Source organism: Bacillus sp. J33, from assembly GCF_000518885.1.
Taxonomy (GTDB): Bacteria; Bacillota; Bacilli; order Bacillales; family Cytobacillaceae; genus Cytobacillus.
Genome location: NZ_KI912519.1, coordinates 32974 through 90644, shown reverse-complemented (window position 1 = coordinate 90644; position 57671 = coordinate 32974). Strand labels below are relative to the sequence as shown.

The 57671-nt window shown below is 41.7% G+C and carries 57 protein-coding genes (1 of these 57 running past the window's edge); all 57 read left to right on the top strand.

Annotation, left to right across the window (positions count from 1 at the left end):
• Window positions 1-405, top strand: the 3' portion of a protein-coding gene (gene fliJ / locus L634_RS0129920; RefSeq protein ID WP_026585534.1) for a flagellar export protein FliJ. Its footprint begins 39 nt before the window's first position; 405 of the gene's 444 nt are visible here — the last part of the coding sequence; its start codon lies beyond the left edge, outside the window; it ends in the stop codon at window positions 403-405.
• A gap of 8 nt (window positions 406-413) precedes the next feature.
• Window positions 414-1025, top strand: a complete 612-nt coding sequence (locus L634_RS0129915; protein ID WP_026585533.1) for a MotE family protein — start codon at window positions 414-416, stop codon at window positions 1023-1025.
• 27 nt (window positions 1026-1052) lie between these two features.
• Window positions 1053-2321, top strand: coding sequence for a flagellar hook-length control protein FliK (locus tag L634_RS0129910; protein ID WP_026585532.1), 1269 nt, complete (start codon window positions 1053-1055; stop codon window positions 2319-2321).
• An 11-nt stretch (window positions 2322-2332) separates the two neighbouring features.
• Entirely contained in the window at window positions 2333-2785 is a 453-nt protein-coding gene (gene flgD / locus L634_RS0129905) for a flagellar hook assembly protein FlgD (RefSeq protein WP_026585531.1), read from the top strand.
• A gap of 17 nt (window positions 2786-2802) precedes the next feature.
• Complete coding sequence (locus L634_RS0129900; RefSeq protein WP_026585530.1) at window positions 2803-3192, top strand: TIGR02530 family flagellar biosynthesis protein; 390 nt, start codon at window positions 2803-2805, stop codon at window positions 3190-3192.
• Window positions 3193-3269: 77 nt separating this feature from the next.
• Window positions 3270-4109 (top strand): flagellar basal body rod protein FlgG, encoded by an 840-nt coding sequence (flgG, locus tag L634_RS0129895; RefSeq protein ID WP_026585529.1) that lies wholly within the window; start codon window positions 3270-3272, stop codon window positions 4107-4109.
• A 51-nt stretch (window positions 4110-4160) separates the two neighbouring features.
• On the top strand, window positions 4161-4382 hold the full coding sequence (locus L634_RS0129890; RefSeq protein WP_026585528.1) for a flagellar FlbD family protein: 222 nt from the start codon (window positions 4161-4163) through the stop codon (window positions 4380-4382).
• Window positions 4372-4800: a flagellar basal body-associated protein FliL gene (fliL, locus tag L634_RS0129885; protein ID WP_026585527.1), complete on the top strand. Its 429-nt coding sequence runs from the start codon at window positions 4372-4374 to the stop codon at window positions 4798-4800. Before L634_RS0129890 ends, fliL begins: the two co-directional genes overlap by 11 nt.
• A 40-nt stretch (window positions 4801-4840) precedes the next feature.
• Entirely contained in the window at window positions 4841-5839 is a 999-nt protein-coding gene (gene fliM, locus L634_RS0129880; protein ID WP_026585526.1) for a flagellar motor switch protein FliM, read from the top strand.
• Window positions 5829-7136: a flagellar motor switch phosphatase FliY gene (gene fliY / locus L634_RS0129875; RefSeq protein ID WP_026585525.1), complete on the top strand. Its 1308-nt coding sequence runs from the start codon at window positions 5829-5831 to the stop codon at window positions 7134-7136. Before fliM ends, fliY begins: the two co-directional genes overlap by 11 nt.
• A 22-nt stretch (window positions 7137-7158) precedes the next feature.
• Entirely contained in the window at window positions 7159-7521 is a 363-nt protein-coding gene (locus L634_RS0129870; RefSeq protein WP_026585524.1) for a response regulator, read from the top strand.
• Between the two features lie 29 nt (window positions 7522-7550).
• Window positions 7551-8216, top strand: a complete 666-nt coding sequence (locus L634_RS0129865; RefSeq protein ID WP_232233872.1) for a flagellar biosynthetic protein FliO — start codon at window positions 7551-7553, stop codon at window positions 8214-8216.
• Complete coding sequence (gene fliP / locus L634_RS0129860) at window positions 8209-8874, top strand: flagellar type III secretion system pore protein FliP (protein ID WP_026585522.1); 666 nt, start codon at window positions 8209-8211, stop codon at window positions 8872-8874. The genes L634_RS0129865 and fliP overlap by 8 nt, the downstream gene beginning before the upstream one ends.
• A gap of 17 nt (window positions 8875-8891) precedes the next feature.
• Window positions 8892-9161: a flagellar biosynthesis protein FliQ gene (gene fliQ, locus L634_RS0129855; protein WP_026585521.1), complete on the top strand. Its 270-nt coding sequence runs from the start codon at window positions 8892-8894 to the stop codon at window positions 9159-9161.
• A 4-nt stretch (window positions 9162-9165) separates the two neighbouring features.
• Entirely contained in the window at window positions 9166-9942 is a 777-nt protein-coding gene (fliR, locus tag L634_RS0129850; protein WP_026585520.1) for a flagellar biosynthetic protein FliR, read from the top strand.
• A 4-nt stretch (window positions 9943-9946) separates the two neighbouring features.
• A complete protein-coding gene (flhB, locus tag L634_RS0129845) occupies window positions 9947-11032 on the top strand; it encodes a flagellar biosynthesis protein FlhB (protein ID WP_026585519.1) in 1086 nt (361 codons plus the stop codon).
• A gap of 103 nt (window positions 11033-11135) precedes the next feature.
• Entirely contained in the window at window positions 11136-13172 is a 2037-nt protein-coding gene (gene flhA / locus L634_RS0129840; RefSeq protein WP_026585518.1) for a flagellar biosynthesis protein FlhA, read from the top strand.
• Window positions 13169-14338: a flagellar biosynthesis protein FlhF gene (gene flhF, locus L634_RS0129835; RefSeq protein ID WP_026585517.1), complete on the top strand. Its 1170-nt coding sequence runs from the start codon at window positions 13169-13171 to the stop codon at window positions 14336-14338. The genes flhA and flhF overlap by 4 nt, the downstream gene beginning before the upstream one ends.
• Complete coding sequence (locus L634_RS0129830) at window positions 14335-15213, top strand: MinD/ParA family protein (RefSeq protein ID WP_026585516.1); 879 nt, start codon at window positions 14335-14337, stop codon at window positions 15211-15213. Before flhF ends, L634_RS0129830 begins: the two co-directional genes overlap by 4 nt.
• Before the next feature lie 6 nt (window positions 15214-15219).
• Window positions 15220-16320: a protein-glutamate methylesterase/protein-glutamine glutaminase gene (locus L634_RS0129825; RefSeq protein WP_026585515.1), complete on the top strand. Its 1101-nt coding sequence runs from the start codon at window positions 15220-15222 to the stop codon at window positions 16318-16320.
• Window positions 16321-16339: 19 nt separating this feature from the next.
• Window positions 16340-18382, top strand: a complete 2043-nt coding sequence (locus tag L634_RS0129820) for a chemotaxis protein CheA (protein ID WP_026585514.1) — start codon at window positions 16340-16342, stop codon at window positions 18380-18382.
• A gap of 62 nt (window positions 18383-18444) precedes the next feature.
• Window positions 18445-18918, top strand: coding sequence for a chemotaxis protein CheW (locus tag L634_RS0129815; protein WP_026585513.1), 474 nt, complete (start codon window positions 18445-18447; stop codon window positions 18916-18918).
• Window position 18919: 1 nt separating this feature from the next.
• The gene (locus L634_RS0129810) at window positions 18920-19561 is read left to right on the top strand and encodes a chemotaxis protein CheC (RefSeq protein ID WP_026585512.1); all 642 of its coding nucleotides are present in this window, start codon (window positions 18920-18922) and stop codon (window positions 19559-19561) included.
• Window positions 19554-20051: a chemotaxis protein CheD gene (locus L634_RS0129805; RefSeq protein WP_026585511.1), complete on the top strand. Its 498-nt coding sequence runs from the start codon at window positions 19554-19556 to the stop codon at window positions 20049-20051. Before L634_RS0129810 ends, L634_RS0129805 begins: the two co-directional genes overlap by 8 nt.
• A 225-nt stretch (window positions 20052-20276) precedes the next feature.
• Entirely contained in the window at window positions 20277-21035 is a 759-nt protein-coding gene (locus L634_RS0129800) for a FliA/WhiG family RNA polymerase sigma factor (RefSeq protein ID WP_026585510.1), read from the top strand.
• Between the two features lie 36 nt (window positions 21036-21071).
• On the top strand, window positions 21072-22442 hold the full coding sequence (locus L634_RS0129795; RefSeq protein ID WP_026585509.1) for a DUF342 domain-containing protein: 1371 nt from the start codon (window positions 21072-21074) through the stop codon (window positions 22440-22442).
• Window positions 22443-22468: 26 nt separating this feature from the next.
• Complete coding sequence (locus L634_RS0129790; protein WP_026585508.1) at window positions 22469-22780, top strand: hypothetical protein; 312 nt, start codon at window positions 22469-22471, stop codon at window positions 22778-22780.
• 9 nt (window positions 22781-22789) lie between these two features.
• Window positions 22790-23392 carry a hypothetical protein gene (locus L634_RS0129785; protein ID WP_026585507.1) on the top strand — a complete coding sequence of 201 codons (603 nt, stop codon included), beginning with the start codon at window positions 22790-22792 and terminating at the stop codon, window positions 23390-23392.
• A gap of 147 nt (window positions 23393-23539) precedes the next feature.
• Window positions 23540-24241: a 30S ribosomal protein S2 gene (rpsB, locus tag L634_RS0129780; protein ID WP_009330721.1), complete on the top strand. Its 702-nt coding sequence runs from the start codon at window positions 23540-23542 to the stop codon at window positions 24239-24241.
• 226 nt (window positions 24242-24467) lie between these two features.
• A complete protein-coding gene (gene tsf, locus L634_RS0129775; RefSeq protein WP_026585506.1) occupies window positions 24468-25349 on the top strand; it encodes a translation elongation factor Ts in 882 nt (293 codons plus the stop codon).
• A 145-nt stretch (window positions 25350-25494) separates the two neighbouring features.
• A complete protein-coding gene (pyrH, locus tag L634_RS0129770; RefSeq protein ID WP_026585505.1) occupies window positions 25495-26220 on the top strand; it encodes a UMP kinase in 726 nt (241 codons plus the stop codon).
• A complete protein-coding gene (gene frr / locus L634_RS0129765; protein ID WP_026585504.1) occupies window positions 26220-26777 on the top strand; it encodes a ribosome recycling factor in 558 nt (185 codons plus the stop codon). Before pyrH ends, frr begins: the two co-directional genes overlap by 1 nt.
• A 362-nt stretch (window positions 26778-27139) precedes the next feature.
• Entirely contained in the window at window positions 27140-27916 is a 777-nt protein-coding gene (locus L634_RS0129760) for an isoprenyl transferase (protein ID WP_026585503.1), read from the top strand.
• Window positions 27917-27935: 19 nt separating this feature from the next.
• On the top strand, window positions 27936-28730 hold the full coding sequence (locus L634_RS0129755) for a phosphatidate cytidylyltransferase (protein ID WP_026585502.1): 795 nt from the start codon (window positions 27936-27938) through the stop codon (window positions 28728-28730).
• A 309-nt stretch (window positions 28731-29039) separates the two neighbouring features.
• A complete protein-coding gene (locus L634_RS0129750; protein ID WP_026585501.1) occupies window positions 29040-30182 on the top strand; it encodes a 1-deoxy-D-xylulose-5-phosphate reductoisomerase in 1143 nt (380 codons plus the stop codon).
• Window positions 30183-30307: 125 nt separating this feature from the next.
• Entirely contained in the window at window positions 30308-31570 is a 1263-nt protein-coding gene (gene rseP, locus L634_RS0129745) for an RIP metalloprotease RseP (protein ID WP_026585500.1), read from the top strand.
• A 141-nt stretch (window positions 31571-31711) separates the two neighbouring features.
• Window positions 31712-33415: a proline--tRNA ligase gene (locus L634_RS0129740; protein ID WP_026585499.1), complete on the top strand. Its 1704-nt coding sequence runs from the start codon at window positions 31712-31714 to the stop codon at window positions 33413-33415.
• A gap of 214 nt (window positions 33416-33629) precedes the next feature.
• Window positions 33630-37940 (top strand): PolC-type DNA polymerase III, encoded by a 4311-nt coding sequence (locus L634_RS0129735; RefSeq protein ID WP_034263506.1) that lies wholly within the window; start codon window positions 33630-33632, stop codon window positions 37938-37940.
• Window positions 37941-38176: 236 nt separating this feature from the next.
• Window positions 38177-38644, top strand: a complete 468-nt coding sequence (gene rimP, locus L634_RS0129730; protein ID WP_026585497.1) for a ribosome maturation factor RimP — start codon at window positions 38177-38179, stop codon at window positions 38642-38644.
• Window positions 38645-38758: 114 nt separating this feature from the next.
• Window positions 38759-39916, top strand: coding sequence for a transcription termination factor NusA (nusA, locus tag L634_RS0129725; protein ID WP_026585496.1), 1158 nt, complete (start codon window positions 38759-38761; stop codon window positions 39914-39916).
• A gap of 18 nt (window positions 39917-39934) precedes the next feature.
• Window positions 39935-40219 (top strand): RNase P modulator RnpM, encoded by a 285-nt coding sequence (gene rnpM, locus L634_RS0129720; RefSeq protein WP_026585495.1) that lies wholly within the window; start codon window positions 39935-39937, stop codon window positions 40217-40219.
• Window positions 40216-40518 carry a YlxQ family RNA-binding protein gene (locus L634_RS0129715; protein ID WP_026585494.1) on the top strand — a complete coding sequence of 101 codons (303 nt, stop codon included), beginning with the start codon at window positions 40216-40218 and terminating at the stop codon, window positions 40516-40518. The genes rnpM and L634_RS0129715 overlap by 4 nt, the downstream gene beginning before the upstream one ends.
• A 19-nt stretch (window positions 40519-40537) precedes the next feature.
• Window positions 40538-42763, top strand: coding sequence for a translation initiation factor IF-2 (gene infB, locus L634_RS0129710; RefSeq protein WP_026585493.1), 2226 nt, complete (start codon window positions 40538-40540; stop codon window positions 42761-42763).
• On the top strand, window positions 42763-43044 hold the full coding sequence (locus L634_RS0129705; RefSeq protein ID WP_026585492.1) for a DUF503 domain-containing protein: 282 nt from the start codon (window positions 42763-42765) through the stop codon (window positions 43042-43044). The genes infB and L634_RS0129705 overlap by 1 nt, the downstream gene beginning before the upstream one ends.
• Before the next feature lie 17 nt (window positions 43045-43061).
• Window positions 43062-43442, top strand: coding sequence for a 30S ribosome-binding factor RbfA (rbfA, locus tag L634_RS0129700; protein WP_026585491.1), 381 nt, complete (start codon window positions 43062-43064; stop codon window positions 43440-43442).
• A gap of 67 nt (window positions 43443-43509) precedes the next feature.
• Entirely contained in the window at window positions 43510-44427 is a 918-nt protein-coding gene (gene truB, locus L634_RS0129695) for a tRNA pseudouridine(55) synthase TruB (RefSeq protein ID WP_026585490.1), read from the top strand.
• Between the two features lie 274 nt (window positions 44428-44701).
• A complete protein-coding gene (gene ribF, locus L634_RS0129685; protein WP_026585489.1) occupies window positions 44702-45652 on the top strand; it encodes a bifunctional riboflavin kinase/FAD synthetase in 951 nt (316 codons plus the stop codon).
• 122 nt (window positions 45653-45774) lie between these two features.
• Complete coding sequence (gene rpsO, locus L634_RS0129680) at window positions 45775-46044, top strand: 30S ribosomal protein S15 (protein WP_009330698.1); 270 nt, start codon at window positions 45775-45777, stop codon at window positions 46042-46044.
• Window positions 46045-46441: 397 nt separating this feature from the next.
• Window positions 46442-48562, top strand: coding sequence for a polyribonucleotide nucleotidyltransferase (pnp, locus tag L634_RS0129675; RefSeq protein ID WP_026585488.1), 2121 nt, complete (start codon window positions 46442-46444; stop codon window positions 48560-48562).
• A gap of 420 nt (window positions 48563-48982) precedes the next feature.
• Window positions 48983-49999 (top strand): polysaccharide deacetylase family protein, encoded by a 1017-nt coding sequence (locus L634_RS0129670; protein ID WP_026585487.1) that lies wholly within the window; start codon window positions 48983-48985, stop codon window positions 49997-49999.
• Between the two features lie 39 nt (window positions 50000-50038).
• Complete coding sequence (locus L634_RS0129665; protein ID WP_026585486.1) at window positions 50039-51274, top strand: M16 family metallopeptidase; 1236 nt, start codon at window positions 50039-50041, stop codon at window positions 51272-51274.
• 236 nt (window positions 51275-51510) lie between these two features.
• A complete protein-coding gene (locus L634_RS0129660; RefSeq protein ID WP_026585485.1) occupies window positions 51511-51765 on the top strand; it encodes a YlmC/YmxH family sporulation protein in 255 nt (84 codons plus the stop codon).
• A 401-nt stretch (window positions 51766-52166) separates the two neighbouring features.
• Window positions 52167-53069: a dipicolinic acid synthetase subunit A gene (gene dpaA, locus L634_RS0129650; protein WP_026585484.1), complete on the top strand. Its 903-nt coding sequence runs from the start codon at window positions 52167-52169 to the stop codon at window positions 53067-53069.
• A complete protein-coding gene (gene dpaB / locus L634_RS0129645) occupies window positions 53066-53665 on the top strand; it encodes a dipicolinate synthase subunit B (RefSeq protein ID WP_026585483.1) in 600 nt (199 codons plus the stop codon). The genes dpaA and dpaB overlap by 4 nt, the downstream gene beginning before the upstream one ends.
• A gap of 295 nt (window positions 53666-53960) precedes the next feature.
• On the top strand, window positions 53961-55010 hold the full coding sequence (gene asd, locus L634_RS0129640; RefSeq protein WP_026585482.1) for an aspartate-semialdehyde dehydrogenase: 1050 nt from the start codon (window positions 53961-53963) through the stop codon (window positions 55008-55010).
• A gap of 45 nt (window positions 55011-55055) precedes the next feature.
• The gene (gene dapG, locus L634_RS0129635; protein WP_026585481.1) at window positions 55056-56300 is read left to right on the top strand and encodes an aspartate kinase; all 1245 of its coding nucleotides are present in this window, start codon (window positions 55056-55058) and stop codon (window positions 56298-56300) included.
• 202 nt (window positions 56301-56502) lie between these two features.
• Window positions 56503-57369, top strand: coding sequence for a 4-hydroxy-tetrahydrodipicolinate synthase (gene dapA, locus L634_RS0129630; protein WP_026585480.1), 867 nt, complete (start codon window positions 56503-56505; stop codon window positions 57367-57369).
• Window positions 57370-57671: the final 302 nt, after the last annotated feature.

Below are 57671 nucleotides of genomic sequence, written 5' to 3'. Positions count from 1 at the left end.
AAAGAAAGAGAAAAGGATCAAGCCTTTGATGTATACAGTGAGGCAGTAAAACGTTTTGAAGAAGCTGCTGGGAAATTATACGAGCTCCTTAAGAAAAAAGAAGATCTGGAGGCCTATCAGCAATCAAGGTTAATCAAGGGGCTGCCTGTCCAGGAAATTAGGCATCACCAGCATTTCGTTTATGCCCTTGAAAAATCAATCGGCCATTATCAAAAAATGGTTGCCAATGCTCGAAGCCAAATGAATTTTCAGCAGGAAAAACTAATGGAAAAAAATATTGAAGTGAAAAAGTATGAAAAAATGAAAGAAAGAGATTTAGACAGTTTTATGGAAGATATGAAGCAAAAAGAAGCCAGGCAAATGGATGATATCTCGATCCAGCTTTATATGAATCGGGGAAATTAGGTGGTTAAATGGAAAGAATGCCAGTAGAACAGGAGTCACAAAAAATTAGCAAGCTTCAATGGTTTTTATTTGCTTTCTTTATTCCGGTTTTATTTGCTATAACGGTTGCGCTCCTTGTTTTTACGTTATCGGGCAATAACATTTTTGAGACAGCTAAGGAGTACAGTCAAAAGGTTCCCTTTCTATCGTCCATGTTTGATGGGGAAAGCTCCAGCCCTCAAGAAGCTATAGAAGAACAGCTTATTGAACTGGAAGCTGAAATAAAAGATCGTGAAGCAAGGATAACGCAGCTTGAAGACCAGCTTGAAAGCAAAAACCTTGAAATTGAAAGGGCAGGGCTGGAAAAACAGCGTCTGGAACATGAAATTGAAGAACTGACGGCTATTAAAGAAGAAAATAAACGTGCATTCAAAGATATAGTGAAAACCTATGAATCCATTTCTGCCAAAAAAGCAGCACCCATCCTGACTGAAATGAAAGAAGATGAAGCTGTAAAAATCCTATCAAATATTAAGGCGGATACTTTGGCAGAAATCATGGAGAAGATGGATCCCGAGGATGCAGCACGTTATACAGCACTTCTCACTGCAGCGGAAGAAAACAACGCGCAGAACAATTAGGTTTAAATGATGAAAGGGGGTGAAAACGTGCAAATTGGAGGACTGGGATTTTTCCAATCGCAATATCCTTCCGTTAAAAAAGAATCTCTGTCAGGGGAAGTAAATAGCGGCTTTGCCAGCCTTGTTTCAAACCTGATTGGAAACAGTGAAACCGGGGTTGAATGTTTAGACGGTGTTCCAGGTGAAGAGTGTGAGTCAGTTGAGGAATTAATAGCGCTTGTTGAGTTCCTTCAAATAAATGACCTTTCGCAATTAGAAAATGGGCAGGAGCTTTTTGATAAGGCTGTTTTGCAGACAAATACAGACATTCCTGAAGTGATTGCTGAACAATTGAAACTTTCTAAGGAAGTATTAAAGCATAAGCTAGAAGGTCTGCTTGAAAGTATAAATCCCGATGTAAAAATAGAAAACCTTTCTTCTGATCTTTCAGTAAACGCGAATGAAGTAAATTCTATACAGGCTTTAATTCAGACTATCTCAATGCTCCAGATAAAAGAGAGTACAACTTTACATGGGATCGACATACAGGCTTTTAAAGCTCTCAAACTTTTTGACCTTTTGACGGCAAAGCAAGATTTTATTGGGAATAAAATTGATTTAAAAGCTTTTCTTGGCATTGTCCAAGAAAAACTGGATGGGCATTTAAAGAACAGCCTAGTGTTTGGCCAAAAGGAAAATATTATACAAAAGGTTTTTGCCCCGCTTGCAGATGATTTAAACATTTTTAAACAAAAAAAATTAGCAGGAACTGAACTTTTGACAGAGGCTGCACCAAAGATGATTGGCAGGTTTGATGCCGGCTTGCAAGGGCAAATTCAGCTTCAGGCACTTTCAAAGCCTGAACAGCTGGTATTGATGAATCAGCAAGGCAGGCCTTTAAGTGCAGACCATTTGATGGAGCAATTTGAAAGCATCTTATCAAAAAGCAGTTTTCTAAAAACTGGAGGAGCGCAAAAACTATTCATAAAGCTGAACCCTGATCACCTTGGAGCGATTCGCGTTGAGCTTATACATAAGGATTCGGGGATAATTGCGAAAATACTTACTTCGACTGCATCAGCGAAGGAAATTTTAGATTCACAAATAAATGGGCTTAAGCAGGCTTTCAGTTCACAAAACTTGCAGGTTGAAAGAATAGAAATTTCTCAGCAGATGACACAGCAGGACCGTGCCTTTAATAAAGAGCCTCAGCAACAAGGGCAAGGCCAGCGGCAACATAAAGAAGACAATAAACAGAAGCCTGACAGCGATTTTAACAACTCTTTAAAAGAAGCACTACTTGATGCTGAAGTATAGGAGTGATGCAAATGGCAAAGACGATTGATTCATCTTTAATGCTTTCAAACTATCAAAGCCACCCCCGCAAAACAGGCTCAGATATTTTAGGGAAAGATGATTTTCTGAAAATTTTAATGACTCAGCTGCAAAACCAGGATCCATTGAATCCGATGCAGGATAAGGACTTTATAGCCCAAATGGCAACTTTTTCATCCCTGGAGCAAATGACTAATATGAATAGTACCATGAATCAATTATTGGCATTCCAGGAACAAAGCCAGCTTATGTCTTATAATCAATTCCTGGGCAAGAATATAACATGGCATAAACTGACTGAAACAAGTGATTCGAATCAGACTCCAAGTATTGAAGAAGGAACTGGCAGAGTTGTTTCCATTCAGTATAAAAACAATACAGCTATTTTTATATTGGAAGACGGGAAAAAGCTTGAACCTTCTAATATCTCTCAGGTAAATGAATAGTAAAAGGGAGCGATTGGATGGATAAAATTTTGTTTCGTCCGATCCACACTCAGCCAGTTATTGCACGTAAGAAAAATGGTGTTCAGACTGAACAGCCATCAAAAGGCAGATTTTCTGCTCACCTGCAAACAGCCCTAGAGCCTGATGGCAAATTAATTGTCAGCAAACATGCAAAACAGAGACTCCTTCAAAGAGGAATACAAATAAATGGGGACCGGTGGCAGCAAATTGAAGCTAAGGTACAGGAAGCCAAAATGATGGGCGTAAAAGAATCGCTTGTACTGCTTAAGGATGCGGCACTCATAGTAAGCGCAAAAAATAATACAGTGATTACGGCTATGGATCGTGAGGAAGCGGGAACTCAAATATTCACTAATATTAATGGAACGATTATCTTGGATCAATAAATTATATGGCTGGACCTTTAAAGGAAAGTCAAAGCTGCGGATTGACTGAAGCAGCATAAACGAGAGGAGAAAAAACAATGTTGCGTTCTATGTATTCGGGAATAAGCGGAATGAAAAACTTTCAAACAAAGCTCGATGTGATTGGGAATAATATTGCGAATGTTAATACGTATGGCTTTAAAAAGGGACGTGTAACTTTTAAGGATATGGTGAGCCAAACTATTTCAGGTGCAAGTGAAAGTAATAATACACGAGGTGGGATGAACCCAAAACAGGTTGGATTGGGTTCTGCATTATCAACAATTGATACCATCCATACACAGGGAAGTCTGCAAACAACTGGGCGTTCTTTAGATATTGGAATTTCCGGGGACGGATTTTTTGTGGTAGCGCCTGGCAATAGTACTGCAGGAATTGATTTAAGCCAAGCTAAATTAACCAGGGCTGGAAACTTCTATTTAGATGAACAAGGATTTCTTGTAAATAGTGATGGGTACTTCGTGTCGGACGTAACTGGTGTGAAAATTAAAATTCCCGCTGATGCTGAAAGCTTTAGCATTGGATCTGATGGAAGTATAACTGTGATAGGTGGAACACCAGTGCCCGCAACACCTGTAATTGCTCTAACTAAAGTACCGAATCCAGATGGATTACAAAAGGTAGGAAATAATTTATATACAATAACTGCTAACTCAGGTGACTTTAATAACGACGGCTCCATTACTGTTGCTGACCTTGGTAAATCAGGTACTAATGGTACCGGTGATCTAGTATCTGGTACTCTCGAAATGTCCAATGTTGATCTCTCGGAAGAATTTACAGAGATGATCGTAGCACAGCGCGGCTTCCAGGCGAACACCCGAATCATTACAACATCTGATGAAATCCTGCAGGAGCTTGTTAATTTAAAACGATAAGTTAAGGGAGGGACAGGGCTGAAAGAATAGATTTTAGCCCTGATAAAGACATTGATTACAGTATCTCGCCTGAATGGCAAAGGATTTATTTTAAATGCGTTATACATAGAAACGATTGAGTCTTTTCCAGATACGACGATTACGCTTACGAATGGGAAAAAGTATGTTGTAAAAGAAACTGAAGAACAGGTTATGCAATCGATTATACGATTCTATCAATCTGTTAATCTTTTGGGACAGCGGCTTGTGGAGGGAAATGGAGATGAAGAATAATAAGCTGTTCATGATAATGCTGATTATGCTAGTTGTGATTGCACTGGTGGGGGCAATTGCCCTCGTGGTTGTAATGAAATTTTCAGATGATAAAGGGGCTAAGGAACCGACTATAGATGAAGTTCTTGAGGCGTCGGTTGATATCCCGCAGGTTACAGCAAATTTGGCGAGTGATGATTATATCCGGATTTCATTCAAAATCCAGACAGATAGCAAAAAAGCCAAAGAGGAACTTGAAAAAAGAGATTTTCAGGTGAAAAATCTTATCATTCAGGAATTATCTGAAATGAAAGCGGAGGATGTTCAGGGGAAAGAAGGCCAAATCAAGCTGCAGGAAGATTTGAAAAACAAGATTAATGGCCTAATGCAAGAAGGAAAGATCGTTCAGGTATACATTACCGAGTCTCTCCTCCAGTAAAACCAAAATTAGAAACTGCAATTGATGGAGGTGAGGAATCTTGTCGAGTGAGGTTTTATCACAAAGTGAAATAGATGCTCTTTTGTCAGCTCTTTCAACAGGCGAAATGGATGCGGATGAGCTGAAGAAAGAGCAATCAGAGAAAAAAGTAAAAGTCTATGATTTCAAGAGAGCATTAAGATTTTCTAAGGACCAGATACGAAGTTTAACGAGAATACATGAGAATTTTGCCCGTCTATTAACAACCTTTTTTTCCGCACAGTTAAGGACTTATGTGCAAATTTCAGTTGCTTCGGCTGACCAAATACCATATGAAGAATTTATTCGATCCATTCCGAAAATGACAATCTTGAATGTATTTGAAGTACCGCCTCTCGATGGCCGAATTCTTATGGAAGTAAACCCTAACATAGCCTATGCCATGATGGACAGGCTTATGGGCGGTAAAGGCTCAAGCATTAACAAGGTAGAAAATTTAACTGAGATTGAGACGAAAATTATGTCTGCTACATTTGAAAGGGCTTTTGAGAACTTTCGGGAAGCCTGGAGCACGATTGCTGAAATGGACCCGCTATTAGCTGACTTTGAGGTGAATCCGCAATTTCTGCAAATGGTCTCGCCAAATGAAACGGTAGTAGTCATTTCTTTAAATACCACAATTGGGGAAACAAGCGGGATGATCAATATCTGCATTCCGCATGTGGTACTCGAGCCTATTATACCTAAGCTGTCAGTCCATTATTGGATGCAGACTGACAAAAAAGGAAGAGAACCTGAGCTAATTGCCAAGCTGGAAAGGAATATCCAGAATGCTGAAGTTCCTGTCATATGTGAGCTAGGCAGTTCTGATATTGCTATCCAGGATTTCCTGTCTCTCGATGTTGGGGATGTAATTGAATTAACACAAGTGATTGACCAGCCTCTTATTATTAAAATTGGCGATATTCCAAAATTTTTGGGACAGCCTGGGAAAATGAACAAAAAATTAGCAATTCAAATTTTGGATACCGTGAAAGGGGGAGACGGGGTTGATGAGTGATGATATGCTTTCGCAAGATGAAATTGATGCTCTTTTAAGAGGAGCCGCAAACGATGATGAAGATGATTTAAATAGTTCCAATGATGTGTTTTTTCAAACTGAAGATTACCTGTCCCATATGGAACAGGATGCTTTAGGGGAAATTGGAAACATCTCTTTTGGAAGCTCTGCAACAGCTTTATCTACATTATTAAATCAAAAGGTAGAAATTACCACACCAACTGTTTCCATTGTCTTGCGCAGTAAATTAGGGGAAGAATTTCCTCATCCTTATGTTGCCATTCAGGTAAGTTATACGGAAGGATTCTTTGGCAGCAATTTACTGGTCATTAAACAATCCGATGCAGCAATAATTGCAGACTTGATGCTGGGCGGGGATGGGATCAGCCCGGCGGAACTAATGGGAGAAATTCAATTAAGCGCCGTCCAGGAAGCGATGAACCAAATGATGGGTTCTGCAGCAACTTCAATGTCTACCATTTTTGGGAAAAAAGTCGATATCTCGCCCCCTGTGATTGACATTCTTGATTTGCCTCAAGGTGAAGGCACAGAAAGACTGCCGTCTGAAGAAATGCTTGCGAGGATTTCATTCCGCCTTAAAATCGGCAATTTAATAGATTCAAACATCATGCAGCTTCTTCCGCTTGAATTTGGAAAAAGCCTTGTAAATGAATTATTAAATCCAGGTCAGGGGACAGCAAGCACAGATGAAGGCATTGCTTTTGGAGATAGCTTAGAGGCAAAAGAAAAAGGTGAGTTAAACGAATATCAGCCAGAGTCTGAAAAACAGCCGGAAATCAATCAAGGCTATCAACAATCAATGGGTCTTACAGAATATCCTGCAGGGCAGGCAGCCCATTCGCCGCATCAGGCTATCGATCAGACACAGGTTGCTCAGCAGCAGGCCCCTACACCTAATAAATCCCAGCAAACTGGACCTCAGCATTTTGGTAGTGCCTACCAGGGCGGAGAACTGCCAAATGTCCAGCCAGCAGTATTCTCTAGCTTTGAGCCATATCAGATGCAGGGAACAGAAACGAAAAATCTTGATATGCTTTTGGATATTCCGCTTCAGATTACTGTTGAACTTGGCAGAACAAAACGCTCAGTCAAGGAAATCCTTGAATTATCATCCGGATCAATTATAGAACTGGACAAGCTTGCGGGAGAACCAGTGGATATTCTGGTGAATAACCGGTTAATTGCCCAAGGCGAGGTAGTGGTCATAGACGAGAACTTCGGTGTCCGAGTAACAGATATTATCAGCCAGAGCGACCGCTTAAAAAAACTTAGATGATAGATGGAGGTAGTAAAGAATAATGGCACATAAAATTTTAATCGTAGATGATGCAGCATTCATGCGAATGATGATTAAAGATATTTTATCAAAGAACGGATATGAAATTGTTGGAGAAGCCGCCGATGGGGCACAAGCTGTTGAAAAGTATAAGGAAACACAGCCGGATTTAGTCACTATGGATATTACAATGCCTGAGATGGATGGAATATCAGCATTAAAGGAAATTAAAAAGCTAAATCCGAATGCAAAAGTCATCATGTGTTCTGCTATGGGACAGCAGGCGATGGTTATTGATGCTATCCAAGCGGGCGCCAAGGACTTCATTGTCAAACCATTCCAGGCAGATAGAGTTTTGGAAGCAATCGGGAAAACATTGGGCTAGTGAGTATTATTTTTAGAGGGTGCAAAATTGTGTTGAATGGAAGAAAAATGATTGCTTTGTTTCTTCTTATTTCAATTGTTCTGCAGGGCATGCTGCCGCAGGCCCACGCAGAACAGTTAAATAATAGTGTGAAAGAATGCATGGAGAACCCCGAGAAGTGCGAGGAAAAAGGAGCACCAAGAGAAGATGGCTCAACTGCACTGCGGGATAGCGGTACAGTCGGCCTGACTTTTTGGGACTTCTTTAAAATGATATTCGCGACGGTTTTCACTGTCGGTCTTCTATATGTACTTCTAAAATTCATCAATAAGAAAAGCAAGCTATACAATCGTTCTCATATTGTTGAAAATTTAGGCGGAACAGCTTTGGGAGGAAACAGGTCTGTCCAGTTAATAAAAGTAGGAAAGCGGATTCTAGTAGTGGGGGTAGGAGAAAATATCCAGCTGCTATCGGAAATTGACGATTCGGAAGAATACAGTCAAATCATCACAGAGCACAATGATAAAATGGAACAGCTTATCCGCCCAAGCGATATTGTGACAAAGGTGATGAATAGAACACAGCAATCAGACGGGAATATTCAAAGTAACCCAACATTTAGTGCACTGCTCGGCAAACAGCTTGATGAAATTAAAAAGGGCAGACATAAGCTGTTTGAGGAGATAGAGAGAAAGGGCAAGAATAAAAATGAATGAATTCATGGAATTTTTCAATAGCAGTTCTCCAGAGAATGTTTCAACATCTGTGAAGCTATTTTTATTGCTGACAGTCCTTTCCCTTGCACCTAGTATTCTTATCTTAATGACCAGCTTTACAAGAATCATAATTGTTCTTTCCTTTGTCAGAACGGCGCTTGCCACACAGCAAATGCCGCCAAACCAAGTCCTGATCGGTTTGTCCATGTTCCTGACATTTTTTATCATGGCACCCACTCTGCAGGAAGTTAACGAACAGGCTCTTACACCATTATTTAATGAAGAAATTAACCTGGAAGAAGCATATGAAAAAGCCTCAATGCCTTTTAAAGAATTTATGAGTGCTCATACAAGGCAAAAGGACTTAGCCTTATTTCTTGAATATTCAAAGGCAGATGTACCATCTTCCATTGAAGATATACCATTAACGGCTCTTGTGCCGGCTTTTGCCATTAGTGAGATAAAAACAGCTTTCCAAATTGGTTTTATGATTTTTATTCCGTTTCTAGTGATAGATATGGTGGTTGCTAGCGTCCTTATGTCAATGGGGATGATGATGCTTCCGCCAGTCATGATTTCATTGCCGTTTAAAATTCTGTTATTTGTATTGGTAGACGGCTGGTATCTTGTAGTTAAATCTCTTTTACAAAGCTTTTGAGCAGGTGAACATTCAGTATGACTCCAGAAACAGTAATATCCATTGCAGAAAGAGGAATCATTACCATCCTAATGATTTGTGGGCCCTTGCTAATCCTGGCCCTTGTCGTCGGTTTGGTTGTCAGCATCTTTCAGGCTACAACTCAAATCCAGGAGCAGACATTGGCGTTTATCCCAAAGATTGTGGCAGTCCTAGTGGGCGTCGTTTTTTTTGGCCCCTGGATGCTCAGCCACATGCTCTCCTATGCAAATGAAATTTTCTCTAATTTAACCAGGTTTGTAGGTTGATAGCATGTTAGACTTTTTGCCTGCTTTTCCTGCTTTTTTACTTATATTTGTAAGGGTGACATCTTTCTTTTTGATGATGCCCCTTTTTTCTTACCGATCTATACCGGCGTCTCATAAAATTGGGCTTGGCTTCTTCCTGGCCTGGATCATGTTTTTGGGCATGGAAGTCCCGGTTCTGGAAATCAGCGGAATTTTTTTTCTTTTAATCATTAAAGAAGCCTTGGTCGGCCTGCTGGTTGGTTTTGTTGCATATTTAATGCTTTCAGCGATCCAAATTGCTGGAGGCTTTATAGATTTTCAAATGGGGTTTGCGATTGCGAATGTAATTGATCCTCAAACAGGTGCTCAAAGTCCGCTGATGGGACAGTATCTATATACCATTGCCCTTTTCTTTTTATTGACGGTTAATGGCCACCATCTCTTGCTGGACGGAGTTTTTTATAGCTATAGTTTTATACCGTTGGAGCAGCCTTGGATTCCTTTTGGGAACGAAAATATGGCTGAATATGTAATAAGGGCTTTAAATACAATGTTTGTCATTGCATTCCAGATGTCCATACCTGTGGTAGGAAGTCTTTTCCTTGTGGATGTTGCGCTGGGGATTGTAGCCAGGACTGTACCGCAGCTAAATGTATTTGTCGTTGGGCTTCCCTTAAAAATTGGCGTCAGCTTTGTTGTTCTCGTTGCTGTTATGAGTGTTCTGCTGTTTGCGGTTTCTCAAGCTTTTGAAACGATGCTTAACATAATGAGAGGCTTAATGGATCTTATGGGAGGATCATGATGTTATGAAATTGTTGCTATCATTGGATCTTCAGCATTTTGCAGGAGAGAAGACAGAAAAAGCCACGCCGAAAAAAAGGCAGGATTCCAGGAAAAAGGGGCAAGTTGCCAAAAGCCAGGATGTCAATACTGCGTTTGTATTATTGGCAGTATTTTTATTTTTGTTCTTTGCAGGCTCCTATTTGAAGGACATATTATTCTATATTTTTACGCATTCATTCAATGATTTTATGATGATGCCCTTAACAGAAGCCAATATTCAGATGATCTTTCTTGATATTTTAAAAGAATTGATGCTTTTTCTGGGGCCAATTATGCTAATCGCCTTGACTGCAGGTGTCGCGGCCAATTTCATGCAGGTAGGCGTGCTTTTTTCAACAGAAGCGATTCAGCCCAAACTGGAAAAACTTGACCCGATTAAAGGGTTTAAGCGGATTTTCTCTATGAGGGCAATAGTAGAGCTCTTAAAGTCTATTTTAAAGATTGCTTTTGTAGGATTGGCCGCCTTTGCCATTTTATGGATTCGGATAGATGAAATCCTGATTCTTTCTCAAAAGTCCGTAGGGGCCGCGTTGGCCACGATTGCCAGCCTAACCGTTCAAATGGGTTTAATTGCTTCTGCAGCCCTGCTTTTTTTATCTGTTTTGGATTATCTCTATCAAAAATACGACTTTGAAAAAAACATTCGCATGTCCAAGCAGGATGTCAAAGATGAACACAAAAACATTGAGGGGGATCCCCTCATAAAATCCAAAATCAAACAAAGGCAGCGGGAAATGGCGATGAGAAGGATGATGCAGGAAGTTCCAAAAGCGGATGTTGTCATCACCAACCCAACTCATTATGCAATCGCTCTAAGCTATGATGAAACAAGGGGTGATGCACCCATTGTTGTTGCAAAAGGAGTAGACTTTGTTGCACAAAAGATAAAATTAATCGCGAAAGATCATGATGTGATCGCTGTAGAGAACAGGCCGCTGGCAAGGGCGCTTTACGGCCAGGCTGAGATTGGGGATGCAATCCCTGAAGAGTTTTTCAAAGCGGTTGCAGAGATTCTTGCTTATGTATACAGAATTAAAAATAAAATTTAAATCTAGGCCCATTCCAAGAGTAATTAATGTGATAGCTTGACTTTGGGAGCATAAAAAATGGCGGCCAAGGCGCTTCCGCTTTTCTAGTAAGGAGAGAATTACTATGCCAGTAAGAGACTTATCAGTATTGATGAGTGTAATTTTAATTGTAGCCATGCTTATTATTCCTTTTCCGCCTTGGCTTTTAAGTGTGCTGATTATTATAAATATTGCGCTTGCACTTATGGTTTTATTAACTGCCATGAACATGAAAGAAGCGCTTGAGTTTTCAATTTTTCCATCCTTAATTTTGTTAATGACTTTATTCCGCCTTGGCTTGAATGTATCAACAACACGCTCCATCCTATCTGAAGGAGAAGCTGGGAAGGTCGTAGAGACATTTGGTTCCTTTGTTACCGGCGGAAATGTAATTGTCGGACTGGTCGTGTTCCTGATACTTGTCATCATTCAATTTGTTGTTATCACAAAAGGGTCTGAGAGGGTTTCTGAAGTTGCAGCTCGATTTACGCTTGATGCAATGCCGGGAAAACAAATGAGTATTGATGCAGATTTGAATGCCGGGATGATTTCAGAACATGAAGCTCGTGAACGGCGGGAAAAAATCAGCCGTGAATCTGATTTTTACGGCTCCATGGATGGTGCGAGCAAGTTCGTAAAAGGGGACGCCATTGCAGGAATTATCATCACCCTTATTAATCTTATGTTCGGCATAATCATTGGAATGATGCAGCAAGGCCTTCCGATTGCAGAGGCAGCTGTAAAATATTCAATGCTTACAGTAGGGGATGGCATTGTAAGTCAAATCCCTGCGCTTTTAATCTCAACAGCAACCGGTATTGTTGTGACAAGGGCAGCATCAGATGGAAATATAGGGAAAGATATTACTTCGCAGCTGCTTGCATATCCAAAGATGCTTTACGTAACGGGCGGAACGATTATTCTTTTAGGGCTGCTTACACCAATCGGAATTGTTCTTACATTCCCGATTGGAGGCTTGTTAATTTTTGGAGGCTATATGATCGCCCATACGACGGAGCCGGATAAAGAGCAATTGCTTGAAATGGAAGAAGAGCTTGAGACAGACGAGATGAAAAGCCCTGAAAGTGTTGTCAGCCTGCTGAATGTTGATCCAATCGAATTTGAATTTGGCTATGGTCTCATTCCGCTGGCAGATGCCAATCAGGGAGGGGATCTCCTGGATAGGATTGTCATGATACGCAGGCAGCTGGCTATAGAACTGGGCCTTGTCATCCCTGTTGTGAGGATTCGAGATAATATCCAGCTTCAGCCGAATGAATATAGACTCAAAATTAAAGGGAATGAAATGGCGCGAGGTGAGCTGCTGCTTGATCATTATTTGGCAATGAGCCCGGGGATTGAAGATGACAGCATTGAAGGCATTGATACGGTTGAACCTTCTTTCGGCCTTCCAGCTAAATGGATTACAGAAGAAATGAAGGAACAGGCTGAAATCTTTGGCTATACTGTTGTTGACCCTCCTTCCGTTGTTTCAACCCATATTACAGAAGTGATCAAGAGCAGCGCTCATGAGCTTTTGGGCAGACAGGAAACAAAGCAGCTCATTGATCATGTTAAGGAAAGTTACCCAATCCTTGTTGAAGAAGTAACCCCTAATCCATTATCAGTAGGAGAAGTACAGAAGGTTTTGGCCAAACTTTTAAGGGAGAATGTTTCGGTTCGGAACTTGCCGGTGATATTCGAAACGCTTGCTGACTTTGCTAAGACAACAAGTGACACAGACTTGCTGACAGAATATGCCCGCCAGGCCCTGGCAAGGCAGATTACTAACCAGTTTTCACAGCAGGGTGAGTCCATCAAAGTGGTCACCCTTTCCGGGAAAGTTGAAAAGCTGGTTGCTGAAGGCATACAGCAGACTGAGCATGGTAATTATCTATCTATGGATCCAACAGTATCTCAGAATATCCTTGAATCCATTGCTTCGCAGGTGGAACAGCTTTCACTGATGGATCAGACTCCGATAGTACTATGCTCGCCGGCTGTGAGAATGTATGTTAGGCAATTAACGGAAAGGTATTTTCCGCAAATACCGATTCTTTCCTATAACGAGCTTGAAGCAAATGCAGAAGTTCAAAGTGTCGGGGTGGTGAATGTCGAGTGAAGGTAAAAAAGTTTATAGCATCCTCCATGCCTGAAGCAATGAAACAAATTCGCGCAGAGCTTGGAAATGAGGCTGTTATTTTAAATTCAAGAGTTGTCCATACAGGCGGAGTACTCGGATTCTTTAAAAAGAGAAGCATTGAAGTAATGGCTGCGGTAGATCCAAAACTTGAGATTGCAGAGAGGCCAGCAGCCAAGACTGCTTCCGTTCGGAGAGGCATCCCAGCCAGCGAGCTGCAAATGCAAAACGGGGAGCTTGGCAATGAAGCTGGCCAGGTTTCTGAAGTGAAGCCTTCGAAGGAGCTATTAAAGGAGATTAGCGAATTAAAGCAGATGATGTCCAGTTTAACAAACAGCCATCAATGTGGTCCTGCCTTCCCTGAAGTGATCAGTAAGGTACAGATGTATCTAAATGAACAAGGACTGGATAGAAGCCTAGAGGATCAAGTGCTTTCTGCATTGCTTGAAAAGTGGTATTTAAGCGGTGCAGATGCGGGCGATTCTGAAGTTTTTACATGGTTGAAAGCGGAGCTTGCAAAAGGGTTAGAAGGAATTCCTTGTGGAGGGATTTCTTATACGAAAAAATTCATTCATGTTGCAGGTCCTACTGGAGTCGGAAAAACGACCACTTTGGCGAAGATGGCAGCAGAATGTGTGATTAAGCATAAAAAAAAGGTTGCATTTATAACAACTGATACGTACAGGATCGCAGCTATCGATCAATTGAAAACATATGCAAAAATATTAAATGTGCCTTTGGAAGTTTGTTATACAATAGAAGATTTCAGGTTCGCAGCTAATGAGTTCAAAAATCATGATTTGATTTTAATTGATACAGCGGGCCGAAATTTCAGGAATAAAAAGTACGTAGAAGATCTACGAAATGTCATTGATTTTGAAAATGATATGGAAACTTTTTTAGTTTTATCCCTAACTGCAAAACAGAGGGATATGGAGGATATATACAGCCAATTTTCCATTATAGATATTGATAAATTGATTTTTACAAAGGCAGATGAAACTTCCACATATGGAGCCATGTATAATATCATTCGCAAATATAGAATAGGTGCTGCGTATATAACAAATGGCCAGGATGTCCCGGATGATATTATCGAAGCGGCGCCAGATATTATTGTAAAACAAATAGCGGGGACAATGAAATGAATGATCAGGCAGAAAAGCTGAGAGCCATGCTGCTTGAGGAAGATAGTAGTCAGCAGCATAAGGCTAAAACCTTAGCAGTTGTCAGTGGAAAGGGAGGTGTGGGAAAGTCAAACTTTTCTTTGAATTTGTCTATTTCCCTCTGTCAAAAAGGTGAAAGAGTTTTATTATTCGATATGGATATTGGAATGGGAAATCTTGATATCCTAATGGGAAGAACATCACAATACTCAATTGCCGATTTTTTTGATAATCATCTTTCCATGAATGATATAGTAACGAAAGGTCCGAATGGACTTAGTTATATTGCCGGGGGGACCGGACTTTCACATATAGTAAAACTGGAGGAAGGGCAAATATCCAGATTTACTGAGGAGCTGGCAGCTCTTATGAGAAACTATGACTTTTTGGTTTTTGATATGGGTGCGGGAATTACAGAGGAATCGGCTAAATTCATCCTTTCGGTGGAGGAAATTGCAATTATCACAACACCGGAACCTACTGCCATTACCGATGCCTACTCGGCAATGAAGCAAATACATCTCTTGGATGACAGTATTCCATTTCATCTAGTCATAAACAGGGCTCAGAGTGAAAAGGAAGGCAAGGAAACGTTTAAAAGAATTTCCGATGTTTTAAAAAGGTTCCTGGAGAGAGAGACCGTTTTGCTCGGCATTATTCCCGACGACCGCAGCATTCAGCAGGCTGTGAAAAGACAAATTCCTTTTATCCTTTATCAGGAAGAGTCTCCTGCTTCAAAAGCTATTCTGCAAATGGCTGAAAGAGCGAGCACTGGAAAAGTTGATAGGTCAGCAAAGAATAACCATTCGTCCCAGTTTATTTCAAAGCTGAAGAAATTTCTTTTTGGAAGGAAGTGAATCAGCATGAAGAGAATCAGTGTGCTAATCGTAGATGATTCAGCCTTTATGAGGAAGCTTATTGCTGATTTTCTATCTAAAGATCCCCGTCTGCTTGTTGTGGGCACAGCACGAAATGGAGAAGAAGGGTTAAAAAAGATAAAAGAATTAAATCCGGATGTTGTAACAATGGATGTCGAAATGCCAGTGTTAAATGGGTTGGAAGCTTTAAAAATGATAATGAAAATCCAGCCAGTGCCAGTTGTGATGCTCTCTAGCACAACGAAGGAAGGTGCTGAAAATACAATAGCCGCCATGGAATATGGTGCAGTTGATTTTATTTCAAAGCCTTCAGGGGCAATCTCACTTGATTTGCATAAAATAATAGCGGAATTAGCAGAGAAAGTCATTTCAGCCAGCAATGCAAATATAAAATGCCTGGGTAATGATTCTTTAGATGGAAAAAACTATACTAAACATCAACAAGATTATAGTAAAATAGAACTAAATAAATCTATTATCCATTCAAATGAAAATGCATTCAGCAAAGGTGTACACAGCAGTCGAATTATTTGTATTGGCACATCAACCGGAGGTCCGAGGGCTCTTCAGAAAGTGCTGGCAGATCTTCCCGGAAATCTTAATGCTCCAATTCTTATTGTCCAGCATATGCCGGCAGGATTCACAAAATCACTGGCTAGCAGGCTGAATGGACTGTCTGAGCTGACGGTAAAGGAAGCGGAGGAAGGGGACATTCTTAAAAATGGCACTGCCTATATTGCTCCTGGAGGGTTTCATCTCAAGGTAGTGAGGATCGGGCGGGACCTTGTCCTCCATTTAGATGAGTCACCGCCGAAAAACGGTCACCGTCCTTCAGTGGATGTTATGTTCGAATCTATAGGTGAACTGAGGAACGTCAGAAAAATAGCTGTCATTATGACCGGCATGGGAGCAGATGGCAGGGATGGCCTTGCTTTTATCAAAGAAAACGGGGAAGTAAAAGCCATAGCAGAATCCAAGGAAACTTCAATTGTATATGGCATGCCAAGGGCTGCAATAGAGGCTGGATTGGTAGATGAAGTACAAAATGTTGAAAGAATTGCAGAATCCATATTGAAATTTGTATAAGGCCGAGGGGTGCAGGCACATGGAAATGAACCAATATTTAGAGGTATTTATAGAAGAAAGCAAGGAGCATTTGCAGGCATGCAATGAACAGCTTCTTGAATTGGAGAAAAACCCGGAAGATATAAAAATTGTAAATGAAATTTTTCGGTCGGCACATACGCTAAAAGGCATGTCGGCAACGATGGGCTTTGAGGATCTCGCCAGTCTTACTCACCAAATGGAAAATGTTCTTGATGCCATCAGAAATCAGAAAATTGGAGTAAATTCAGAAATACTGGATGTTGTTTTTTTGGCGGTTGATGACCTTGAAGCAATGGTCTATTCCATTGCAGAGGGCGGAGACGGCAAAAGAGATGTTTCCGAAGCTGTTGCGAAATTAAAACTGATTGAAATGGGCGAGAGTCCTGCACAGGCAGAAGCAAAGGCAGAGACAGCAGCGGCACTGGCCGAACCTTCACATGCTATAAAGAGTACATATGACGAATTTGAATGGACAGTCATCCAGCAATCAAAGGAGCAAGGCTTTGAGACATTCGAAATAACGGTTGCATTGCGGGAGGATTGCTTGCTTAAAGCGGCCAGAGTTTATATGGTATTTGAAATCCTGGAAAAAATAGGAGAAGTCATAAAATCAACTCCTTCTGTAGAGCAGCTTGAAGAAGAGCAATTTGATCAGGAATTCTCGGTCACAATTGTAACCCAGGAACCTAAAGAAGATGTGCAGCAGAAGCTTTTGAAAGTGTCTGAAGTCCAAAGAGCAGAAGTAGTTCCGTTAGTGATTGATAATTTCCGCCATCCAGAACCTGAAAAAGAGGAACCGGCGACCGTTTCTTCCCTGCATGAAGGAGAATCAATAGCAGCGGAAAGCCTTGTCAAGGAGGATAAAAAGAAAGCTCCAGCGGCAAAGCAGGCAGCCAATAAAACGATCAGGGTTAATATAGAGAGGCTTGATATCCTGATGAACTTGTTTGAGGAACTGGTTATTGACCGGGGAAGGCTTGAGCAGATCTCCCGTGAATTAAATAACCAGGAACTGCATGAAACGGTAGAGCACATGTCAAGGATCTCAGGTGACTTGCAAAACATTATCCTTAACATGCGGATGGTTCCAATTGAAACTGTATTTAACCGTTTCCCTAGAATGGTCAGACAATTGGCGAGAGATCTAAATAAAAAAATTAACCTGGAAATTATCGGAGCAGAGACTGAACTGGATAGAACTGTCATTGATGAGATTGGTGATCCGCTTGTTCATCTAATCCGAAATGCACTCGACCATGGTGTTGAAACGCCGGATGTACGAAAAGCAAATGGTAAAAGTGAAGAAGGAAATGTCATATTAAAGGCCTATCACAGCGGCAACCATGTTTTCATTGAGATTGAAGATGACGGTGCAGGCATCAGCAAAGAAAAGGTCATCTCTAAAGCCCTTAAAAACGGTATTATTACGGAACAGGCGGCTTCCGCGCTAACGGACAAGCAGGCCTATGATCTAATATTTGCATCCGGTTTCTCTACAGCTGATAAGATTTCTGATGTATCCGGGCGTGGAGTAGGGCTTGACGTTGTTAAAAATACAATCGAATCATTGGGCGGTTCTGTAACGATTGATTCCAAAATCGGCCAGGGATCTATTTTCTCCATCCAGCTGCCGCTGACATTATCAATCATTTCAGTCATGCTGGTTGAAATTGAAAAAGAAAAATACGCCATTCCTTTATCCTCAATCATTGAAACGTCCATTATTAAAAAAGGTGATATTCTGAGTGCTCATAACCAGAGAGTAATTGATTTTAGAGGAAAGGTTGTTCCCCTCCTTTCATTGAAAGAAATCTTTGATGTCCCTTCAGAGAATCAGGATAGTGAATTTTTATCTGTGGTTATCGTAAGAAAAGGCGATAAGATGGCTGGACTTATTGTTGATTCATTTATTGGGCAGCAGGAAGTTGTTTTAAAATCGCTTGGAAACTACTTAACTAATGTATTTGCCATCTCCGGAGCTACGATTCTTGGCGATGGCCAGGTTGCGCTGATTGTCGACTGCAATGCACTAATCAAATAAATATAAATTCTCAAATCTCCCGTGTTTTACGATATTGAAAAGCTAATAAAGGAGTGACCAGTATGAGTGAGGCAGCAACGGCCGATTTAAAATTGATCGTGTTCCAATTAAAAGAAAAAGAGTATGCTATTCCTGTTAACCAGGTTCGTTCCATTGAAAAAGTGCAGCATATCACAAGAGTTCCTCGAACAGCTGGGTTTGTTAAAGGAGTTATTAATCTGCGCGGTGTTGTTACTCCAATCATCAGCCTGAGAAACAGGTTTAATCTGGAAGAGGCTGAATACAATGACCATACACGTGTCATTATAGCTGTTATGGATGATATAGAGGTTGGGCTGATTGTTGATTCAGCTAATGATGTGATGGATGTTCCCCATGAATCAGTTGAACCCCCGCCAGAAGTCGTGGGTACAGAAGAGGCAGATTTTATAAAAGGTGTCGCAAAAATTAACAAAAGATTAATGATATTAATAGATTTGGAGAAAGTCTTTAATCCGGCTGAGCTCGAAATTTTTAGCGGAACAGCAGGAATGTAAAATGAATTTTATTCGTAAGAATATGAGCTCTCTATATTTGGATATTCTTAAGGAAATTGGCAATATTGGTGCAGGACATGCAGCGACAGCTCTTTCTACTCTGCTTAACAAAAAAATAGATATGACCGTTCCAGATGTCAGGATCGTTTCCTTTAATGAAATGATGGAATTGGCAGGGGGAGCGGAAAATGTAGTAGCCGGTGTGTTCCTTAGAATTGAAGGAGACGCGCCTGGAAGCATGTTCTTTGTCCTTCCGCTCAAACAGGCAGAGAATTTTATTCGTGCCTTGCCTGTAAGCATAGAGTTCAATGCAGAAGAACCACTATATAACGAACTTGCCATTTCTGCTCTGCAAGAGCTTGGAAACATTCTATCTGGTTCATATTTATCCTCTTTATCCGACTTTACGAACCTGTCTCTATTTCCATCTGTGCCCATGCTCAATATTGATATGGCAGGAGCGATTATCGGTACGGGTTTGCTTGAAGTATCACAAGTGAGCGATTACGCCATTGTGATTGACACAGCTTTGAATGATGAGGGCAATTCAGGTGATTCTGTCAAAGGCCATTTCTTCCTTCTTCCTGATCCTGAATCCTTTCAAATCATTTTTAAAGCTTTTGGAGTTCAGGATCATGAATAAGCTGCTTGAAATCGTTAAAGTTGGGATAGCAGATATGAATATTGTAAAAACGCCTAATTTAATCAGAACAACAGGATTGGGCTCATGTGTTGGAATCGTTTTGTATGATCTAAGCTGCGGGATTGCAGGACTGGCACATGTTATGCTGCCTGACTCATCTCTTGCTAAAGGTTCAGCCTTTAATTCAGCAAAATTCGCAGATACCGCAATTAGAGAACTCGTTATCCGCATGTCAAATGGCGGCGCGAAGACTTCGTGTTTAAAAGCGAAGATTGCAGGCGGAGCTCAAATGTTTCAGTTCTCTACTGGCAGTGATTTAATGCGGATCGGACCCAGAAATGTGGAAGCGGTCAAAAAGGAGCTAGCTAACTTGAAAATTGCTGTTTTAGCAGAGGATGTAGGCGGAAATAGCGGAAGAACCATAGAATTCAATCCAACAACCGGAAAGTTAATGATCCGGACTGTCAATAATGGTGAAACTGTCATTTAAACATGATGATGTATTACTGATGGGTATAATGAATCAGCTTTTTATCTATAAAAGCTGATTATTCTTTAATAATCACATCTGGTCACCGGCAAATGACACACTGGAATCTCTTGTAAACCCTATGGTTCAAAGAATTGAGATTACCTGTATCTAATATAATAAGAGGAAATATTTGATAAAAATAACGATCTTTAATAGAAAAGGAGACGTTTGAGGAGGATGGCCATGGCGGAGCTGACGATTGAAGAAAATACATACTGGGCTAATTGGGTAGACTCTCGTGATGCTCAAGCGGGGAACTTTCTTGTGAAGAAGTATATGTCTCTCGTAAGCTATCATGTGCAGCGAATTTCAGTAAGCCTTCCGAAAAGTGTTTCAAGAGATGATATTCGGAGCCTTGGTATGATGGGGTTATACGATGCTTTGGAAAAATTCGATCCTGCAAGAGATTTAAAATTCGATACATACGCTTCATTTCGAATACGCGGCGCCATATTAGACGGATTAAGAAAGGAAGATTGGCTGCCAAGGAGCACAAGGGAGAAAGCCAAGAAGATTGAAGCGGCAATTGAAAAGCTTGAACAGCGGCTAATGAGGAATGCCACAGCAGCTGAGATTGCAGTTGAGGTCCAGATGGAGGAAACTGAAGTTTATTCAGTGATGAATGAACATTTTTATGCAAACGTATTGTCCATTGATGAACAGCCTGATGCTGAAGAAAAAGATGGAGGTTCTTTTGCGATAAAGGATGATAAAGCGGTTATACCGGAAGAAAAAGTTTTAAAAAACGAGATGCTGGAAGAAATGGCTGTCAGAATTACACAATTGAATGAAAAGGAACAGCTGGTGATTAGCTTGTTTTACAAAGAAGAATTGACATTAACAGAAATTGGCGAAGTAATGGGGTTATCAACTTCACGAATATCCCAGATTCATTCCAAAGCTATTTTTAAGCTCAGACAGTCGCTGGAGAAGGTTTTATAAAGTCCCCAGCAGATTCCTGCAGAAAGAGGGATCAGTATGGAAAATCAGTTTCAGATATTGGTTGATGGAAATCGCTTGGCTGCCATGCTGCAGCCTCTGGAAAACAATGAATTGAATAAGCAAGTTTCAGCTGATGGCATAAAAAAACTGCTCTCTAAGGAGAAGATAACTTTTGGAATTAACGAAGTTGCGATTAACAAAATTTGTGAAGCCCCCCTTTCAGTTAAATATCCGATATCCATAGCTGAAGGGATGCCTCCGGAAGATGGCAGGGATGCATATTTGCTGAATGAAGTCCGGAGTGAGGAAAAGAAGAATAGAGAAAAGTTTAACTTCAGAGACGTCCTTCAGATTCCTTCTATTCAAAAAGGACAGGTTATAGCGTCCATTATCTCCCCAACGCCAGGAACGGCAGGAAAAGATATTTTCGGCTGTGCCATCCCTGCACGGAACGGGCTGCCGCTAAGAGTCAAACCAGGTAAGAACGTTATATTAAATGGTGAGAAATTTTATTCTTTAATGGATGGACAGGTGAGTTTCACCTCAAATAGTATTTCTGTGAATCCGGTTTTTGAGGTGAAAGGAGACTTGGATTTAAAGACAGGAAATATAGACTTTGTCGGAAATGTCATCATAAATGGTAACATCCCGGCGGGTTATGAGATAAAAGCTGGCGGGGATCTTATCGTTTATGGCCTGGTTGAGGGGTCCGAACTCCGGGCAGATGGCAATATTATCGTTTCAGGAGGGATTTCTGGAAGTCATAAAGGGGCAGTAACAGCTGGAGGAAATGTTCAGGCAGCTTATCTTAGTCAGGCTAAAATAAAAGCGGAACAGGATGTTATAATTAAAAAGTCAATGCTTCATAGCCATGTTCAGGCAGGAGGAGCAATCCGCAGCAGCCAGGCATTGGTCATTGGGGGTGTGCTTATATCCGGCTCTGATATTGAAATAAAAGAATCAGGCAATCAATTATTTACTAAAACTGAACTTTACGCTGGAATGGATTCTGCTTTGGATGAAAAAGAAAATGCACTCAGAAAAGAATCGCTGATACTTTGTGATAACCACAAAAAATTGGAGAATATTGAGAAAAAGCTATTAGAAATGTCCAAGCAGTCTGGGAGACTGTCTGAAGAACAAAAATCAATTATTCTAAAACAGCGAACAACTAAAGCCCATCTGCAAAGTGAACTAAAGAAAATTAATGAAAAGCTGGAAGTCCTCAAAAAAGAGAAGGATGAGAAATCGCGCGCTTTTATAGTAATACATAATAAGGTATTTCCTAATACTGTTTTACACTTTGGGAAATATTCAACGGTGATTAAGGATAGAAGCGGCTCTGTCAGATACTCCTTTTCAAAAGGAGAAATAAGAATAAAATCTCTCAAAGCGGAGGACATCTAACCCATGTGTAAAGGAAGTGGCCACGAATGAGTTTGAAATCAGTTGAGTTGCAGGTTGCACTGCCGAGAACCCTTGATGCCGGCAAGGTTCAGGAACAACTGCAGCAAAGAGGCCAGGCTATGGGTGAGATGGCTGCCGAAAGCACCCGCAAAGATGAAGAGAAGAATCGCCATTCTGTATTAAAACAAGAACAAAAACAAAATGTGAGGCTTGGAAATGAAGATGGAAGCAATCAAAAGGGCAGTGACGGGCAAACGAGTAAAGAAAAACATAGAAAAAACAGCAGAAGTGAACAAAGCCACCCATATAAAGGGAAGGTTATTGATTACATCGGATAGAGGGATCGTATGACTTTTTTCCTTTTAGTGTTAAGCCTGTTATTGAATATCATAGCACTCTTTGCCATTGTTCTGCTTTTTCTCCGGCAAAATAAGCTGTTGGAAACAGAGAAAAAACAGAAGAGAATGATTAATGAAATGGAAGAGTCCATTTCTGCTTGCCTCATTCAGATGAAAGAGGAAAATGATCATTTTATTGACAGGGTTTCAAAGCTTATGGTGAACGAAGTGCCTTCAATAGAAAAAAATAGAGAAGAAGGCAAGTTGAAACAAAACGCGTCAGAGCCGTCTGGAAAGAATTTAAGAAGTGCAAAGGCTTCTGCTTACCAGGCTGTTAGGGCATATAAAAAAAGTTCAAACCCTGACAGCAGCCGGACTGCTGATGCAGATAAGGAAATAAAGCCTTTATTGCAAGCGAATGAAACTGCCATCGAGCAGCAGCCTGGCCAGAATAAAACTGATGGTGAAAGTCAGCCTGAAATTTCCCTGCTTCATCATGTCCTTTTATTGAAGAAGCAGGGCCTGACTGAGGATGAAATTGCCAAAAAACTGGGCAAAGGCAGAACGGAAATTGCATTAATGCTTAAATTTCGGCAAAATCAGCAAGAATAGCTTGATTGTCAAAAACACTTGTGCTATATTAACAAATGGTGTTAATACACACGCTTATGGATTTAGCCGGATGGTGCTGTACACATGCAGTTGCCGGCTAAAGATGATATGAGCGGAGGAAAAAAAACCATTAGGAGGAAACACAAAATGTCAGTAATTTCAATGAAGCAATTGCTTGAAGCTGGTGTGCATTTCGGACACCAAACTCGCCGCTGGAACCCTAAGATGAAGAAGTACATCTTCACTGAGCGTAACGGCATCTACATCATCGACCTTCAAAAGACTGTTAAGAAGGTAGAAGAAGCTTATAACTTCGTTAAGGAGCTTGCTGGAAACGGCGGTACAATCCTTTTCGTAGGTACTAAGAAACAAGCTCAAGATTCTGTTAAAGAAGAAGCAATCCGTTCTGGTATGTTCTATGTAAACCAGCGCTGGTTAGGCGGAACTTTAACTAACTTTGAAACAATCCAAAAGCGTATTGCACGTTTAAAGGATATCGAAAGAATGTCTGAAGACGGAACTTTCGAAGTTCTTCCTAAAAAAGAAGTTGTTCAATTGAAGAAAGAGCAAGAGCGCTTAGAGAAGTTCTTAGGCGGAATCAAAGATATGAAGAGCCTTCCAGATGCTTTATTCATTATTGATCCTCGCAAAGAGCGCATTGCTGTTGCAGAAGCACATAAATTAAACATCCCTATCGTTGGTATCGTTGACACTAACTGTGATCCGGATGAAATTGATGTTGTAATCCCTGCAAATGATGATGCTATCCGCGCTGTTAAGCTCTTAACAGGCAAAATGGCTGATGCTATCCTTGAAGCTAAACAAGGTGAAGAAGTTACAACTGCTTAATTCAAAAGCAATGCAGCCATGGAAGAGACGAAAGCGGGCTATATGCGCAAGCTGATATGCTTACTTTGCAGGCATTCCATGGCTTTGCAGTACTTTGCTTTAAAGAAGGTGATAAGAGGGAGCACCCTTTATCACCTTTTTTTAAAGATAGGGCAAAGTTTTGTTTTCCATACTGTTATATATGGTAAAGATATAATTACATAACTCATTTAAGGAGGATCTTATAATGGCAATTACTGCTCAAATGGTTAAAGAACTTCGTGAAAAAACAGGCGCAGGTATGATGGACTGCAAAAAAGCGCTTCAGGAAACTGATGGCGACATGGAAAAAGCAATCGATTTCCTTCGTGAGAAAGGAATCGCTAAAGCTGCTAAGAAAGGCGACCGTATTGCTGCAGAAGGTCTTACTTCTGTTAAGGTGGACGGAAACGAAGCAGTTATCCTTGAAGTAAACTCTGAAACAGACTTCGTTGCTAAGAACGAAGGTTTCCAAACTCTTGTAAAAGAAATCGCTGAGCATTTGCTAGCCAACAAGCCTGCATCTGTTGAAGAAGCAGCTGGCCAAACAATGGCAAACGGCGCAACTTTAGAATCCCACATCAACAGTGCGATTGCTAAGATCGGTGAAAAGCTTACTCTTCGCCGTTTTGAAATCAAAACGAAGACTGACAATGACGCTTTCGGTGCGTATCTTCACATGGGAGGACGCATTGGTGTGTTAACAGTTCTTGAAGGAACAACTGATGAAGAAGCAGCGAAAGATGTTGCCATGCATATTGCTGCCCTAAACCCTAAATATGTTTCTCGTGATGAAGTATCACAAGAAGAGGTAGAGCGCGAGCGCCAAGTATTGACTCAGCAAGCTCTTAACGAAGGCAAGCCGGAAAACATCGTTGCTAAGATGGTTGAAGGCCGCCTAGGCAAATATTTCGAAGATGTTTGTGTAAACGATCAGGCTTTCGTTAAAAATCCTGACCAAAAAGTTGGTAAATTCGTAGAATCAAAAGGCGGAAAAATCCGTGAGTTTGTTCGCTATGAAGTTGGAGAAGGCATCGAAAAGCGTGAAGACAACTTCGCTGAAGAAGTAATGAACCAGGTTAAAAAATAATTAATTATAGCAACAATAGCTTTTATCAGCTAGGATTCAGGGAACACTTTGTGTTCCCTGTTTTTCAAGAGTAAGATAAAATTAATCGTAGCATGGTGCCTTAAAAGGCGCTTGCGCTTTTCTAATTCTACATATGGAGGTTCTTATGAGCAGCCCTAAATACAAACGCGTGGTCTTGAAATTAAGTGGAGAAGCTTTAGCAGGTGAGCAAGGTTTCGGAATAAATCCATCTGTGATTAAATCAATCGCTGTCCAGGTCAAGGATCTGGCTGCTTTAGGTGTGGAAGTTGCCGTGGTAGTCGGCGGCGGTAACATCTGGCGCGGGAAGATTGGAGAAGAAATGGGAATGGACAGAGCAAATGCCGATTACATGGGGATGCTCGCTACTGTCATGAACTCATTGGCATTGCAGGACAGCCTTGAAAATCTCGGAGTAGAAACAAGGGTGCAAACATCCATTGAGATGAGGCAGGTTGCTGAACCATACATCCGCAGAAGAGCGATTCGCCATCTTGAGAAAAAGCGGGTTGTAATCTTTGCTGCCGGAACCGGAAATCCTTATTTCTCAACAGATACAACTGCCGCTTTGAGAGCTGCTGAAATTGAGGCAGAAGTAATTTTAATGGCTAAAAACAATGTAGATGGCGTCTATTCCGCAGACCCGCGTATTGACAAGAATGCCAAGAAGTATGACGAGCTTTCCTACCTTGATGTATTGAAGGAAGGTTTAGCTGTTATGGACTCTACGGCATCATCTCTATGCATGGATAACAACATTCCATTAATCGTATTTTCAATTATGGAAGAAGGCAATATTAACCGCGCCGTAATGGGTGAAACAATTGGAACAATCGTTAGGGGGAAAAAATAATGCCAAAACAAGTTATTGCAAATGCGAAAGAAAGAATGACTAAAGCAATTTCAGCTTATACTCGTGAGCTTGCAGGCATTCGTGCCGGAAAAGCAAATGCATCACTCCTTGATAGAATCACTGTAGATTACTATGGTGCTCCTACACCTATTAACCAGCTTGCTGGAGTTTCTGCTCCTGAAGCACGTCTTTTGGTTATTACGCCATATGATAAGTCAATCCTTGGCGAAATTGAAAAGGCAATCCTTAAATCTGATATTGGTTTGAATCCTTCCAATGACGGCAGTGTCATCAGGCTTGCAATTCCTCAGCTTACAGAAGAGCGCCGTAAAGAGCTTGTCAAGGTTGTTAAAAAGGAATCGGAAGAAGCGAAAGTGGCAATCCGCAATGTTCGCCGTGATGCCAATGATGATCTTAAGAAACTTGAGAAAAATGGTGAAATCACGGAAGACGATCTTCGCGGTTTCTCTGATGATATTCAGAAGCTTACTGATGAACATATCAGCAAGATCGACGATATTACAAAAGAGAAAGAAAAAGAAATCCTTGCAGTTTAACTTTCTATATAATGTGAACCCTCTATCAATAGGGGGTTTTTTTACACTTTTAGAAGTAAAGATAAATATATAGAAGAAATGCAGTAGGCAATTATGGTTTTACCAAGAGCCTGCAATTAAGAGATAAACCGTCCTATTCCTAATTTTGATTGGATTACATACTCTTTTATAGAGATATATTTTTTTATTTTTGGTATGATATTATCATGCGGAAGCAAGGGATATGATAATTTTTCCAGTGAAAATAATCTCTAAAAAGATATAGCAAACCTTAATTAGCTTGCAGCTGTCAAGCTTTGGGCGAATGCGCTTTCTGATTTATCTTTTATCGGAGGATTAACCTAATTTAAAGGAGCAGTCATATGTTTGATAAAATGAAGTTATGGAAGTCGCAAAACAGTACTTCCGATCTCCGAGAGAGAGTAGAAAAAATAAAGGAATTAAAGATTCCTGAACATGTTGCCATCATAATGGACGGAAACGGCAGATGGGCTAAAAAAAGAGCCCTTCCCAGAGTAGCGGGCCACCATGAAGGCATGAAGGTTGTACGGAAAATTACAAAATTCGCCAATGAAATAGGTGTGAAGACTCTAACATTATATGCTTTCTCTACAGAAAATTGGAAAAGACCTAAAATGGAAGTGGATTTTCTTATGAAGCTTCCAGAGGAGTTTTTAGGGACTTTCCTGCCGGAGCTTGTTGAAGAGAACGTGCAGGTAAGAATGATTGGGTATATGGATCACTTGCCGGCCCATACCCGCAATGCAGTTGCGAAAGCAATAGAAGAGACTAAAAGCAACACTGGCCTGGTATTAAACTTTGCCCTTAACTACGGAAGCAGAGCAGAAATACTTGAAGCAGTCAAACATGTCTTAAATGATTGCAAAAGTGGTATAATGAATGAAAATGAGCTGGATGAAGAAAAGTTTTCATCTTATCTTATGACCAGCGGACTTCAGGACCCAGACTTGTTAATTCGTACAAGCGGTGAAATCAGGCTTAGCAATTTTATGCTCTGGCAGCTTGCATACACTGAATTTTGGTTTACAGATGTGTTGTGGCCAGATTTTAATGAAGAGCAAATGCTTGAAGCGATTGAAGTATTCCAAAGCCGCCAAAGGCGTTTTGGAGGAGTATAATAAAGGTGTTGAAAATTTAATGAAGCAACGTGTTATTACAGCAATCATATTTGGGGCGGTTCTGCTGCCAGTTATTATTTACGGCGGAATACCTATTATCATTCTTGCTTACTTGCTTGCATCCATTGCCCTGTATGAATTATTAAGAATGAGGGATTTAAGTTTATTCTCTATTCCGGGAATTATTTCTTTACTGCTATTATGGGTTTTCCTATTGCCTAAAGAATTTCAGCCAATCCTGGATGATTTGCACTATACAAAAATTGAGGTAGCTCTTTTTGGAGTTCTTCTATTTTTAACTTATACAGTCGCAACAAAAAATAGGTTTACCTTTGATGATGTAGCTTTCTCTATTATGTCCACCCTGTATGTTGGGATAGGGTTTTACTATTTTATGGAAACGCGTTTTGCAGACAATGGTCTGACTTATATCTTTTTTGCCCTGTTCCTCATCTGGGCAACAGATTCAGGGGCATATTTTATAGGAAAAGCTATGGGGAAAAAGAAGCTTTGGCCAGAAATTAGCCCTAATAAGACTGTGGAAGGTTCGCTGGGCGGAGTGATCTGTGCTCTTGCAGTTGCGGTATTGTTTATACTTTTTACAGATATAAACGAGTCCTTAATCGGACTGTTAATTATAACAGCGATCCTTTCTGTATTTGGCCAAATAGGAGACCTGGTAGAATCAGCGTTAAAGCGGCATTATAATGTTAAGGATTCTGGTAATATCCTTCCAGGCCATGGGGGGATTCTGGACCGCTTTGACAGCTTATTATTTGTATTGCCGCTGCTCCACTTTTTTCATTTACTGTGAATTATGGGCAACATGACCTTTCGATTGGTTTTTTCTCATTAATAGAAAGATGAAGGTTAGAATTTACATTTTTAAATTTGGTTACTGTCTGGCTCCAGGCGCCATCGGCTCTTGGGTCTAAGACATCCGGCTAAAAGGTTAAAGAACAGCCTTTCAGCCGGCTTGTCTTATGCTTGAGGCCCGCAGGACAAGGAAAGCTTCGTCAGCATATTCATCGCACTCCCAAAAGCGGCAGCTTTTGGGAGGATGTGGCGAATTTAGTCTGCGTTCTTAGGCGGGCGCCTTGCGCTTTTCTTATAGGAGGAGACGATGAAATATATTAGTTTAATGGGTGCAACAGGTTCAATTGGGACCCAGACCCTGGATATTATCAGGGAACACCCTGAGGATTTTAAGCTTGCAGCGATGTCTGCCGGCAGAAACATAGATCTGGCCAGAAAAATTATCCGTGATTTTCAGCCGGAGTTTGTTTCACTATCAGAAAAAAAATATGCAGATACTCTTAAAGCTGAGTTTCCCGGCATAACATTTACATATGGACATGATGGCCTGATAGGGGTGGCAGTCTATCCAAAATCAGATATTCTGGTAAACGCGGTATTGGGAAGTGTAGGCCTTGATCCGACCTTGCAGGCAATTGAAGAAAAGAAAACAATTGCAATAGCAAATAAAGAAACACTTGTTACAGCCGGCCACCTTGTAATGGAAGCCGCTCAGAGGAATGGTGTACAGCTGCTTCCGGTGGACAGTGAACACTCTGCTATATTCCAATCCTTGCAAGGAGAAAAAGAGAAGAATATTGAAAGGCTCATCTTGACTGCTTCTGGCGGAAGCTTCAGAGACCGTTCCCGCAAGGAATTGGAGAATGTTACAGTTGAAGAGGCGCTTAACCATCCGAATTGGTCAATGGGAGCAAAAATCACTATTGATTCAGCCACAATGATGAATAAGGGGCTTGAAGTAATTGAAGCCCATTGGCTTTTCGCCATGGACTACAGCAAAATTGATGTTTTGCTTCATAAAGAAAGCATTATTCATTCCATGGTAGAATTCCATGACAGCAGCGTAATTGCACAGCTCGGCACCCCGGATATGAGAGTACCTATACAATATGCCTTAACATATCCTGACAGGCTGCCGTTATCGTCAGCAAACCGGCTGAATCTTGCTGAAGTTGGAAAACTCCACTTTACAGAAATGGATTTCGATCGCTTCCGCTGCTTAAAGTTCGCCTATGAAGCAGGCAAGGCTGGGGGCACAATGCCAGCCGTACTTAATGCAGCCAATGAAGCTGCCGTTGCTGCCTTTTTAGATGGAAAGATTACATTCCTGCAAATAGAAGACTTCATCGAAAAAGCATTGAGCAGCCATGACAAGATTTCAAATCCAGGTCTTGACCAGATTCAAGAGACTGATTTGGAAACGAGAAAATTTGTTAACTCGCTTCTATAAGCTTGGGTTCAATCGCTGAAAAGGCGGCCCCAAAAGATTAGGGCCGAATGGGATAGCTGGCAACTGACTGCTATATACTTTTTTCAGCATCATTTGAACAACCTCTAAAAAAAGGTGGTTAAAACTTGAGTACAGTAATAGCCTTTATCATTATATTTGGGGCATTGGTATTTTTCCATGAATTAGGACATTTGATATTTGCTAAAAGAGCAGGAATCCTATGCCGGGAGTTTGCCATTGGTTTTGGGCCTAAAGTATTTTCTTTCAAAAAAGATGAAACTGTCTATACAATTCGCCTACTGCCGATTGGCGGATTTGTGCGTATGGCCGGTGAAGACCCGGAGATGATTGAAATCAAGCCAGGATACCGCATTGGCTTGATCCTGAATGGAAATGAAGAAGTAAGCAAAATCATTTTAAATAATAAAGATAAGTATCCGGAAGCAAGAATCATAGAGGTTGAACACGCTGATATTGAACACGACCTTGTTATTAAAGGGTATATGGAAGGTGAAGAAGAAGAATCGCTAAAGGTGTTTAAAATCAGCCCATCTGCTGTCCTGATTGAAGATGGGACAGAAACACTTATTGCTCCATATAACCGCCAATTTGCTTCAAAGACATTGGGACAAAGAACAATGGCAATTTTTGCTGGCCCTATGATGAACTTCGTTCTTGCTTTTATTGTTTTTGTATTGATTGCATTACTGCAAGGCATTCCAACTAATGAGCCTGCACTTGGAAAATTGACCCCGGATGGGGCGGCATATGAGGCTGGCCTAAAGGAAGGCGACATTGTCAATAGTGTGGATGGAGCCGAGATTTCGAGCTGGTCTGATGTGGTTGAAATCATCCGCCAAAATCCAAATGAAGAGCTTGAATTTTTGGTGGACAGAAATGGCCAGGAGCTTACCATTCCGGTAACACCAAAAGTTCAGGATGTAGAAGGTGAAAAAATTGGGATTATCGGTGTATACAGCCCAATGGAGAAATCACCGTTAAAAGCCATTGCTTATGGAGCCAAAGAAACGTATTTTTGGACGAAAGAAATCTTCGTTATGCTAGGCAAGCTGGTAACAGGGCAGTTCTCAATTGATGCCTTATCCGGCCCTGTAGGCATTTATGTCTCTACAGACACTGTAGCAAAATCAGGAATCTATTATCTGATGAAATGGGCTGGAATATTGAGCATAAACCTTGGTATTATGAACTTGCTGCCAATCCCGGCTCTTGATGGAGGAAGATTAATGTTTTTTGCTGTTGAAGCTGTTAGAGGAAAGCCGATTGACCGTCATAAAGAAGGAATGGTCCATTTTATTGGTTTTGCCCTTTTGATGCTTCTAATGCTTGTAGTTACTTGGAACGATATCCAAAGGTTTTTCCTGTAAAACCTGTAATTGCTGCACGAAAAGAAGGGCCGGCCATCTGGAAAGCGGAAAAATTGCTTTCCTGATGGACTGTTTGGCCCTTCTTTTATTCAAGCAGCTGATAGATAATATATTTGATCTTAAAAATAGAGGTGCTATTAAATGAAACAGAGCATGACGCTAATTCCTACATTAAAAGAAGTACCGGCAGATGCAGAGATACGAAGCCACCAACTGCTGCTAAGAGCAGGCTTTATCCGCCAAAACGCAAGCGGAATATACAGCTATATGCCTTTAGCCAAAAAAGTCCTTCAAAAGGTTGAAGCCATTATCAGGGAAGAAATGGACAATGCGGGAGCATCTGAGCTTTTAATGCCAGCCCTGCAGCAAGCTGAATTGTGGCAGGAATCTGGACGCTGGTATACATATGGACCTGAACTGATGAGAATGAAGGATCGGCATGAGAGGGAATTCGCCCTTGGTGCTACTCATGAAGAAGTAATTACCAGCCTTGTTCGCGATGTTGTAAAATCATATAAGAAATTGCCTTTGGCCCTTTATCAAATTCAAACGAAATTCCGTGACGAAAAGCGGCCTCGCTTCGGACTTCTACGAGGACGTGAATTTATTATGAAGGATGCATATTCTTTCCACTCTTCGGCAGAAAGTCTTGATGAAATGTACGACAAGCTATATACAGCGTACTCTAATGTGTTTAGACGCTGCGGGCTTAATTTCAGAGCGGTTATTGCTGATTCAGGTGCGATGGGCGGAAAAGACACTCATGAATTTATGGTTCTTTCAGACGTTGGGGAAGATACCATCGCCTATTCTGATGCATCGGATTATGCAGCGAATATAGAGATGGCTCCAGTTACAGCAGAATATAAGAAAAGTGGCGAGGAAGCTAAACAGCTTGAAAAGGTTGCAACAGAAAACCAAAAAACAATTGAAGAAGTTTCTGCATATTTAAATGTGCCACAAGAGCAATGCATTAAGACGCTTCTATTTAAAGTGGATGACAAATATGTTCTTGTACTTGTGCGTGGAGATCATGAAGTAAATGACATCAAGCTAAAGAATCTGCTCGACGCTGCTACAGTAGATCTTGCAGGACCTGAAGAGACAAAGCAAGTCCTTGGTTGTGCTGTCGGTTCATTAGGGCCGATTGGTGTGAAAGATATTGATGTAATTGCAGACCGTGCAGTAGAAGCAATCGTTAACGGTGTATGCGGTGCCAATGAAGAGGGTATTCATTATATAAATGTGAATCCTGAACGTGATTTCGATGTAACACAATTTGCGGATCTTCGTTTTATTCAAGAGGGGGACCCTTCTCCAGATGGACAAGGAACAATTCAATTTGCCAAAGGTATTGAAGTGGGCCATATCTTTAAGCTTGGTACACGTTACAGTGAAGCAATGGAAGCGACTTATTTAGACGAAAACGGCAGAACGCAGCCGATGATTATGGGCTGTTATGGCATCGGAGTTTCGCGGACAATGGCTGCTGTCGCAGAGCAATTCAATGATGAGAATGGGTTCGTGTGGCCGAGTGCGCTTGCTCCATTTGACCTTCATTTGATTCCTATCAATATGAAGGATGAAACTCAGGCAGCTCTTGCAGAAGAGTTATATTCAACTTTGAAGCAAAATCGTTATGATGTACTAATGGATGATCGCCAGGAACGTCCGGGTGTCAAATTTGCAGATTCAGACCTAATCGGTTTGCCGATCCGAATTACAGTGGGCAAAAAAGCTTCAGAAGGCATTGTGGAAGTAAAGATTAGAAAATCTGGCGAAATGTATGAAATCCATAAAGATCAGCTGACAGAAAAAATTACTGAAATGATGTCATCATTATAAACTGGATTGCTAAAGTGATTTTAACAACCGGGAAAATTATTCCAAGAAACGGATTCCAAAGGGGAATCCGTTTTTTAATCACTAGAAAATAAATGAAGTTTTTTAGCCGAGAGTATATGTTATAATTAAGTTCGTCTCTCATAAGGAATATGACCACATAACTAATATAACAATTTATTATAGAGAACTAGATTATTGGATGGGAGAGAGAAAGATGAGCGAACCGTCTAGATTTCAGCTCTTGCTCCAGCAGATGCAGCTAACAGAAGATGCCTTTGTGCAGCACTTTCATGATGCCCAGATTGAAAGGGTTGTAGTGGAAAGGCAGTCCAGGAAGTGGCATTTTTATTTTGTCTTTCCGCGGATTCTGCCTTGTAATGTATATAGCCGCTTCACGGATCAGCTGGAAAAGACATTTTCCCATATTGCAGAAATCTCATATAGCATTTCTGTAAAAGATCAGGATTTTACTGAGCAGCTTGTTCTAGAATACTGGCATAACTGTATTCAGGAGATGGATGGCATGGCGCCGCCGCTAATAAAGCTCTTGAATGAACAAGTTCCCTCTGTACAAGGCAACAAAATCATCATCAAGGTCCGTAACGAATTGGAAGGTCTTTCAATTAAGAAAAAATATGCGGGAACTATTTCGGATGTTTTTCAGATTTTCGGTTTCCCTTCATTAACAATCGATACAGAAGTTTCTGAAGAAGGGTCAAATGAAGAATATCAAAAATTCATGGAGGCCAAACGTAAAGAAGATCAGGAGCGCGGTCTCCAGGCAGCAATTGAAATGCAGAAGAAAGAGGCCGAAGCAGAGTCAGCCGATACCTCAGCACCGCAAGGCCCTCTAACTATCGGCCTGACGATTAAAGATGACGCGGATTACCGCAAATTGATTGATATAGTTGATGAAGAGCGCCGAGTAGCTATAGAGGGGTATGTCTTTGCTGCTGAAACAAGAGAACTCCGCTCCGGCAGAACATTATTAACTTTTAAAATTACCGATTATACAAGCTCCATACTTGTAAAAATGTTCTCCCGTGACAAAGAAGATGCAGCGCTATTCCAGCATGTCCAAAAAGGAATGTGGCTAAAGGTACGAGGAAGCATACAGAATGACACCTTTGTCCGCGATTTGGTTATGATCGGAAACGATATTAATGAAATAAAGCCTATACAAAGGCAGGATACTGCTCCTGCCGATGAAAAAAGGGTTGAGCTGCACCTGCATACTCCTATGAGCCAAATGGATGCAGTATCATCTGTCAGTACCCTTGTTGCCCAGGCGAAGAAATGGGGACATAAGGCTATAGCGATTACAGACCATGCTGTTGCCCAATCGTTCCCAGAAGCGTATGGTGCAGGTAAGAAAAATGATATAAAAATCCTGTATGGCATTGAAGCAAACCTTGTTGATGATGGTGTGCCAATTGCCTATAATGACGCACACCGCAAATTAACTGAAGATACCTATGTTGTATTTGACGTTGAAACAACAGGGTTATCTGCTGTTTATGACACAATTATAGAGCTTGCGGCGGTGAAGATCCGCGATGGTGAAATCATTGACCGCTTTGAGTCCTTTGCAAATCCTCATCATCCACTTTCTGCAACAACGATTAATTTAACTGGTATCACAGATGACCTGGTGGAAAATGCACCTGAAGTGGAAGAAGTGCTTCATAAATTCCATGAGTGGACTGGAGATGCAGTTTTAGTAGCGCATAATGCATCATTTGATATGGGTTTCCTTAATGTTGGCTATAAAAAGATTGGTATAGGCAAAGCGACGAATCCTGTTATAGATACGCTCGAGCTTGCCCGCTTTCTTTATCCTGATATGAAGAACCACCGCCTGAACACATTGGCAAAAAAGTTCGATGTTGAACTTACCCAGCACCACCGTGCTATTTATGATGCCGAAGCGACGGGCTATTTGCTTCTTAAAATGCTAAAGCATGCGGATGAAAAAGGGATTGAATATCACGATCAATTTAATGACAATATGGGCCAGGGCAATGCCTATCAGCGTGCGAGGCCATTCCATTGTACATTGCTTGCGCAGACAGAAGCCGGCTTGAAAAATCTTTTCAAGCTTGTATCTATATCGCATCTTGAATACTTCTACAGAGTGCCGCGTATTCCTCGGTCTGTGCTGCAAAAGCACCGGGAAGGAATTCTGATTGGCTCTGGCTGTGATAAAGGCGAAGTGTTCGAAGGAATGATGCAGAAATCCCCGGATGAAGTGGAAGATACGGCGCAATTCTATGATTATTTGGAAGTTCACCCAAAAGCGGTTTATGCGCATCTTTTAGAGCTTGAACTGGTAAGAGACGATAAAGCACTGGAAGAAATTATCGGCAACATTGTAAAGCTGGGAGACAAGCTTGGCATTCCGGTTGTAGCAACTGGCAATGTTCATTATTTGAATCCGAATGATAAAATCTATCGGAAAATCCTTGTTAACTCCCAGGGAGGAGCAAACCCGCTGAATCGCCATCAGCTGCCTGATGTACATTTCAGGACAACGGATGAAATGCTAGATGCGTTCTCATTCCTTGGAAAAGAGAAAGCGAAGGAGATCGTTGTAGAGAACTCAAACAAAATAGCGGATATGATAGAGGAAATTAAGCCAATCAAAGATGATTTGTATACGCCGAAAATTGAAGGTGCAGATGAAGAAATGCGCAGCATGAGTTACGGCATGGCCAGAAAAATATATGGTGATCCGCTTCCTGAAATCGTTGAAGCACGCCTTGAAAAAGAGCTTAAGAGTATCATCGGGCACGGTTTCGCCGTAATCTATCTGATTTCCCATAAGCTTGTAAAAAAATCGCTCGACGATGGATATCTGGTTGGATCACGTGGATCAGTAGGATCCTCGTTTGTTGCGACGATGACGGAAATTACGGAGGTAAATCCTCTGCCGCCTCATTACGTCTGCCCGGAATGCAAAACGTCCGAGTTTTTCAATGACGGTTCAGTTGGCTCCGGTTTTGACCTGCCTGATAAGGATTGCCCGAACTGCGGAGCTAAATATAAAAAAGATGGACATGATATCCCATTCGAAACCTTCCTTGGCTTTAAAGGTGATAAGGTTCCTGATATCGACTTGAACTTTTCCGGAGAATATCAGCCAAGAGCGCATAACTACACAAAGGTGCTGTTTGGGGAAGATTATGTATATCGCGCAGGAACCATTGGCACAGTTGCGGATAAGACTGCTTACGGGTATGTAAAAGCTTATCAGCAGGACAACAACCTCCAAATCCGTGGGGCAGAAATTGATAGGCTGGCTTCAGGCTGTACAGGGGTAAAACGGACAACCGGGCAGCATCCGGGCGGTATTATCGTTGTCCCTGATTACATGGATATATACGACTTCTCGCCGATCCAGTTCCCGGCTGACGACCGATCATCCGAATGGAAGACCACTCACTTTGACTTCCATTCCATACACGATAATCTATTAAAGCTTGATATACTCGGGCACGATGATCCGACGGTTATCAGGATGCTTCAGGACCTTAGCGGCATTGATCCTAAAACAATACCGACAGATGACCCTGAAGTAATGAAGATTTTTAGCGGTCCAGAATCTCTTGGGGTTACGGACGAGCAGATCATGTGTAAAACAGGAACGCTTGGAATCCCTGAGTTTGGTACCCGATTTGTCCGCCAAATGCTTGAGGATACAAAGCCAACTACGTTTTCTGAACTCGTTCAAATCTCTGGACTTTCACATGGTACGGATGTTTGGCTCGGAAATGCCCAGGAATTAATTCATAGCAACATTTGCAACCTGAGTGAAGTAATCGGCTGCCGTGACGATATAATGGTTTATTTGATCTATCAGGGACTTGAACCTGCATTTGCTTTTAAAATTATGGAATCAGTCCGTAAAGGTAAGGGCCTTAGCGATGAAATGGAAGAGGAAATGAGAAAAAATGAAGTGCCGGAATGGTACATTGACTCCTGCAAAAAGATAAAATACATGTTCCCTAAAGCCCATGCTGCCGCCTATGTACTAATGGCAGTCCGAATAGCGTATTTCAAAGTTCACCATCCGCTTCTGTACTATGCAGCGTATTTCACAGTCCGCGCGGAGGATTTTGATGTTGATGCCATGGTAAAGGGGTCCCAAGCAATCAGGGCTCGTATTGAAGAAATCAACGCAAAGGGACTGGAAGCTTCAACAAAAGAAAAGAACCTGTTAACAGTTATGGAGCTTGCCTTGGAAATGAATGAAAGGGGCTTTAACTTCCAGAAAGTAGACTTGTACCGCTCAAGCGCCAACGAGTTTATTATTGACGGAAATTCTTTAATCCCTCCTTTCAATTCGATTCCTGGACTCGGAACGAATGCAGCCTTCAATATTGTGAAAGCTAGAGAGGAAGGGGAATTCCTATCCAAGGAAGACCTCCAGCAGCGTGGAAAAGTGTCCAAGACGATTATTGAGTATCTGGATAATCACGGCTGCCTGGAATCCCTTCCTGAGCAAAATCAGCTTTCTCTTTTCTAGGAGCAAAAGCTAAAAAATGGGATTTTCCTTGCTTAAACCCTTGTGCTGACAGTCATTCCATTTGCATAAAAAAATTGGTTATGGTATAGTTTTATTGGAAATACTAAGAATAACTCTCGCAAAAGGAAGAGTGGGGCAACCCACTCTTTCGTGTTGTGTACGGTTTTTTCCTGAATATCAAAATAAAACTTCTGAAAAAACAAGAGCTATCAATCCGAGTAAAAGGAGGGAAATGAATGAGCAAAGTGACTGAAACGGTTGAAGAATTGGTCACCCCTATTGTGGATGAGCTTAATTTAGAATTAGTCGACATTGAATATGTAAAAGAAGGGAAAGACTGGTTCCTTCGCGTATTTATTGATAAAGAAACTGGTGTTGATATTGAGGAATGCGGAATAGTCAGTGAAAGGCTAAGTGAAAAGCTGGATGCTGCTGATCCAATTCCTTACAACTATTTCTTGGAAGTTTCATCGCCGGGAGCTGAACGCCCTCTGAAAAAAGAACAGGATTTTGTGAAAGCAATCGGCAAAAACGTTTTCATAAAAACCTATGAGCCGATTGATGGAGAAAAGACGTTCGAAGGTGTTTTAACACAATTTGACGGCGAAACCGTTACGGTTGAAGTTACAATCAAAACGAGAAAGAAAAGTGTGGAAATTCCTTATGATAAGGTAGCCAATGCCCGTTTAGCCGTTGTTTTTTAATGCCGGCCTATTGCGGGCTTGCTTATTAATTGTAAGCCATTTTGCTCGTCGGCATATTGGGACTCCGCTGTTCCCGATCATTTTAAAAGAGAAATAAAGGGGGATATAAATCTCATGAGCAGTGAACTTTTGGATGCTCTGACATTGCTTGAAAAAGAAAAAGGCATTTCTCGCGATGTGATTATTGAAGCAATTGAAGCGGCATTGGTGTCAGCCTACCGCCGAAATTTTAACCAGGCGCAAAACGTGCGAATTGATTTAAACCTTGGCAACGGAACGATGAGAGTATTTGCCCGCAAAGAAGTAGTGGATGAAGTATTTGACCCGCGCCTTGAAATCTCTGTTGAGGATGCTCAAAAAATCAACCCGAACTACCAGGTTGAGGATGTTGTGGAAATGGAAGTAACACCTAAGGACTTTGGGCGCATTGCTGCCCAGACTGCTAAACAGGTCGTTACACAGCGTGTCCGTGAAGCGGAAAGAGGCATCATCTATTCAGAATTTATTGACCGTGAAGAAGATATCATGACAGGAATTGTCCAGCGTACAGATCCAAAGTTCATCTATGTGAGCCTTGGAAAGATTGAAGCGATCCTTCCTGCAAATGAACAAATGCCGAATGAGCATTACAAGCCGCATGACCGCATCAAAGTCTTTATCACAAAAGTTGAAAAGACCACAAAGGGACCGCAAATCTTTGTAAGCAGAACACATCCAGGCCTGCTAAAGAGATTATTTGAAATTGAAGTTCCGGAAATCTATGATGGGACTGTCGAAATTAAATCAGTTGCCCGCGAGGCTGGAGACCGTTCAAAGATCTCTGTTCATTCAGACAATGAAGAGGTAGATCCGGTAGGTTCATGTGTAGGGCCTAAAGGAACACGTGTCCAGGCAGTAGTAAATGAGCTAAAGGGCGAAAAAATTGACATTGTTAAGTGGTCTGCGGATCCGGTTGTTTTCGTTGCAAATGCATTGAGCCCTTCAAAAGTGCTTGATGTAATTGTAAATGAAGAGGATAAAGCCACCACGGTTGTTGTACCGGACTATCAGCTTTCTCTGGCAATCGGAAAGCGCGGCCAAAATGCAAGGCTGGCAGCCAAGCTTACGGGCTGGAAAATTGACATCAAATCAGAAACAGAAGCGCGTGAATCAGGCATCTTTCCGCGCGAAGAAACACTGTTGAATTTTGATAATGATGAATATGAAGACGAAGACTATGGCACTGATGCCGACTTCGATTTTCAAGATGAGCTTATAGAGGATAAAGAATAGGGAAAGAGGGGAATGATCGTGAACAGCCGTAAAAAAGTTCCTATGCGAAAATGTGTCGCAACCGGTGAAATGAGGCCGAAAAAAGAACTCGTTCGCATCGTTCGCTCCAAAGAAGGAGAAGTTTCTGTTGACACGACCGGAAAAAAGTCCGGCCGCGGCGCTTATCTTTCTAAAGAAAAGGAAGCAGTTTTATTAGCTAAAAAGAAAAATATCTTAGCCAGCCATTTAGAAGTTTCCATAGATGATTCTATATATGAAGAACTCTTGGAGTTAATAGAGAAGGAGAAACGGCAATCCAAATGAACTCAAATCAATGGATGTCATTGCTTGGCTTAGCCAATCGGGCACGGAAAATTACTTCGGGAGAAGAGCTTGCTGTTAAAGAGATCAGAAACGGCAAAGCAAAGCTTGTTTTGCTGTCTGCAGATGCATCCGCAAATACGGCAAAAAAAGTTACAGATAAATGTAAATCATTCGGGGTTCCTTATAAGCTTATAGAAAACCGGGAGATGCTCGGCCAGGCTATAGGGAAAGAAGCCCGCGTTGTTGTGGCAGTGTTAGATGCCGGATTTGCAAAAAAGCTGTTAACGTTGCTCGATTAATACTAGCGGGGGTGAAAGTATGAGTAAAATGCGCGTTTATGAATATGCGAAAAAACATAACATTTCAAGCAAGGATGTTATTACTAAATTAAAAGATATGAAAATTGAGGTTTCAAACCATATGACAATGATAGAGCCGGCTGCTGTACAGAAGCTTGACGGCATTTTCAGCAAGAATGAGGGGCAGCCTCAAAAGCAGAATAAACCTCAAAACCAGCAAAAGCCGCAGGGAAACCAAAAACCAGCTTCAAATAAGAGTGATGATAAAAACTCATCAGCTCCTAAAGGCAAGCCTCAAAATAAATCCGGTGAAGGCAGAAACCAAGGCCAGGGTAACCAGCCAAACAAAAACTTTTCCGGGAATAACCGAGGCAATAACAATAATAGGAACAATAACAACAGAAATAATAACCGGAACAATAAGAACAAAAACAACAAAGGAAAACATCAGCAGCAGACACAGGCGGCCCCAGCTCCTAAGAAAGTGAAGGAGCTTCCTTCAAAAATTACTTTCAGCGAATCACTGACAGTAGCGGAACTGGCAAAGAAGCTGCACCGCGAACCTTCTGAAATCATTAAAAAGCTTTTCATGCTTGGAGTAATGGCAACCATTAACCAGGACCTTGACAAAGATGCAATTGAATTAATCGCCAGTGAATATGGTGTTGAAGTTGAAGAAGAAGTATTGGTTGATACAACTGACCTTGAAGTATACTTCACAGATGACGAGGATGCGGATTTAGTAGAACGCCCATCAGTTGTTACGATCATGGGACACGTTGACCATGGTAAAACAACATTGCTTGACTCCATCCGCAATACAAAGGTAACGGCTGGTGAAGCAGGCGGAATCACTCAGCATATCGGTGCCTACCAGGTTGAAGAAAACGGCAAGAAAATTACATTCCTTGATACACCAGGACACGCGGCGTTTACTACTATGCGTGCTCGCGGTGCAAAAATCACAGATATTACGATTCTGGTTGTTGCAGCAGATGACGGTGTAATGCCGCAAACAGTTGAAGCAATCAACCATGCAAAAGCTGCAGAAGTGCCAATTATCGTGGCTGTGAACAAAATGGATAAAGAAGCTGCCAACCCTGACCGAGTTATGCAGGAATTGACAGAGCATGGCCTTGTACCTGAAGCATGGGGCGGAGATACAATCTTTGTTCCGATTTCAGCTATTAAAGGTGATGGAATTGATGAGCTTCTTGAAATGATCCTGCTTGTAAGTGAAGTGGAGGAGTACAAGGCAAATCCGGACCGCAATGCAGTTGGTACGGTAATTGAAGCACAGCTTGATAAAGGCCGCGGTTCCGTTGCAACACTTCTTGTCCAAAACGGTACATTGAAGGTTGGGGATCCGATCGTTGTCGGAAATACTTTTGGCCGTGTACGTGCAATGGTGAATGACCTGGGCCGCCGAGTTAAAACTGCTGGACCATCAACACCAGTTGAAATTACAGGTCTTAATGATGTTCCTCAAGCAGGTGACCGCTTTGCAGTTCTCGATGATGAGAAGACAGCCCGCCAAATCGGTGAAGCGCGTGCACAGCAAGCCCTGCAGGCCCAAAGAAATGAAAAAACACGCGTAAGTCTTGATAACCTGTTTGAACACATGAAACAAGGGGAAATGAAAGATCTAAACATCGTTGTAAAAGCCGATGTTCAAGGTTCTGCGGAAGCTTTAACAGCTGCCCTTAATAAAATTGATGTTGAAGGCGTAAATGTGCGTATTCTTCATACTGGTGTAGGTGCCATTAACGAATCTGACATCACATTGGCTGCTGCCTTCAATGCGATTGTAATTGGATTTAACGTTCGCCCTGATAACAATGCGAAACGTGCAGCTGAAGCAGAAGACGTAGATATCCGCTTGCACCGCATTATTTACAAAGTGATTGAGGAAATTGAATTGGCGATGCAGGGTATGCTTGATCCTGAATTCGAAGAAAAAATCATTGGTCAAGCTGAAGTACGCCAAACTTTCAAAGTTTCCAAAATCGGTACGATTGCCGGTTCATATGTCACTGAAGGAAAAATTACGCGCGACAGCGGTGTCCGCTTAATTCGTGATGGCGTTGTTATTTTTGAAGGGGAAGTCGATGCCCTGAAGCGTTTCAAAGATGACGCAAAAGAAGTAGCACAAGGCTATGAGTGCGGTATTACCATTAAAAACTTCAATGACGTAAAAGAAGGCGACGTTATCGAAGCATATATTATGCAGGAAGTGGAACGTTAATGATAATTGGCCTTGCAGCCTGCGAATGTATCATTTATGACACACATTCTTTAAAAGAAAAACGGGCAGTTTTGCAGCGAATCATAACCCGCTTGAAGCAAAGATATAATGTATCTGTTTCAGAGGTGGACTATCAGGATCTTTGGCAAAGAACGAAAATTGCCATCGTAGCTGTTTCGTCCCACCAGGTTTCAACGGAACATGAACTGCAAAATGCCCTGAAAATGATTGATTCGTTTCCGGAAATTGAACGGACAATTACTGATTTAGAGTGGCTTTAAGAAGAGGTGAAATAGAAATGAGCCTTAGAGCAAATCGAGTTGGAGAACAAATGAAAAAAGAACTGGGCGAAATCATCGGCCGGAAAATAAAGGATCCGCGGGTTGGATTTGTTACTGTGACTGATGTTCAAGTTACCGGTGATCTCCAGCAGGCAACTGTATTTATTTCTGTTCTGGGTGATGAAGAACAGAGGGAAAATACACTTCGCGGCCTGGCTAAAGCAAAAGGCTTTATCCGATCTGAAATCGGCCAAAGAATCCGGCTGCGAAAAACACCGGAAATTCTATTTGAATTTGATGAATCTATTGACTATGGCAACCGTATTGAGTCATTGCTTCATCAGATCCAGGATGAAGGCCGTTCAAAGGATGAAGACAGGTCAACTGACAAAGAATAATGTTGAATGGATAGACACATTTGTCTATCCATTTTTTTCTAAACGAAGAGATAAGGTGGTACATAATATGGAAGGGATTTTGCCGCTTTTTAAACCAAAAGGAATGACATCCCATGATTGTGTGTTCAAACTGCGCAAAATTTTGAGAATGAAAAAGATTGGCCATACCGGCACACTGGATCCTGACGTTACTGGAGTTTTGCCTATTTGTCTGGGGAAGGCAACTAAGGTTGCAGAGTACATTACAAATGCGGGCAAATCTTATGAAGGAGCGGTAACGATTGGCTTTTCTACTGCAACAGAAGATGCCTCAGGTGAAGTGGTGGAACAGAAAAATGTAAATAAACCAATAACCCGTGATCAGATTCTCACAGTACTGAAGGGCTTAACCGGAGAAATTATCCAGACTCCGCCTATGTTTTCAGCTGTAAAAGTAAATGGCAAACGTTTATATGAATATGCCAGGCAGGGAATTGAGGTGGATAGGCCGTCAAGAAAAGTCCAGATTTATTCGATTGAGCTTTTGGATGATAGAGAAATTTTTTCTGGAGAGAACATTACCTTCCGTTTCCGAGTAGCCTGCAGTAAAGGAACATATATCCGTACGCTTGCTGTCATGATCGGCAATGAGCTCGGATACCCGTCTCATATGTCAGAGCTTATAAGGATAAAATCTGCCTCCCTCACGCTTGAAGATTGTCTTACATTTGAAGAGGTACAAGACCGGATGGAGCAGGGAACGATTACGGAGGTTCTTCGTCCGATGGAAGCCGCGCTTTCTCATTTGCCGAAATTTCAAATAAGTGATAAAGTAGCAGAGAAAGTAAAAAACGGGGCTGTATTAACTATCCCGGATCATTTGATTGACGCCAATGGCCCAATAGCTGTTGAAACAGATGAAGGCCTTGTACTGGCTATATATGAACATCATCCCCGGAAACCTGGTTTGATGAAGCCCGTGAAAGTATTAAGAAATGATCAATAAAAGTTCTTTTTCAAAAGGCTGTGTTAAAGCTGATTGTTGATTTTTGCATCCTGTTGATTGGAGCGGTAGGTGCTGATCCTGCGAAAATGCATTCGCATTTACTTACGATGAGGTGTTTGCTCGATAATGTTAATTCAACGTCCTGCGGGCCATCCCGCGGAAAGCTTGAGCTCCTGGGGCAGAAATCAACAGGCGAGTTTAGCAGAACTTTTCAAAAAGATACTTGTTTACATTTTAAAGGTCGAGGCTCTTTAGAAAAAAGGTGAATTAAGCAATGGAAGTTATTCATATACAACATCCGCATCAGTTGGAAAAAAATGAAATGCCCGAGCTGGCAATAGCATTGGGATATTTTGATGGAGTACATCGCGGCCATCAAAAAGTCATACTTGAAGCAAAAGCAATCGCCGGACAAAAGGGCTTAAAAAGCGCTGTAATGACTTTTGATCCCCATCCTTCAGTTGTATTGGGGAAAAGTGTGAAGCATGTAGAATATATAACCCCCCTTCAGGATAAAGTCTGCATTATTGCTGATTTGGGCATAGACTATTTATTCGTTGTCCATTTTACGAGAGAGTTTGCAAATCTGCTTCCACAGGAATTTGTGGATCAATATTTAATAGGTCTAAACGCCAAGCATGTTGTTGCGGGTTTTGATTATTCGTACGGACGCATGGGCCAGGGGACAATGGAAACACTTTTGTTCCATTCAAGGAATCAATTTGAATACTCTGTCATTGAAAAGCTTTCGAATGGCGTTGAAAAAATAAGCTCCACCCTTGTAAGGAAATACATCCGTGAGGGCAAGACAGATGAATTGCCAGAGCTGTTGGGAAGGCACTATACAACATCGGGCGTGGTTGTGCATGGGGATAAAAGAGGAAGGACGATCGGTTTTCCAACCGCAAATATTGATCTTTTAGGTGAATATATTATACCGCCGCTCGGTGTATACTCCGTAAGGCTCCTGACAGAAGGCAAGTGGTATGAAGGTGTCTGCAATGTTGGCTATAAGCCTACATTCAATAAGGAAAAAGCGGACAAACCATCGGTTGAAGTCCATATATTTGATTTCTCAGAAGAGATTTACGGCAGAAAAGTGACCTTAGAATGGCATAAGCATCTAAGAAGCGAGCAAAAGTTTGCTGGCGTTCAGGAGCTCATTGACCAAATCGGAAAAGATAAACAGCACGCACAGCAATATTTTGAGAAAAACAGGGTTTAGCCTTGCTTTTTGTCATAAAAAGTTGTATTCTTAGTAACGTACCAAATGAACCTTTGCTTGGCAAGTCGAGTCACCGACGCTTGCTCAGTAACAGGGGATTGAAAATTTAGGAGGTGAACCGGATGGCAATCACTAAAGAACGTAAAAATGAGCTAATCAATGAGTTCAAAACTCATGAAAGCGACACTGGATCTCCAGAAGTTCAAATCGCTGTCCTTACTGAAGAAATCAACAATTTGAACGACCATTTACGTACTCACAAGAAAGATCACCATTCACGTCGCGGTCTTTTGAAAATGGTTGGTAAGCGCCGTAACCTATTGACTTACCTACGTAACAAAGATGTTGCGCGTTACCGTGAGTTAATCAATAAGCTTGGCTTACGTCGATAATCAACAGAAGCGGGATTTTTTCCCGCTTTTTTATTAGCTTTAAAAAGTTGAATTTTGTTCCAGAATATGAGCTTTTTACAAACTGTCTAGCTCTTGGCGCCATCGGCTCGAGACTTGCCGACGATATTCGGTCGCTTTGCGCTAATCCTTTTGTACATACATAATCTATTCTTATTTTAGCGGACGGCAAAGTTGTGCATACTATAATATGCATATTTTAAATATGATTTAAGAGCATTTATTGCTTTTCTATATAAAAGCTGCAGGACCCGGAAGAAATGCTAAGTAATATAAGTGCTTTGCAGGATTACGGGCAGCCAATGCAGGATAAATAATTATTGATCGGGCCAGGCAGATGAATGCCGGTCTTTAAGTGAATGCAGAGAGGGGTACAAATATGGGACAAGATAAACATGTCTACAGCCTTGACTGGGCTGGGCGCAAATTGACTGTTGAGATTGGCCAGCTTGCCAAGCAGGCTAATGGTGCAGTACTGGTGCGCTATGGCGATACTGTAGTACTTAGTACGGCTACAGCTTCAAAAGAACCGAAAAACCTGGATTTCTTTCCGCTTACCGTTAATTATGAGGAGCGTTTATATGCAGTAGGTAAGATCCCGGGAGGTTTTATTAAAAGAGAGGGGCGTCCAAGCGAGAAGGCTGTTTTGGCAAGCCGTTTGATCGATAGGCCAATTCGTCCGCTATTCGCAGATGGCTTCAGAAATGATGTACAAGTCGTCAGCATGGTCATGAGTGTGGACCAAAATTGTTCATCAGAGATGGCTGCGATGTTTGGTTCATCATTGGCGCTATGCGTTTCAGATATTCCTTTCGGAGGGCCAATTGCAGGTGTAAGCGTCGGCCGCATTGATGGGGAGTTCATTATCAATCCATCTGTTGATCAGGCTGAAAAGAGTGATATCACCCTTGTGGTTGCTGGAACGAAGGATGCGATCAACATGGTTGAAGCTGGTGCAAATGAAGTGCCTGAAGAGATTATGCTTGAAGCCATCATGTTTGGCCACGAAGAAATCAAACGCCTGATTGCTTTCCAGGAAGAGATTGCATCTGAAATTGGCAAAGAGAAAATGGAAGTGGTTTTATACCAGGTTGACCAGGATCTCGAAGCTGAAGTGCGCGGCATCTGTGAGAATGATATGATCGCTGCAATCCAGGTGCAGGAAAAGCATGCCCGTGAAGCTGCCATAAAAGCAGTAAAAGAAGAAATTATTGCTAAATATGAGGCTGAAGAAGCAGATGAAGATAAGCTTAAGCAAATCAAACAAATCTTAGACAAGATCGTTAAAGCGGAAGTTCGCCGTTTAATTACAGAAGATAAAGTGCGCCCTGATGGACGCGGCCTGGATGTAATCCGCCCGCTTTCATCTGAGGTCGGCCTGCTTCCTCGTACACATGGTTCCGGATTGTTTACCCGCGGCCAAACTCAGGCTCTTAGCATTTGTACGTTGGGTGCTCTTGGAGATGTACAGATCCTTGATGGATTGGGAATTGAAGAAGAGAAGAGATTTATGCACCATTACAACTTCCCTAACTTCAGCGTTGGTGAAACAGGGCCAATCAGAGGGCCGGGCCGCCGTGAAATCGGACATGGTGCTCTGGGGGAGCGAGCGTTGGAGCCAATCATCCCTTCTGAAAAAGATTTCCCATACACAATACGCCTTGTTTCGGAGGTATTGGAGTCAAACGGATCAACGTCCCAAGCCAGCATTTGCGCAAGCACATTGGCAATGATGGATGCAGGTGTGCCAATTAAAGCTCCTGTTGCCGGAATCGCGATGGGACTTATTAAGTCTGGTGAGCATTATTCAATTTTAACTGATATCCAGGGCATGGAAGACCACCTTGGCGACATGGACTTCAAAGTTGCCGGTACTTCAAAAGGTGTTACAGCGCTTCAGATGGATATTAAAATAGAAGGCTTATCCCGAGAAATCCTTGAGGAAGCATTGCAGCAGGCGAAAAAAGGCCGCATGCAGATTCTTGATTCGATGCTGAGTACAATTGACCAGCCTAGAAACGAGCTTTCTAAATTTGCTCCAAAGATTTTAATGATGACGATCAACCCTGATAAGATTCGAGATGTTATTGGGCCAAGCGGCAAGCAAATCAATAAGATCATTGAAGAAACAGGCGTTAAGATCGATATCGAGCAAGACGGAACAGTATTCATTTCTTCAATTGATGAAGCAATGAATCAAAAAGCAAAGAAAATTATTGAAGATATTGTCCGTGAAGTGGAAGTTGGACAAATGTATCTTGGCAAAGTAAAACGCATTGAAAAGTTCGGTGCATTTGTTGAGATCTTCCCTGGCAAAGATGGATTGGTCCACATTTCCGAACTTGCTGAAGAGCGTGTTGGAAAAGTGGAAGATGTTGTATCCATTGGCGACGAATTACTTGTAAAAGTAACAGAAATAGATAAGCAGGGCCGCGTAAACCTTTCCCGCAAAGCGGTATTGCGTGAACAGCGCGAGCAGAAGGAAAAAGCTCAGCAGTAATTTTGAAAAGCAGCAGCTCAGGCCGGGAACCTCGACATCAGCACATCCTGTGCAAGTCCGACAAGCACTGGCAGATTAAAATCGCCATGTCCTGTGGCAACGTCTGCACTAGTGCTTCCTATATGTCAAAGGCTGGACCGTAGCAGCCTCGAGCTCTTAGAAGCAGCACTTACCAAATCATGCTCTCCCAAGAGAATCTAAGGAGCATTTTTGTGGAAGAGAACTGGCTAGGCCCTGCAGCAGACAGGCTATAAAAATTTGTGGCTGAAGCTTCCTATAGAGCCAGGGGAAACCCTGGCTTTTTACATATCTAAGATTATTTCTTTTGGCTTCGGCCATATACTTACATACCTTTCCCGAGACGCTTCCGTTCTACCTTGTCCCTTCAAATCATAATATGAAATGAAGGAGGCATGCGGAATGAGAAGGTTTATCCATATCGCAATCATGTTTGTTCTTGCATTAGCGTTTGTCAATAATCCATTAACAGATCAGTATGTTGCTGGTCTGAAAGAGGAATCGGGAGCTGTGGCGGTATCCAAGCCAAAGGACCCCTTGTATGAGGAAATCAAAGCAAAAGCGGCTGAATATCGCATACCTCCCCAGGATGCGCGAATAGATCCCGTCTGGAAAGCCATACCGGGGTACAATGGTATAGAGGTAGATGTTGAGGCATCCTATAAAAAAATGAAGGCAGAGAAGAAGTTTAACGAAGAAAAGCTCATTTTTAAGCAAGTTGAGCCAAAGGTGAAGTTAAGTGATCTTCCACCGGCCCCAGTATATAAGGGTCATCCGGATAAGCCGATGGTCAGTTTTATTATTAATGTGGCATGGGGAAATGAATATTTATCCGGTATGCTCGCTACCTTGAAGAACCATAATGTATCTGCTAGTTTTTTTCTCGAAGGAAGATGGGTAAAGAATAATCCGGAGCTGGCCAGAATGATCATGGATGCAGGGCATGAAGTAGGCAACCATTCCTATACTCACCCAGATATGAAAGTGATTTCTTCTGCAAAAGCAAGGGAAGAAATTCAAAAGACCAATGATGTGATTGAAGCAGCGATGGAAGAAAAAACAAGAAAGCCGATTACATGGTTTGCACCGCCGAGCGGAAGCTATAGAGATGAAATTGTTAAAATTGCTGCACAAGAAAAACTGGGCACTGTAATGTGGACGGTGGACACGGTGGATTGGAAAAAGCCTGCTCCGGATGTGCTGATTAACCGGGTATTAAGCAAAGTCCATAACGGTGCTTTAATTCTGATGCATCCGACTGATTCGACGGAGAAATCGCTGGATCAATTGATTAGAGGACTTAAGCAGAAGGGCCTCCAAATTGGAACAGTTTCGGAAACTTTAAGCGAAAAGAGAGTTCAGTCCCGGGAAAATAATAATCAAGGTTTTGGAAAAAATAACAATAATAATATAAACTAATGGAAGCTAGAGGTTGGGTTTCAGACAGGAGGAATTTACTTGATAAAGAAATATACTTGCCAAAACGGTGTAAGAGTCGTATTAGAAAATATTCCAACCGTTCGTTCTGTGGCGATAGGTGTTTGGATCGGAACAGGTTCACGGAATGAAGATACTGAAAATAACGGAATCTCCCATTTCCTAGAGCATATGTTTTTTAAAGGTACGAAAACTAGATCTGCAAGAGAAATTGCAGAGAGTTTCGATAGCATTGGCGGACAGGTCAACGCCTTCACTTCCAAAGAATATACATGTTATTATGCAAAAGTCCTGGACACACATTCTGATTTTGCTCTTGAAGTCCTCTCCGATATGTTCTTTAATTCAACATTTGTTGATGAAGAACTGAACAAGGAGAAAAATGTCGTTTACGAAGAGATTAAAATGTATGAAGATACCCCTGATGATATAGTACATGATCTTTTAAGCAAGGCAATCTATGAAAATCATTCGCTTGGCTATCCGATTCTTGGAACGGAAGGGACACTGGCTACATTCAACGGCGATACATTGAAACAGTATATGCATGAAACATATACGCCTGAAAATGTTGTTATTTCCATTGCCGGGAATATTACGGAATCGTTTATTAAGGAAGTAGAAAAGTACTTTGGCTCCTATGAAGGCGGGAAAAAAGAAAGGACGGAACAGAGGCCGGAATTCCATTCCAACCACATTGCCCGCAAAAAGGATACCGAACAAGCACACCTTTGCATAGGTTTTGAAGGACTGCAGGTAGGGCATAAGGATATATACAATTTGATTGTCCTAAATAATATATTGGGCGGAAGCATGAGCAGCCGTTTGTTCCAGGATGTCAGAGAGCAAAGAGGATTAGCTTATTCAGTCTTTTCCTATCACTCTGCATTCCAGGATAGCGGGATTGTGACGCTGTATGGCGGTACGGGTGCAAAGCAGCTGGATATACTCTTTGATACCATTCAGGAAACGCTGGCTACTCTTAAAAGAGAGGGCATTACCGATAAAGAGCTGAACAACAGCAAAGAGCAATTAAAGGGAAGCTTAATGCTCAGCCTTGAAAGCACAAACAGCCGGATGAGCCGTAACGGCAAGAATGAACTGCTGCTGGGGCGCCATCGTTCCATGGATGAAATCGTGGAGGAAATAGATGCCGTATCCATGCAAGGAGTAAATGATATGGCCAATACCATTTTTACAGATAATTACTCAGTTGCTTTAATTAGTCCGGATGGGGAGCTTCCAAAAAACCTTTAAAATTTGAGTATGTTAAACTCATTGTTGGTTTTATAACTCTCTTGATTGGAGTGGAGTTCCGAAGCCCTCTCGCCGGGGAGCATCGGGCAGCCCGCGGAAAATCGAGCTTGGGAAGCAAATATTAATTCTTTTTAAAAAACAGCCTGTGTGGACGCAGGCTGTTTTATTTTGTCCAAGACTTCTAAAAGCAGTGTCTGGCAGATAAAGATATATAGAGGAAGAAAGGAGGGCTGAAGATGAGATTAAGCGAGTTAAGCGGAAAAGAAATCGTTGACGTAAAGAGGGCGGAACGGCTGGGAGTCCTGGGGCAGACTGATCTTGAAATTAATGAAAAGAATGGGCAAATTCAAGCTTTGCTTATCCCTTCACTAAAATGGTTTGGCTTTAAACGCCAGGGAGATGAAATCCGCGTTTCCTGGCACCATATCCGAAAAATAGGCAATGACATGATTATAATCGATATACCGGAAATCGAAGAAGAACATGATTAATGTATGCTGAAGGGCCTTTGAAGGTCCTTTTTTGATGGATAAATATATTCTTGTTCCACACTGAAATTTCCCCGCACAGGAATTCCTCTTCCAACTTTTTCATGCCGCGATAAACCCATTTTCTTTTGGGTGGAAAACTCACCTATTCCGCTTTTCGTACATAAGATGTTGAAGTAGTTCAATATAACAATTCACATACGGTATTTATTTGGAGCTGCCGGCCAAGGAACACGCCACATATCGTTTGAACAGAAACCTGCTTATGCAATTGCTGTCTCGTGCCGCAGCTATTGTACAGTGGCGTTGCCGGCGCGAGTATATCTTTGCCCGAAGCCATGCGATGAAACGGCTTCAAAAATAATGCTTTCTTCCAAAAGAAAGAAAAAGAAGGTGAGTGTTGCATGCTGACAGGAACCCAAATAGCAGTTATCGGCGGTGATGCAAGGCAGCTGGAAATCATCCGGAAACTAACTGAGCTTGATGCAAAGCTCTCATTGGTTGGTTTCGAGCAGCTGGATCATGCGTTCTCTGGTGCGGTAAAAGAAAAAATAGATGATGTGGACTTTTCCAATATAGACGCCATTATCCTGCCAGTGCCTGGCACGGGGCTGGAGGGGCAAATAGAAACGATTTTCTCCAATGAAAAGGTGGTATTTGAGGAAGAAATCCTTTCGCAGACACCAGAACACTGTACGGTTTATTCTGGTATTACAAATTCTTATTTGACAGGGATTACAAAACAGGCCGACCGGAGGCTTGTGCAATTATTCGAAAGAGATGATGTAGCAATCTATAATTCCATCCCAACTGTAGAAGGAACCATCATGATGGCGATACAGCATACCGATTTTACCATTCATGGTTCGAATATAGCAGTTATCGGTCTTGGGAGAGTAGGGATGAGTGTAGCCCGAACCTTCCATGCATTGGGAGCGAAAGTGAAAGTTGGGGCAAGAAAGAGCGAGCATATTGCCAGAATTACAGAAATGGGTCTTACTCCATTTCACTTAAACGATATTGAGGATGCGGTTAAAGATGTAGATATTTGCATCAATACAGCACCTCATTTAGTTGTAACGGCGTCCGTTATCTCGAAAATGCCGACACATACGCTTATCATTGACCTGGCATCCAAGCCTGGCGGAACTGACTTCCGTTATGCAGAAAAGAGGGGAGTTAAAGCTTTGCTTGCGCCAGGCTTGCCTGGAATTGTTGCTCCAAAAACAGCAGGCCAAATATTGGCAAACGTTCTTTCTCAATTGATTAAGGAAGATCTGCAAAAGAGAAAGGGGACTACAAAATGAGTCTGAAAGGGAAAAGAATCGGATTTGGATTAACAGGATCGCATTGTACGTACGATGCTGTGTTTCCAGAAATAGAGAAGCTTGTAAACGCAGGAGCAGAAGTGCTTCCTGTTGTTACCTTTACCGTTAAAAGTACAGAAACAAGATTCGGCAAAGGAGAGGACTGGGTCCAAAGAATTGAAGATTTAACAGGCAATAAGGTGATTGATTCAATCGTTAAAGCGGAACCGCTTGGACCCAAAATCCCGCTGGATTGCATGGTAATTGCACCATTGACAGGAAACTCCATGAGCAAGTTTGCAAATGCCATGACGGACTCCCCTGTGTTAATGGCGGCAAAAGCCACATTAAGAAATGGGAAGCCTGTAGTGCTTGGAATCTCAACTAATGATGCACTGGGGCTTAATGGCGTAAACTTGATGAGGCTGATGGCTACAAAGAATATTTATTTTATTCCATATGGCCAGGATGATCCGGTGAAAAAACCAAATTCCATGGTAGCCAGAATGACTGCATTATCAGACACAGTTCTGCATGCGATGGAAGGCAAACAGCTACAGCCAGTTGTTGTAGAAAGATATAAAGACGAAAATTAACCCCCTATTTTTTCTAGTAAAAAGTTTAGTCCTTTAGTGAACGAATATGTTAGAATAGAGGGTATTAAGATATCCAACCTTCAAGGTATGTTTAAAAATATTTTAATAACATCTTGGAGCTATGGCCAATATGCTGATAATATAAATGGAAACCTGCCTTTTTAAAATACTCCAGGCAGAAAAACGGCTGCCAATCCAATTTGGCCGCCGTTCTATTGAATTTTGGGCATATTGATTCTTCACTAAAAACTAATTTTGCTAGAAAAATATATTGGTACTGGAAGGGGAAAAGAAATTGGAACAGAAAAAAGGATTTCATGTAGCTGTAGTTGGAGCGACTGGCGCAGTTGGCCAGCAAATGATGCAAACACTTGAAAACAGAGATTTCCCAATCTCTCAATTAACACTTTTATCATCTGCTCGTTCTGCAGGATCAAAGGTGATGTTCAAAGGACAGGAGCATACTGTTCAGGAAGCAAAGCCAGAGAGCTTTAAAGGCGTTGATATTGCATTATTCAGTGCAGGAGGAAGCGTTTCACAAGAACTTGCTCCACATGCGGTTGAACATGGTGCGATTGTGGTTGATAACACAAGTGCTTTCCGTATGGATCCAAATGTGCCTCTTGTCGTACCGGAAGTTAACGAAGATGATCTTTACAAGCATAAAGGCATTATTGCCAATCCGAACTGCTCTACAATCCAAATGGTTGTAGCCTTGCAGCCAGTTAAAGAGAAGTACGGATTGAAAAAAGTTATTGTATCTACTTACCAGGCTGTATCTGGTTCGGGAGCAGCTGCTGTTCAGGAGCTTAACGAACAGACAAAAGCAATTTTAAATAACGAAGAGTTTGAGCCTGAAATCCTTCCAGTGAAAGGCGATAAAAAACATTATCAAATTGCTTTCAATGCAATTCCGCAAATTGATAAGTTTCAGGAGAATGGCTACACATTTGAAGAAATGAAAATGATTAATGAAACAAAGAAAATCATGCATATGCCGGAACTTCAAGTGGCTGCGACTTGTGTCCGCCTGCCGGTGGCAACAGGTCACTCTGAGTCACTTTATTTTGAAGTGGAAACGAATGGCCTTACTGCGAATGATGTAAAAGGCCTTCTTGAAAACGCGCCAGGCGTTGTCCTTCAGGATGATCCCGAAAACCAGGTTTACCCAATGCCAGCTGATTGTGTCGGAAAGAATGATGTATTTGTCGGCCGTATCCGCAAAGACTTGGATGAGGATAAAGGCTTCCATATGTGGGTTGTTTCTGATAATCTTCTTAAAGGGGCAGCATGGAACTCCGTGCAAATTGCCGAAAGCTTAATTAAGCTTGGATTAGTAAAATAGTCAACGAGTTTCTCTTCATGTTAAAGAGAAGTTAGAGGTGTTTTAATGAATATTATCGTTCAAAAATATGGAGGCACATCAGTACGCGATGAAAATAGCCGAGAACATGCCCTAAAGCATATTCAAAAAGCGCTTGCTGATGGATATAAAGTTGTAGTTGTAGTATCCGCAATGGGCCGAAAAGGCGACCCTTACGCTACAGACACCTTGCTTTCACTTGTAGATGGAAGCAGCAGCAAGATTAGCAAACGGGAAACAGACCTTCTTTTATCTTGCGGTGAAGTAATTTCAAGCGTGGTCTTTTCCAACATGCTTAAGGAAAATGGCATCACTGCGGCTGCTTTGACAGGTGCCCAGGCAGGATTCAGAACAAATAATGATCATACAAATGCAAAAATTATTGATATGAAATGTGACAGGCTCCTGAAAGAACTGGAGGACCATGATGTAATTGTGGTGGCTGGATTCCAGGGAATCTCAAAAACCGGAGACGTTACCACGATTGGCAGAGGAGGCAGCGACACCTCCGCAGCTGCTCTTGGTGCGGCTTTAAATGCTGAATGGATTGATATCTTTACAGATGTTGAAGGCATTATGACAGCAGACCCGCGGATTGCCGAAAATGCTCGCCCTTTATCAGTTGTGACCTATACGGAGGTTTGCAACATGGCTTACCAGGGAGCAAAGGTCATTCACCCGCGTGCGGTCGAGATTGCAATGCAAGCTAAGATTCCGATCCGGATTCGTTCAACCTATTCAGAGAGTCTTGGAACACTTGTCACAACTCTTAATAAAGACAGGCGCGGAACCGATATTAAAGAGCGTTCAGTTACTGGTATTGCACACCTTTCCAATGTTACGCAAATTAAGGTCCTTGCGAAGAAAGACCAATATGATCTGCAGTCAGAAGTGTTTAAGGCGATGGCAAACCAGGGAATCAGTGTCGACTTTATCAACATTTATCCAAATGGCGTCAATTATACAGTTACAGAAGAAATGACAGATAAAGCGATCAGCATTCTTAAGGACCTTGGCCATAATCCTCTCGTGGAAAGAGAATGCGCCAAAGTTTCGGTTGTCGGAGCAGGGATGCAGGGAGTGCCTGGAGTGGCTTCCCGCATCGTTACTGCATTGTCCGAGCAGGGCATACGCATCTTGCAATCCGCAGACAGCCATACAACCATTTGGGTTCTTGTCAAACAAAAAGATCTATCAAAAGCAGTAAATGCGCTGCATGATGCTTTTCATCTTGAAGAAGATCTGACAGAATATGAGAGAACAGATATTTAATTTCTTATTTCTGTTAATTGATTACTGATTTGGGCATCTTTTAATTGGAGCGGAAATCATTTTAACAGAGCATATCTTTTAAAAATATAAATGTTCAAAAAGGGGAGAAATAGCTTCATGAAGCGAACGACGGACCAGCATCTTGTACGGCAGGTCCGCCCGATTTTTCCCGGACTTTTGAACAACTGCAAGGAGTGTAAAAATGGTTCTATTTGGCCGAGTATCAACAGCAATGGTAACGCCGTTCGATCATAAGGGACATATTGATTTCCCTAAAACGACCCAGCTAATCAACCATCTAATCGAAAATGGCACAGACTCATTAGTCGTTGCAGGAACAACAGGCGAGTCGCCAACGCTGACAAAAGAAGAAAAGCTGGCATTATTCCAGCACGCAGTAAAAGTTGCTGACAAGCGCGTACCTGTTATTGCAGGCACTGGCAGCAATAATACGTATGAATCAATTGAATTGACGAAAAAGGCAGAACAAATTGGCGTAGATGCAGTCATGATCGTTGCGCCATATTACAATAAGCCAAACCAGGAAGGGCTTTATCAGCACTTCAAGGCAATCGCGGAAAGCACAAAACTTCCTGTAATGATTTATAACATTCCGGGCCGCTCTTCCGTCAACATTTTGCCTGAGACGATCATCCGCCTTTCCAAAATTCCAAACATCGCTGCAGTGAAAGAGGCAAGCGGTGATCTTAATGCAATGGCAAAAATTATTGCGAACACAGATGACGACTTCCTGCTTTATAGCGGGGATGATGGCTTAACACTGCCATGCATGGCAATCGGAGGAACAGGAATTGTATCTGTTGCTTCCCATGTAATTGGAAACGAAATGCAGGAAATGGTGAATGCATACCTACACGGTGAAAACGAAAAGGCTGCAAAAATCCATCAGAAAATTCTTCCAATTATGGAAGGGCTTTTTGCAGCACCTAGCCCTGTGCCTGTAAAAACAGCTCTTCAATTAAAAGGGCTTGATGTCGGATCTGTCCGCCTTCCAATGGTTCCTCTAACTGAACAGGAGCGGAATGCAGTAGCTTCTTTATTTAAATAATTTTTTTATTTAGCCAATCAGCATTTGCTGGTTGGCTTTTTTCTGTTTGTGGAAGAAGAATTGTGTGAAATTTTCTTCATTAAATCCAAGATATTTTTAATGACTTAGTTGCAGGTGGTCTATGAAGCCCCATACCTGATTCCCAAAAGAAAATGCGGCGCTTAGAAAGCTTTATGGCGCCCAAAATCGGTGGAGTAAAGTAAAAAAAGGTCGTCATGAAAGCTCCATGAAGCCCAAAATCGGTGTGTTACAGGAAAAAAGGTCGCCATGAAGGCTCCATGAAGCCCGAAATGGGTGTGTTA

Bases quoted from the DNA above. Each gene is read 5' to 3' on its own strand.
- L634_RS0129915 (WP_026585533.1), top strand. From the start codon at position 414: ATGGAAAGAATGCCAGTAGAACAGGAGTCACAAAAAATTAGCAAGCTT.
- flgD (WP_026585531.1), top strand. From the start codon at position 2,333: ATGGCAAAGACGATTGATTCATCTTTAATGCTTTCAAACTATCAAAGC.
- L634_RS0129900 (WP_026585530.1), top strand. From the start codon at position 2,803: ATGGATAAAATTTTGTTTCGTCCGATCCACACTCAGCCAGTTATTGCA.
- flgG (WP_026585529.1), top strand. From the start codon at position 3,270: ATGTTGCGTTCTATGTATTCGGGAATAAGCGGAATGAAAAACTTTCAA.
- fliL (WP_026585527.1), top strand. From the start codon at position 4,372: ATGAAGAATAATAAGCTGTTCATGATAATGCTGATTATGCTAGTTGTG.
- L634_RS0129870 (WP_026585524.1), top strand. From the start codon at position 7,159: ATGGCACATAAAATTTTAATCGTAGATGATGCAGCATTCATGCGAATG.
- fliP (WP_026585522.1), top strand. From the start codon at position 8,209: ATGAATGAATTCATGGAATTTTTCAATAGCAGTTCTCCAGAGAATGTT.
- fliQ (WP_026585521.1), top strand. From the start codon at position 8,892: ATGACTCCAGAAACAGTAATATCCATTGCAGAAAGAGGAATCATTACC.
- fliR (WP_026585520.1), top strand. From the start codon at position 9,166: ATGTTAGACTTTTTGCCTGCTTTTCCTGCTTTTTTACTTATATTTGTA.
- flhB (WP_026585519.1), top strand. From the start codon at position 9,947: ATGAAATTGTTGCTATCATTGGATCTTCAGCATTTTGCAGGAGAGAAG.
- flhA (WP_026585518.1), top strand. From the start codon at position 11,136: ATGCCAGTAAGAGACTTATCAGTATTGATGAGTGTAATTTTAATTGTA.
- L634_RS0129830 (WP_026585516.1), top strand. From the start codon at position 14,335: ATGAATGATCAGGCAGAAAAGCTGAGAGCCATGCTGCTTGAGGAAGAT.
- L634_RS0129825 (WP_026585515.1), top strand. From the start codon at position 15,220: ATGAAGAGAATCAGTGTGCTAATCGTAGATGATTCAGCCTTTATGAGG.
- L634_RS0129820 (WP_026585514.1), top strand. From the start codon at position 16,340: ATGGAAATGAACCAATATTTAGAGGTATTTATAGAAGAAAGCAAGGAG.
- L634_RS0129815 (WP_026585513.1), top strand. From the start codon at position 18,445: ATGAGTGAGGCAGCAACGGCCGATTTAAAATTGATCGTGTTCCAATTA.
- L634_RS0129810 (WP_026585512.1), top strand. From the start codon at position 18,920: ATGAATTTTATTCGTAAGAATATGAGCTCTCTATATTTGGATATTCTT.
- L634_RS0129805 (WP_026585511.1), top strand. From the start codon at position 19,554: ATGAATAAGCTGCTTGAAATCGTTAAAGTTGGGATAGCAGATATGAAT.
- L634_RS0129800 (WP_026585510.1), top strand. From the start codon at position 20,277: ATGGCGGAGCTGACGATTGAAGAAAATACATACTGGGCTAATTGGGTA.
- L634_RS0129795 (WP_026585509.1), top strand. From the start codon at position 21,072: ATGGAAAATCAGTTTCAGATATTGGTTGATGGAAATCGCTTGGCTGCC.
- L634_RS0129790 (WP_026585508.1), top strand. From the start codon at position 22,469: ATGAGTTTGAAATCAGTTGAGTTGCAGGTTGCACTGCCGAGAACCCTT.
- L634_RS0129785 (WP_026585507.1), top strand. From the start codon at position 22,790: ATGACTTTTTTCCTTTTAGTGTTAAGCCTGTTATTGAATATCATAGCA.
- rpsB (WP_009330721.1), top strand. From the start codon at position 23,540: ATGTCAGTAATTTCAATGAAGCAATTGCTTGAAGCTGGTGTGCATTTC.
- tsf (WP_026585506.1), top strand. From the start codon at position 24,468: ATGGCAATTACTGCTCAAATGGTTAAAGAACTTCGTGAAAAAACAGGC.
- pyrH (WP_026585505.1), top strand. From the start codon at position 25,495: ATGAGCAGCCCTAAATACAAACGCGTGGTCTTGAAATTAAGTGGAGAA.
- frr (WP_026585504.1), top strand. From the start codon at position 26,220: ATGCCAAAACAAGTTATTGCAAATGCGAAAGAAAGAATGACTAAAGCA.
- L634_RS0129760 (WP_026585503.1), top strand. From the start codon at position 27,140: ATGTTTGATAAAATGAAGTTATGGAAGTCGCAAAACAGTACTTCCGAT.
- L634_RS0129755 (WP_026585502.1), top strand. From the start codon at position 27,936: ATGAAGCAACGTGTTATTACAGCAATCATATTTGGGGCGGTTCTGCTG.
- L634_RS0129750 (WP_026585501.1), top strand. From the start codon at position 29,040: ATGAAATATATTAGTTTAATGGGTGCAACAGGTTCAATTGGGACCCAG.
- L634_RS0129740 (WP_026585499.1), top strand. From the start codon at position 31,712: ATGAAACAGAGCATGACGCTAATTCCTACATTAAAAGAAGTACCGGCA.
- L634_RS0129735 (WP_034263506.1), top strand. From the start codon at position 33,630: ATGAGCGAACCGTCTAGATTTCAGCTCTTGCTCCAGCAGATGCAGCTA.
- rimP (WP_026585497.1), top strand. From the start codon at position 38,177: ATGAGCAAAGTGACTGAAACGGTTGAAGAATTGGTCACCCCTATTGTG.
- nusA (WP_026585496.1), top strand. From the start codon at position 38,759: ATGAGCAGTGAACTTTTGGATGCTCTGACATTGCTTGAAAAAGAAAAA.
- L634_RS0129715 (WP_026585494.1), top strand. From the start codon at position 40,216: ATGAACTCAAATCAATGGATGTCATTGCTTGGCTTAGCCAATCGGGCA.
- infB (WP_026585493.1), top strand. From the start codon at position 40,538: ATGAGTAAAATGCGCGTTTATGAATATGCGAAAAAACATAACATTTCA.
- L634_RS0129705 (WP_026585492.1), top strand. From the start codon at position 42,763: ATGATAATTGGCCTTGCAGCCTGCGAATGTATCATTTATGACACACAT.
- rbfA (WP_026585491.1), top strand. From the start codon at position 43,062: ATGAGCCTTAGAGCAAATCGAGTTGGAGAACAAATGAAAAAAGAACTG.
- truB (WP_026585490.1), top strand. From the start codon at position 43,510: ATGGAAGGGATTTTGCCGCTTTTTAAACCAAAAGGAATGACATCCCAT.
- ribF (WP_026585489.1), top strand. From the start codon at position 44,702: ATGGAAGTTATTCATATACAACATCCGCATCAGTTGGAAAAAAATGAA.
- rpsO (WP_009330698.1), top strand. From the start codon at position 45,775: ATGGCAATCACTAAAGAACGTAAAAATGAGCTAATCAATGAGTTCAAA.
- pnp (WP_026585488.1), top strand. From the start codon at position 46,442: ATGGGACAAGATAAACATGTCTACAGCCTTGACTGGGCTGGGCGCAAA.
- L634_RS0129670 (WP_026585487.1), top strand. From the start codon at position 48,983: ATGAGAAGGTTTATCCATATCGCAATCATGTTTGTTCTTGCATTAGCG.
- L634_RS0129660 (WP_026585485.1), top strand. From the start codon at position 51,511: ATGAGATTAAGCGAGTTAAGCGGAAAAGAAATCGTTGACGTAAAGAGG.
- dpaA (WP_026585484.1), top strand. From the start codon at position 52,167: ATGCTGACAGGAACCCAAATAGCAGTTATCGGCGGTGATGCAAGGCAG.
- dpaB (WP_026585483.1), top strand. From the start codon at position 53,066: ATGAGTCTGAAAGGGAAAAGAATCGGATTTGGATTAACAGGATCGCAT.
- dapG (WP_026585481.1), top strand. From the start codon at position 55,056: ATGAATATTATCGTTCAAAAATATGGAGGCACATCAGTACGCGATGAA.
- dapA (WP_026585480.1), top strand. From the start codon at position 56,503: ATGGTTCTATTTGGCCGAGTATCAACAGCAATGGTAACGCCGTTCGAT.